We start from the raw sequence: 56,090 nt of genomic DNA, 5'->3' as shown, positions 1-56,090 counted from the left end.
AACCGCCCTTCTAAAAAAGAAGAGCGGTTTGACAATCTTTATGCTTTTTGTTCATTTTTTTTCAATTTCTCGAACAAAGAACCAATCATATCGTAATCAATGTCAATATTGTTTTCATATGCGTATTTTACACCGTATCCGAGTGCTAAAGTCATAGAAGAGGCAACCGTTCCACCAATAATCGAACCCGCTCCCGGAATAAATTTTAGCGCCTGACGATAAATGGTATGACCGATTGTTTTCGTCGCAGTCACAACAATCATGTCTTTTGCTGCTTTTTTCGTTAATGGCTTGTCGTAAAGGTTGGATAATTTAATGATTAAGCCCGCTTGTAACGTAGTAAGCGGCAATACGTCAGAACCTGGAATCGGTGATGCGCCTATTACACCTGCTGAAACACCTGCACCAATAATCCATCGATTAGCAGCAGCGGACTTTTCTTTTATGCTTTTGGCGAAGAGCAAGTCTTTACCCTTCTTTTCGAGCAAAAAAAGAATTTCCTTCTTTAAAAGATCCAAGTTTTCTTCTGTTTTGGATGAAATTGGAATGACTTTGTATTTACTGGCAGTATGTCGTTTTATAAACTTAACAATAGATGGAACATCTTCTGCGGCATCGATTTTATTTAAAACGATCAAAATATCTTTGTTATGCTTTTCAATTTCATTGAACTTTTCTTTTTCACTCTCAGAAAACACTGTCCCTGCAGCGTTAAGGAAAAACAAAACTACATCGGACTTCTGAACAAATTCCAAGGTTTTTTTAGGGTTTTCGTCATTTGGGTCATTTAATCCAGGTGTATCCATAAATTTAATGTTTTCTAATCCTCTAATATTATAAGGATCGACGCTGACCGTTTCCCCTGGCATCGGATTTGTGCTAGCAATATCTTCTCCAATGATTTTATTGACAGTTGTAGATTTTCCAGCATTTACTTCACCGATTAAAGAAATCAACAGTTCCTGCTCAAGAGAATCGTTTACTTTTTTCATTTCTCTTTCAAACATCTTATCCATCGCTTGCATTACTTCTTTTTCAAATTCCTTTACCATGACTCACGTTCTCCCCTCGTGCATACTTACTATTTACTTTAACAGCTTTTCTTGAATTATGGGAATTCTTACTCTGTATAAACTTTTAATAACGTATCCGCGTAATTCATCAATACTTCTGTATCTTTGAAATGTTTTTTAGCTGCACTGTTTTTACTGCGTTTCTCCATAGTTTCTAAATCATATAAAATATCCGGTAACTTAGCACCTGGTGCTTTATAAAATTGTTCGGACTGGATATAAGAGCCTCCTGGCATATAGTAGCGCATACCCAGTAAATTCTTTTTGTATTGAAATAAGTTATGCCCCATCATCGGATAGTCGTGATCAATTCCGAGCAACGCGAGTACCGTTGGCATAATATCGGTTTGACCGCCAAGGCGGGTCATTTCCTTTTCTTCAAAAAGATTTCCTCCTGTGAACAACAGCGGAATGGTGAATTGATCTTTTAACGAATATTCATGGCCCAAAAATTCACTTAACAATTGACGATCTTCATCTGTCACTAAACTGCCGTGCATACCTGAATGGTCACCTAAAATAACGATTAACGATTCGTCGTAAATCCCTTTGTCTTTTAGTTCTTGAATAAATGAGCCAATTTGCTCGTCAGCATAACGAACTGACTGCAAATAATTGCCGATATACATCTCTTCATATTCTGAAGGAAGATCTAAATATTGCATAGTGTCAGGCATTTCAAATGGTGTATGGCTAGTGACCGTAACAATATTGGCATAAATTCGCTCATACGTTTCGAGTTGTCGCGGTAATTCACCTGCCACAAAATCGAACAATACTTCATCTGCTGGTCCAAAGCCAACTTCTTTGACGTTTGGTATGTCTTCACTCGAAAAAACTTCTTCGTATCCAAGCACTGGATAAAGCACATCACGGTTCCAAAATGTCACTTCATCAGCGTGATACGTTGCCGATCCATAACCTTTTTCTTTTAATGCTCGTGCTAACGAAGGTGCTTCTTTTCCGGACAAGCTATTTGATGTTGGAATCATCCCTTGTGGATAAAGTCCTGTATTAACCATCCACTCAGCATCAGAAGTTGTGCCGGCTCCTACTTGTTGAAATACATTTGAAAAATAAGCACTTTCACTCAACAACTGATTAAGGTTGGGCGTGATTTCCTGTCCATTTAATGACTTGTTTATAACAAATTCTTGTAAAGATTCAACTTGTATGATGAATAAGTGGCGTCCTTCAGCAACTCCAAAACTATCATGCTCAGAAACTTCTACAAATTTATTGCCTTTTAGTTCTTCTAATTCTCTTTCTGTTAATTTGCTTGAAGAGGCATGCGCGCTATCTGTCGACCGATTGTACAATTGAGCTACTTGCGACTGCAAATAGCCATGTTCCTTCGCAAAATAAGAAACATCGATAATCGATTGCTGAAGAGCATAGACCACAGTAATAGCACTAATTGCTGCCATACTAACCGCTACATGTTTCAAAGCATCTAGCTTTACTGGCTTTTTCCAGCGACGTGCCAAAAGGAAAAGCACTAAAGCATCGAGGAAAAACAAGAAATCCCATGGATTTGAGAGCATTGTAATGGTGCCACCAACAGAGCTAGATTGCGTTAATTGCTGCAAGTCGTAATAAGAAGGAATGGTCGAATAGTAACGCATATATAAAGTGATTGTAAAAAAAATGAGTGAGACCAGCAGATTAAATACCCAAACTGCTCGCCACATTCTTTTACGGGCAACTAATAAAACAAGCGATAGCATCAATGCCCACATTGGAAATTCGATTAAAATAATGTGCGCTATAGATTTCTCATTAAAAATAAGCACACGAAAAGCACTTACTTTAATCAATAATAAAAGATAAATAAGGATATATGGCATAAGATTTGTTTTTTTCATTTAGAGCACCTCTTTTCTACAGACGAAAAACTTAGTTGAATGTTGCATATATTCAATTTAAAAGGGAATAAAGAACTTATAGTGTGATTCAAACTTCACACATAATCAGCAGGCAAACTATAAGACAAGCTAGTCATTCACTTTTATACATGAGCCTGACTAACTAAAAGGAGCGATTTGATGCAACCAATTAAAGCACTTTTTATCAATACTTCACTAAAAGGCTCAAAGGAACCTTCCCATACGGAAGAGTTTATCAACGATGTTCAAGTTCACTATAATCAATTAGGTGTAGAATCTGAAGTTGTTCGTTTAGCCGATTATGCTGTTGCCCATGGTGTTCAACCAGATATGGGTGAAGGGGATGAATGGCCACAAGTTTTTGAAAAAGTAATGGCCGCAGATATTGTAATTATCGGTACCCCTTTATGGCTTGGAGAAAAAAGTTCGTTAGCGACACAAACTATCGAGCGTCTTTATGCGAGCAGTAGCGTGACTAACGATAAAGGACAATCTATTTTCTACAATAAAGTTGGCGGTGTAGCGATTACTGGAAACGAAGATGGTGCGAAACATGCAGCCGCTTCTGTTCTATACGCCTTTTCTCATATCGGATTTGTTGTACCCCCAAATGTCGATGCTTACTGGGTTGGCGAAGCAGGACCTGGGCCATCATATATGGATACTAAAAAAGATAATGAGTTTACTAAAAAAGCGATTAGACGACTTGCTTACAATACGTATCATTTTGCAGGAATGCTTAAAAACAACCCGATTCCAAATGAAGGAAATACACTTGAATAATATTCATCTAACAAACTGACAGCACAACTGCTGTCAGTTTTTCTATGTAATTACTGCCACAAGCGGACTACCGATGTTTGTCCATTAGTTATTTCTACTTTAAAAACGTCTGGGTTGGTCAATTTCCCCCATGCTGAAAAGTCATATTGAGAATCGATACTTTTTAACAGTAACCCTAGCAAGTTTCCATGAGTTACCGCAGCGGTACCATCTTTCATGTCCTGTAATGCTGCTATTGCACGAGTTGTTGCTTCTCTACCCGATTCGCCTCCAACAAACTTCAATTCCTCATCTTCGAATGACGCTTCTAGCTTCTCCATCCAATCTGACAGATCTTCCGAACTTAATATGCGTTCAGCTAAGCGACCATCAATGGTGATTGGCAAATCCATTTGTTTAGCCGTTGGTTCAATAGATTGTATCGCTCGCATAAATGGACTCGAAACAACATGATCAACTTTCCGTTGGTTCAAAAACTCTGCCAAATCCTTTGCCTGCTTTTTGCCAACCTCTGTAAGTTCGGCTTCTGGCGCTTGCCCAGTCGCTTGACAATGCCTAATTAGATAAATGGTTTTGTCCATTATTTCTCCACCTTATTTCAATTGATATTTCTCGAACAAACTTCCTTTAAGTAATTCCCGCTATATCACACATTCCCCAAATTACATTTTTTAACCTCAAAAAAACTCCCGAGCATAAGCCCAGGAGCAATAAATTATAATTTTTTCATCAAGTTCGCCATTTCAATGGCGCCTGCTGCCGATTCCCAACCTTTGTTGCCTGCTTTTGTTCCTGCACGTTCAATTGCTTGTTCAATCGAATCTGTTGTCAATACACCAAAGATTACTGGGATATCTGCATGGTCACTTGCTCTTGATACACCTTTAGCAACTTCACTGCAAACATAATCAAAATGAGGAGTGGCACCTCTGATAACTGTTCCTAAAGTAACAATGGCATCATAGTTTCCGCTCATTGCCATTTTTTTAGCTACAAGTGGTATTTCGAAAGCGCCAGGTACCCAAGCAATCGAAACGTCATCTTCTCCAACACCATGACGTTTTAAAGCGTCTTCTGCTCCACTTAATAATTTGCTTGTAATAAACTCATTAAAACGACCAACTACAATTCCAATTCGTAAGCCTTCACCGTTTAAATATCCTTCAAAATGTACAGTCATGCAATCCATCTCCTCTAGTAGATTAATAAGTTGTCATGTTTTGTTGTTCTTGTTGGTACGTTACTAAATCTTTGATCGTCAAAATGCCAAGACCTAGACGTTCTGATACTTGTAACAAATCGTTAACACGCGCCATGGTGCCATCAGCATTCATAATTTCGCATATAACACCTGCTGGAGGTGAACCTGCAAGCTTCGCTAAATCTACTGCTGCTTCAGTATGTCCTGTCCGTTCTAAAACGCCGCCATCTTTTGCGATTAAAGGAAAGATATGGCCTGGGCGTTTAAAGTCCGTAGCTTTGGCATCTGACTTAACTAAGCTCATAATTGTATGAGAACGTTCAAAAGCACTGATTCCTGTCGTCGTATCTTTATGATCCACACTGATTGTAAAAGCTGTACCATATTCATCTGTATTGTGATCCGTCATAAGACCAATCTGCAAGTTTTGAGCGATTGATCTTGCAATAGGTACACAGATTAATCCTCGTCCTTCAGTCGCCATCAAATTGACGATTTCAGGAGAGGCGAATTCTGCCAAAGCAACAAAATCACCTTCATTTTCTCGGTCTTCATCGTCAATTACGATGATGGCTTTACCATTCTTTAAATCTTCAATGGCTTTTTCTACCGTGTAAAACATTTGTGTTGCGCCTCCTTTTAAAATCCGTTTTCTGCTAGCCAACTTCTGCTAATTTTCGGCTCTACTGTTTGAATTCGCTCGGTGTATTTTGCTAGTAAGTCACATTCAATATTGACCTTTTCGCCAATGCCTTTTTCTCCTAATAACGAATCTTCTTGCGTTGTCGGAATAAGTGAAATGGTCACTGCGTTATGGCCAAGTGCAAAAATAGTCAAAGAAGTACCATCTACTGCGATTGATCCTTTTAGCATCATATATTTCATCAGCTGAGGGTCAATTTCGATTGTTTTGGTGATCGCATTCGCTTCTTTTTTCACAGACCGAATCACGCCAACGCCATCAATATGTCCACTTACAAAGTGGCCGCCGAAACGTCCATTAGCAGGCATAGCGCGCTCTAGATTTACCCGGGAACCTGCTTTCAATTCCTTCATCGTCGAAGATTTGACCGTTTCAGGAATCACATCAACTGTGAAGGTAGTAGAAGTAAAAGTCGATACAGTTAAACAAACGCCATTAATGGAAATACTATCTCCACGTTTAACGTCTTCTAAAATTAGCACACAGGAAATGGTCAACTCCATTGCTTGTGGCTTAGAGCGAACGGAAGCAACATGACCAAGTTCTTCAACAATACCTGTAAACATTTAGGCACACTCCTCCATTCTGTTCGCAAAAACATATTCAATTGGGGTCTTACAAGTTTTCGGGTGCTTTCCACCATGGGGCTTATGGGTGGTGAGGAAAGAATATTGCAGAAGGGTTTGTATCCATAACATAATGTGCCCTGCTTCTTTATCAAGTTGGCCAATTGGATGGCAATTTTGCGTACCTTGAAGAAGCTCTTTTTCCATAGTGGAAATGAGCAGGGTTAAAGACCGTTGATTTGTATTTCCAGAGACTGCTCCCTGATAAAGGTGTTTGGTCATACAAATTCCTCCTTTCAATTTAAACACATTGAAAAGAAGAGGCACATAACAAAGCCGATTTCTAAATTCTTCTCCCATCCAGACTGTAACTGTCGGTGCCGGAATTTCACCAGCTCCACCGCTTGAACGCTTTAAACATAGTGGCCTATGCTTGCCATCGTTCAACCGGGTCACGGACTTACAGTTTCCTGCTCACCGCCGGTAAGGAATTTCACCTTGCCCCGAAGAATTAGATTCGTAGTTTTGTCTTTTTAATAGTAGCATAGAAAGAAACTGAACCATATCAATCAAACTGATTATTTTAAATTAAGAGGATTTTTCTTTTTTAAAGGAGGAACTGATATGCCCCATCATCAACAAGTAAAAGGCATCAATGTAGATGCTGAAACACGTTGTATTCACTATCACTCGCCTATTGACCGAATTGCCATTAAGTTTTTCTGTTGCCAAGAATATTTCCCTTGCTTTGAATGTCACGAAGCTAGAGGTTGTGGAGAGCCTCGCGTTTGGCCAACTGACCGATTTGATGAAAAAGCTATTTTATGCGGCACTTGTGGGCATGAATTAACCGTTACCGAGTATTTAACCTGTTCCTCTACATGCCCATCTTGTTCTTCGTCTTTTAATCCCGGATGTAGTTTACATAAACACTTGTATTTCGAGTAAAAAAAACCAAGCAAAAGCACAACTGCTCTTACTTGGATTTTGGAATGGATAAAGACATCACATATTGTTCGCCTTTAGTGCGCATAATTCGTCTGCCGGTATCTGTAAATCCAGCTTTTTGATAGAGCCGTTGAGCTGGTATGTTACGTGCATTAACACCTAGCACCACCTCACCGAAATCCGGAAATTCCGCTTCCATAAATTCTGGAAGCGCGGAAATAGATCCCGTTGCGATTCCTCTTCCTTGAAATTTTGGGTTAACCGAAAATCCTCTAAGCAACAAAGCTTTCGGATTATCGGAGTATTTCTTTCGATCTTCAGATTCATCCAACTCAAAAAAACCCGCATCTTCTCCACGTGCTTTGATGATAATGAAATGCTTTAACGGATCACTAGCATCTTTTTCCACGATTTCTTTAGGTAAGCGTGTAAATTCCAATTGCTCGATTGGTAAATCATAATCTATTGAACGTTTCGAAGAGTAACGATGCAATGTAACTTCCTTTTTTTTAATCATTAGAGGCGACCTCCTTGCTTGTATTTACTCTACAATCCTTATTCTCTTTCCAATGTCACCACAACAATTTCAGGACGATTGAAAATTCGGAGAGGGAAATTACTGTTCCCGAGTCCGCGACTAACGACCATTTGGGATGAACCTTGATCAAAAATTCCTTCCGTTACTTTTGGAAACCACCCTTGGCCTGGCGCATATAAGCCGCCAATTCCAGGAAGACGAACTTGACCGCCATGAGCATGTCCAGCAAAAACAACATCCACATCAGCTTCAGCATAGGTAGATAAATATTCAGGACGATGTACTAACAATAACGTGAAGTCATCGGTCAAACGAGCAGATTCAAGATAATCCTGCGTTACCTCGTCCCCATGTCTTGCAGGCTCACTTAGCGGATCGTCAATGCCCGCAATTTGAATCGTACTGCCATCTTTATCCCACTCTACTGAATCATTCGCCAAAACAATCACACCGCGTTCTTGCAAAGCAGCTGTAATTTCATCCACCTTGTTTGAAGCTATTTCATGGTTTCCCGTAACAAAATAGACTTTACTCATCTTCACTATTTCATCTACTAACACCAAACTCGCTGACAAATCATAGCGATTGCTGTCAATAAAGTCGCCTGTTAAAAAAATCGCATCAGGTTTAGCGGATTGTATTTTTTTTATTAAAGAGGATTGATCTTTCCCAAAAGTCGCATTGTGCAAATCGGATATTTGGACAATTTTTGCCCCGTCAAAAGCCTCAGGTAACTCTTCAGATACTACTGTATATTCGGTGGTTTCTAACCATTTATTATTGCTCCAAAAAACGCCCCATATGACTAGCGCGAACAAAATAATTATTACAAGTTTCTTCATATTCAATTAGCCTCTATTCGACTCTAATTTTGTTAACCACATCGTATATAAACCTTAAGCATTGCTGATTGTTTCATCTGGTGCGACAATTTCTATTTTTAAGCGATCAGGTCCTTCAAAGAAAACCGCATAATAATCTGGTCCACCCGCATAAGGATGAAGATCTTTATATAAAATCCGTGCCCCTAATTGCTTCATCTTTTCAGTCATTTCGTCTACTTGCGCACGTGACGATGCGTGAAATGCTAAATGATTTAATCCTGTTTCTTTGCGATGATATGGAATTTGTAAAAACTTTTCTTCTGTTTGGACAAAAACCAGATAGGTAGGACCTGCCTTATAGCTAAATCCCTCTTCCCATTCTTGAAATAATGAATAGCCCAGAAGTGGCAATAGTTTGCTGTAAAAAGATTTGGATTCTACTAAATTCGAAACGTTAAGTTCCACATGGTGCAACACATCTCCCAGCTCCTTTATGCTATTTTAACAGTTGAACCGAAGACTACCTAATCACACTCTTATCATGAAACTCCATACTATACTTTCGTCTTTGCTTTATTTCTTTTTGCTGTCCAACTCCCTAGAGCAAACAAAAGTAATGTAAGAAGAATGGCTATTCCGATAGCTCCCCACACACTACTATTAGGAGAACCTGTTAACCACTCTACTCCATATTGCGGAATTTTTACGGGTGACAAAGTCCAGTTTAGGCCGAATAACCCATCGATTAATTGGATAATCAAATACGTGCCAAATGCAATGGCTGCTGCAAATCCGCTATTCGGTGCAATGGCACTTGCAACTAAGACAAGGGCCATAATAAATAGCACCCATACACTATATATTCCTATCAGTTGCAAAACTTTGATCAATGCTACTTCCCCGAAAAATAAGAATGTATAATAATAGCCCGCCAAAAAACCTAGCCATACACTGACTAGAGAAATAACAGATGCCGTCGTCCATTTGCTTAAAAAATAGGCTTTAAATGAGAGTGGTCGAACATACAACAAAGTAGCAGTTCCACTTTTCCGCTCTCCTGCTATTGTTCCCATATAAGCTAAAATTAGCACCGCTATCCCAATCGTTTGGAATTGCTCCATAATTGCTGCTAACATTTGTTCCGGTGTAGGTGTCGGCATTTCAAATACCGCTCCTTCTGGCAAGCTCCCAGAAGACTCAAGAATTTGCGGAAGAAAATAATTTGTAGTGGGTTCTACTATGCCCAAAAGAATAAAAATTGCGGGTATCCAGTATATTTTATAATTACGTATATTTTCTAGCTGTTCTTTTTTTAATAGCAACAGAAATTGTTTCATTTATTTGCAACCACCTTCAGAAAGATTTCTTCTAAAGATGCATCTTGAAACTCGACTCCTATAATATCCTGTTTTTCTGTAGATAGGACATACAGAACGTCCTGCATCGTTGGGCCTGTTTCAGAAACGGGTAGTAGAACTAAATTTTCTTTAACTTCACATTTCCATGTATGATTGCTTACGAACTCTAACGCATAAGTAGAGTTTCCGAATTTTATTTGAATATACGGAGCTGCATGTTTTTTCTTAACATCTTTCAAAGAACCTTGTTCAATCAAACGTCCGTCTCTCATGAATAATAGCTGATCTGTCATTTCTTCCGCATCATTCAAAATATGAGTAGAATACAAAATAGTCGTATCTTGTTGTAACGATTTTAATAAATTCATGATTTCTCTGCGCCCTGTTGGATCTAATGCCGAGATGGGTTCATCTAGTAAAAGCAATTCGGGCCGGTGAACAATCGCTTGCGCAAGACCTAGCCGCTGTTTCATGCCTCCTGAAAAGCTGCCAACTTTTTTATGTATAGCATTTTCAAGACCTACAAATTCTAACGTTTTTATGGACTGCAACCTTGCTTGTTTAATATCGACTCCACTTATTTTGGCTGCTAATTCTGTAAATTCAATCGCTGTTAGCCATGGAAAAAATTGTGGATATTGAGGAAGAAAACCAATGGATATATCTTTTTTCATTATGATCTTCCCGCTGGTCGGCGATAACAAATTAGCCAGCATCGATAAACTTGTTGTCTTTCCGGCACCATTTGGACCAATCAATGCCGTAGCAGTCGCTTTCTCTAATATAAAAGAAAGCTCTTCAACGGCTGTTTCTCCTCCATAGCGTTTTGTGAGGTTTTCAACTTCTACGATATTCAATAATTTTTCCTCCCTATAACAAAGTATAGAATGGGCCCAATAAGATTGATAACAACAATAATGATGCCCCACATCCATTTCGGTCCATTTGGGTTAGGGTTTTTCACTAAGTCCACTAAAGCGAAAATCATTAAAGCAAGTTGAATAAGAAAGATTGGCACTAAAGCCATAATCATTGTAGTTTGATCCATTGATACCGTCCCTCCTCTCTCATTTCAAGCTATTTTATTTACCATTTTAACGATAAAAAAAGCGATGTTAGAAAAGTCTTCTCGGTTTCTCCAATGCTCCACTGATTTATCTCTTTTCGCAAGCTGTCTTTTGTACCGAAACCTTTCACAAATCCGTTTAATCGCGCAGCAAAAATCGAGTCTACTAACATACCCTTATTTGGATAAAGCGTTTCCAGCTGATCAAGCGCTTTTGGGTAACGCTTTAAATAGTATTTTTGATGACGCTCTTCTGCCAAAGTAAACTGACTAAAAAGAGCAATTTCTGTTTCAATTGACTCTCCCAGTTCTGCTTCCATTTCTTTTCGGATTGTCTCAATTGTTTGTCGCTGTTGATCGGTATGATAATGAAGTAAAGAAATATATTGTCTTCCTTTGTAATTATCACGATTTGGATAATGATTACGCCAAAATTCCTTTACTATACTTGCGTAGCTGATCACTTGCGGGTCGTATTCGATTTGAAGCGTTTCTGTATGGTCGCCCATCATTCGGTAACTAGGCGTTGGAGTCGTGCCACCTGCGAATCCTACACGCGTTCGCATAACACCCGCCATACTCCCAAATCGCGCATCTGGCCCCCAAAAGCAGCCCATTCCTAAAGTTGCGACTTCCCAATTTTCTTCATTTAAACAAATTCCTTTTTCAATTGTTTCGATGGTCATTTGTTGATGAGTCATAATGACAACCTCCTTCCTTTAAAACTCCGGAGTAAATACTATACAGCATGCTGTTTTCCACTTAAAATTACTGTAACAATACCTCTCAGAAAATGCATGATTTAAACACTGCTTTGCTCATTATTTCCGTAAGGAAAGAAAGTAGGGAAAGAAGATGGAAAATCGCAGAAAAGAGATTATTGCTTATTTTAGAGAAATGGATCGTAGCTACTTCATGGATTCCAATAAAGATCTTGCGTCACTCGACCATGCTCTTCCTATTGGATTTGAACAAACCATCTCACAGCCATCGCTTGTTCTCGAAATGACCTTAGCACTCGATCTTAAGCCATGCCATAAAGTGTTAGAAGTCGGAACAGGCTCAGGATTTCAAACCACATTATTGGCAGTTTTTTCAGGAGCCGTCTATACAATTGAAAGAATTGAAGAATTATACAATCGTGCAAAAGAACGATTAGCTCAATTAAATATCAATAATATTCATTTCAAATTAGGCGATGGCAGCATTGGCTGGAAAGAGCATGCTCCCTTTGACCGAATAATGGTTACTGCTGCAGCTATTGAAGTTCCAAAAGAGTTAATTGAACAACTAAATCGAGGAGGGAAAATGGTGATTCCCGTAGGAAATTCCGTCAGCCAACAACTTCAATTGATTGAAAAAGACGCTGAAGACAAAATTCACATCACACTTTTGAATCACGTACTATTTGTTCCATTAAAAGGAAAGTACGAAATGTGATTTTCTATTAAACTAATCAACCTATATATTTCTAAGTACGTAACTCTTTTTTAGTCGATTCAATCCTTTTGGACACAACAACACAATTGCCATATAATAAAGCACACTAGACAGACTCCTCTTTTTCCGTCTATGTTTAATTAGATATACTGAAGAGAGATTGCAGCTTATGATGCTATAACTAAGAAAAGGAGACTGCCTCATGCCTAACGAAAAAGAAATTCATACTGAAGTTGGCAGCTATATTTCTACTCTACTGCGTAACCATTTTGGAAAAGGTCCTACTTCAGTATTTGTAACCGTCAAGCCTCCCTTTATCACTATCCACTTACGTGGGTTTTTATCTTCGCCTGAAAAAATTCTACTGAAACAGCAAGAACATCGCAGAGTATTAGAAACACGTGATCTTTTAATGAATCAATTGGTTGTAGATATTAAATTGGATTTATGGAAAATTGGCGAATTAGATATTGAAGATGTTTATGCAGATTGGAATTTGGATGATCAGTCGGGAATGATTCTTGCTGTCATGACCGATAAATCTCCAGCAAATAAATTTGAGTGGGATTCAGCTGTTCCAGTGGAAAGTGTTCTCGAGGAAGTGGAGGAAGCTAGTCGGAAAGCACAAAAAATTCCTGAGAAAACTGATTTGTACTGGCTCAACAGCCGCACATTATTGATCGAGCGTACCGGAATTTTTGTCGAAATTGAAAAAGAACTTATTCGTGGAGGATTTACTGAAGAACTGAAGTTAGTTAAGCGTCCTTTAGAACGGCGCTTACTGTTACAAACTCGGATTGAAGCTATTTTGAAGCAGCCTATTTTAGAAGTATTTCTTGATTGGAACTTTACCACTGATAAAGGCTATATTTTGTTATTACTAGAACCTACTAAATAACAAATTCCAGCTTATAAAACCATAGATAAACTCAGATAATCTGAGCTTATCTATGGCATTTTTTCTAGCTTATTTATAAATATACCTTTTCTAGCCACTAATGCTTTGAGCTTGCTGACAATATTTACACGTTTCATATAAATCTTTTGTCTCAAGCTGTTGAATATATTCAACTTGGTCAGTAAATTCCCTTTTTTCTACAGGGGTCTCTACAAAACCGCACCGGTCTCCTGCAAACTGTCGCTGGTGAATCTTCTTTTTCTTATGATCTATAAAGTAATAAATAACGACCACGTCCTTCCTTTTTCAGAAAATAGAAAAGCCGAAAAGAACTGCCCTTGTTTCAAGGCATTCTTTTCGGCTTTTACTTCAGCTCTATTGTCTGAAATATTTAACCAAGATATAAAAGTAGCGATCACCTGAAAAAATACCGTTGCTAATTGAAACTTCCTCTCAGATTAAAAACGCTCTTATTTCCCAAGTACATTCATCATACTAAATATCATATCAAAGATAAAGAAATCAGCATTCACTTATTATTTACTTTAGTTCCAATGTTTACCCCGGGAATATTTTCAAATTCTTTTGCTATTCTTTCCAAAGCTTCTTCTATTAATGGGCGCGGAGAAGGCGTACAAATTCGTTGATAGAATTCTCCTTCTTCACCAAACATATTACCATCCTCAAGTAGGACGTTTGCTTTGTTATATATGCGATCATGAATTTCTTCAGCTGTTATGCCGTAACCACCGAAATCTAACCACATAATATAAGTTCCTTCAGGAATAGCTACTTTTACTTCAGGCATGCGCTCAGCTAAGAACTCTTTTATATAAGCCATCGTGCCATCTACATAGTCCTTTAACTGCTCTAGCCAGTCTTCGCCTTCATTGTAAACGGCAATTAACGCCGCAATAGCAAATGGAGATGCTAGTTGCATGCCCATTTCAGTAGAAAATTTAGTTCGCAACTCTTCGTCAGAGATGATGATATTTGTACAATGAAGTCCAGCCACATTAAAAGTTTTATTGATAGCTGTGCACGTAATAATGTGGTCAGTGTGCTCGGCTACTTTTGCCATTGGCACAAATTTTTCGCCCCGACGAAGCAAATCTCCATGAATTTCATCTGCCACAATTAAGACATTATGGTTATGACATATAGCCGCCATTCTTTTTAGTTCATCTTCATTGAAGTTTCGCCCTGTTGGGTTATGAGGATTACACAAGATAAACATTTTCGTATTGTCCTCTTTTGCTTTTGCTTCAAAATCTTCAAAGTCGATTGAATAATAGCCATCGTCATCTTTTTTCAAAGCATTATTTACGACATGCCGATTATTGCCTTCAATTACAGAAGTAAAGGGAGGATAGACAGGGCGTTGAATCATGATGCCGTCTTCCGCATTTGTAAATGCTTTAACTGCAATACTCAATGCATGAACAGTTCCTGGACTGTAAACAATATGCTCTTTCTCTATTTTCCAATCATGTCGCTTTTGCATCCATGATTGAATCGCATCAAAATATTCATCTGGAAAAACAGAATAGCCATAAATCCGGTGATCGACTGTTTTATGCAATGCCTCTACTAAAGGTTGAGGTACTGGTAAATCCATGTCTGCAGTAAATAACGGAATCGTGTCTTCATCGTACCTTTCTGTTAAACCAAACTGCTTGATCAATTCTTCTCCGTCCCATTTCAAAGAGTAAGTGCCTCTTCTATTAATAATTTCATCAAAATTATAGTTCATACGAAACTCCCTTTCTTTCAGATCGGTTACTTTACTCTCTCATTGATTATCGAAGAAAGCCGGGGGTTATTGCAACCAAATGAACTTCAGAACTCCATTTTCAATTTACCGTCTTCTAGTATCAACTTGGCATTGAATTTTTTTCCGTTTTTCGAAACAAATCCTTTAATAACGGGCGTCTTGCCTTTCGTACACAAATACTCAATTTGCTTGGCGGTTAGTCTTTTTTTCAAGAACGTCGCAGGAAAAGATTGCTTGCAGCCATTTTCATATTCCGTGCAATTATAAGAGCCTCTTCTCGAAACAATCATGCCTTTCTTACATCTTGGGCAAAGCGCAATTTCATCTTTAGCATCAGGCGTTGCTAATTTTTCTGGCAATCCATTTTTCTGCATTTGAGCTGGTACCTCGTCGAGCAGTTTTTGAATAAATTTGCCGATAGTAGCTAAAAATACTTCAGCTGAACCTTCCCCGCGTCCAATTTTCTTTAAATACGTTTCCCATTTTGCCGTCATCGATGGACTGGACAATAAATTACCTTCAATAGACTGGCATAGAATACGCCCTTTTCCCGTAATCGAAACAATGTTTTTCGTGACTGAAATGTATTCATGACGCTTGATCGTTTCAATAATGCCACTTCTTGTTGCTTCCGTACCGAGCCCTTCAATTTCTTTCAAGATTTCGGTATCCTCTACGTCTTCAACAAGCTTTCCGCATGTTTTCATCATCGCGATCAGTTGCCCTTCTGTGTAAGGTTTTGGTGGTATTGTCATATTTTCTTTTATATCAATTTTGCTCTTAACAGCCTCTTGCTCACGCAATGGTGGCAATGAAGGCTCTTGCTTTGCTTCTTTAGAAACAGCAAACAGCTCTTTCCAGCCTTTTTCAAGCTCTGTTTTGCCGGTTGTGAAAAATGGTAAGCTTTTAACTTCAGTTGTCACTTTTGTTTCTGCATACCGATAATCTTTATGAAACATCGCCAATGTTGTCCGCAATACTTCTTCATATAAATTACGCTCGTCTTTTGCTAAGCCTTCGATTTTGCGTGCGGTCGGTATTGTTTTGGTCGGAATGATCGCATAATGCTCTTGAACTTTAGCGCTGTCTACAAAACGTTTTTTAGGGGCTTTTGACGCGATTGGAAACGGTGCATTGATGATTTGTTGGTACTTCTCAACTTGTACTGCCAAATAACTAAATTCACCAGGCGTAATGTGTTGCGTATCGGTTCTTGGGTAACTCACTAATTTTTTCTCATATAGGCCTTGCATGACAGATAACACTTTCGCCGGACTGTATTTCCACTTGCGATTGGCCGCTGCCTGCAAAGTAGATAACGAATGCAGTTGTGGAGGTGGCGTGCGTTTTTCTGTCGTTTTGACTTGTGTCACAACACCCTCTTCTTTTGCTCCAATCGCATGCTTAGCGAGCAATTCCTCTGCTTCTTTACGCTCTTTGGCACGCAACTTCACTTTGCCTTTGTAACGTCCTTTTTCTGCAACAAACAGCCCTTCGATTTCATAAAAAGGTTCTGGCACAAACGCTTCGATTTCTTTTTCCCGTTGGTATATCAGAAAAACCGTTGGCGTCTGAACACGACCGATTGCAAATACTTCGCGTATGCCTTTTTCTTGAAGCAATAACGAATACAAACGAGATCCGTTCATACCGACAAGCCAATCACTGATTTGACGCGCCTTGGCTTCTTGGTATAGTAATAAGTCTTGGTGATTGTCCCGCAGTTCTTGAAACCCTTTTCTGACTTCATCTGCTTCTAGTGAGTTAATCCATAGGCGTTTTATTTTTTTGTTCTTAGCACCTGTATGATAATAGATGCTATAAAATATATTAGATCCTTCCCGGTCAACATCACACGCATTGATGACCGTATCGGTTTGAAATATCAACTTTTTAATGATGCCAAATTGCTGAGCTTTGCCTCGTGCTATTTGAAACTGATAGTTGTTCGGCAAAATTGGCAAAGCAGCTAATGACCACTTTCCCCATTTCGGATCATAAGCTTTCGGTTCTTTTAACTCCACAAGATGTCCAATTCCCCATGTGATATATGCGCCTTCTGGGAAAATCGGGTCTGGTGCAATTTCAATAAAACCATCACGTTTTGTGGACTTGAACGCTTCAGCATAGGCCTTTGCTTGGCTTGGTTTTTCAGCAAGTATCACTGGTTTCATGTGCGTCTTCCTTTCTTTTTGACCCTACCCTTATTGTACCTCTACAATGAAAGAATCAAAGCAAAAAGACAATTTCCTGTAAATTGGGGTATAGTAGATTTTAAGCTAAAGAAACATAGACAAAGGAGTCGTTCACAATGAATAGTAAAACGGCTTTACTAGCAGGAGCTAGCGGATTAGTTGGTAAAGAATTACTTCATATCCTATTAAACAGCTCAAATTATTCACAAGTTATCATTTTGGTTCGCCAACCTCTCGAAATCGCTCATGAAAAATTACAGCAAGTTACTACAAATTTCGATAACTTGGAGGAATACGCCAAATATTTTGATGTAGATGATGTTTACTGCTGTCTCGGCACTACCATTAAAAAAGCTGGGTCACAAGAAGCATTTAAAAAAGTCGATTACCACTATCCTCTTAAAATGGCTGAATTAGCAGCCTCACAGCAGGCAAAGAATTTTCTCGTCATTACAGCATTAGGCGCCGATTCGACATCTAGAGTTTTTTATAGTCGTACAAAAGGTCAATTGCAGTTGCGGTTGAAAAAAATAGGATTGACCGCGCTCCATATTTTCCAACCTTCTTTATTGCTAGGTAATCGCAAAGAATTTCGGTTAGGCGAAAAAGCTGCGGCATCGTTAAGCCCTGTTTATAGTCGTTTTCTGAAAGGGAAAATGGAAAAATACAAACCTGTGGAAGCTAAGTCAGTAGCATTAGCTATGTATGAAGTCGCTCAAATCGAGAGAACAGGAAACTACACATATCCATCCGACCGAATCGAAACAATAAGTGGAAAAAGCGCTGAAATATAAAAGAGGACGCCCTTTAAAAGGCGTCCTCTTTTATATGTTAAAGAATATCTGACCAGATTTTAATAGCGGTACCTAAGATTAGTAAGGCCAAAATCCATTGAAGATATTTCGTATTCATTTTTTGCCCTAGCTTAGCTCCAAGCGGTGCTGCAATAAGACTTGCAACAATCATGATAGATGCTGGACCATATAAAATCTGATCCGTAACAATTTTACCAACTGTTGCACCGATTGACGACAAGAATGTAATCGCAAGCGAAGTTGCAATTGTCATCCGCGTTGGGATTTTCAATACAATCAGCATAATCGGCACCAAAATAAAGGCACCTGCCGCGCCTACGATTCCGGCTGCAATTCCGACAGCAAATGCTAATCCTGCTGCTAGCCATTTGTTAAAGGTAACTTGATCAAGCGGAATGTCATCCACACCTTTTTTAGGCATAAACATCATAATTACAGCAATTGTTGCCAAGACAGCATAGACAATATTAATAGCTTGCTCAGACAATAATGTTGAACCATAGCCACCGATAAAGCTACCTACTAAAATCGCACCACCCATATAAGCGATCAATGTTTTGTTTAAATAGCCGCTCCCACGATATGCCCATACTCCGGCGATAGTCGCGAAAAAGACTTGAATGGCACTAATACCTGATACTTCATGGGCACTAAAAGCTGTGTAGCCTAGCATTACTGGTATATAAAGTAGCATCGGATACTTGATAATCGAGCCACCGATTCCCACCATTCCGGAAATAAAAGAACCAATAAAGCCGATGAGAAATATAACAATGATAAAATCTATGCTCATTTTACATCACCTTTCTAAAAGGGAAAAGGGTATCGTACCGATACCCTCTACTCTATCTTTTAGCCTTTCTTAATCCAGAATTTGAAGACATCGCCCTCTGTTTGAGAATCCATAAGTTCGTGACCACCTGATTTTGCCCATGCAGCTAAATCTGCTTGTGCGCCTTTATCAGTTGCCAAGATTTCAAGAACTTCGCCACTTTCCATAGTTTTCATTTCTTTTCTTGTTTTTACGATTGGCATTGGGCATGCTAGCCCTTTTGCGTCTAATACTTTAGTTGCGTTCATCAATATCTCTCCTTTGAGTTGTTTATACTATTTATCGAAATAACTATTTACTATATCTACTTTAAGATATTCCACAAACCAGCCTTGTTTTCCTGCGAATTCACAAGAATCTTCGCTGATTTGCTTCACACCTAAAATAATTGTGTGCTTAAAGTCTAGCTCTTACTTAACGTACTGCACAGCGATTCGGTCCAATTTCCATTTCACGCTGTATTTCTTCATCTGGTGTGATTTGACCCATATTTGTTTTGCGAATGTCTTGATAAGCATTCGGCTGTGGCGGTAAGTTTTTTGTAACCATATCACGGAATTCTTGCTCGTCCGAAATATTCAATCCGTGGTTTTCTTTAAACAAATCACCTAGTTTTTTAGCCACACTGCCGTCTTCATTTAACTCATCAATAATCATGAAATGAGCTGGAAGAACAATAAGTTCGTTTGCTAGATCTTGATAACGCGAGTAAAGAGATTCTCTCAAATCGCCTACCCAGTCTTCTGCAAGACCTGCAAGGTCTGGACGTCCAATTGAATCGATGAAAAGAATATCACCAGTCAACAAGTACTTGCTATCTACGATAAACGAAGTAGAACCAATTGTGTGCCCTGGTGAATAAAGAGCTTCAATTTCAAGTTTCGAGCTTCCAATTTCCACTTCTAACCCATTTTCTAAAGCTGCGTATTCAAATACAACGCCTTCTGCATCTTTTGGTGGCAAGTAATACATTGCACCTGTCGCTTCTGCAATTGCACGACCGCCAGAAATGTGATCGGCGTGTAAGTGTGTATCAAAAACGTGTTTAATAGTTGCGCCTTTTTCCTGCGCGAAGTCCAAGAAGATATTTGCCATGCGAGTTGCATCAACTACAGCGGCTTCTCCTTCAGAGATTACCATATAAGAAAGGCAACCTTTGCCAAGACGTACAAATTGATATAATTCTCCGCCGTTGCTCAATTCACCGACTTTTACTGGTTCCAGATGCTCACTCCAAGCTTTCATACCACCTTGTAGATAAGCTGCTTGAACGCCTTCTTCTGACAACATTTCTGCTACCATAACCGAAGACCCTTCTTTTGCACAGACCACTAAAATGTCTCTGTCTGTTGGCAATTCTGAAACCACTTCTTCGACGCCGTCCAATAAATCGAAATAAGGTGTATTCAAATATTGGATATTGCCGCCTTCAATTTTCCAATCCGAGAAAGCATCGCCATTTCGTACATCTAAGATGAACAATGGCTGATTGTTTACTACTTTTTTTGCTACTTCACTTGCTGTCATTGCTGTTACCGTCATACAAAATTACCTCCAGGGGTATATAATTAGTTAAAATTTTTAAACTGTTTTTCCTGTCCAATCTCTCATACCTGGTACTACGTTATAAAGTTTATCAAAGCCTTTTTTAGCCATTAAATCTCCTGCAATTCCACTTCTACGACCAGAATGGCAAATTATATAAATTGTGTCTTCTTTTTCCAACTCTTCCATGCGCGTTTCTACATCACCTAAAGCGATATGAACTGCACCAGGAATATGAGCTTCTTCAAATTCGTCTTTTTCACGAACATCTAAAATGGTTAGATTTTCATCTGTTTCAACTTTTTGAGCAAAATCAGTTAATGCGATTTCAGGTATAGTAATGGTTTCTTCAGGAGATCCTGCACCATCTTTACGCAGAAAATGGCGTAAAACGTCTCCTTCAGTTTCAGTCCCAATATATTGATGTCCTGAACTTTTTGCCCATGCTTGAAGATCAGCAGTTGATCCTTTATCTGTCGCAAGAATTTCTAGTACTTTCCCTGAATCCATACTTTTCATTGTTTTTTTCGTTTTTACGATTGGCATTGGACATGCCAATCCTTTTGCATCTAATGTGAAGTCGATCTGTACCATTAAATTTCCTCCTTGATATTCCGCTTGTTGTTTCAGCAGGTAATTAGTTTGTTTCGCCGTTCCAATTCAGCATTCCGCCGTCCATGTTCGTAACATTGTAACCTTGACTGTCAAGGAAACTAGTTGCTTGACCACTGCGTCCACCTGAACGACAAACCATAATGTATTCTTGTGATTTATCAAGTTCGCCCATGCGAGACTCCAATGTTCCTAAAGGAATATTGATCGCACCTGGAATTTTACCTGCTGCAACTTCGTCTGTTTCACGAACATCGATCAAATTAATTGATTGGTTACTTTCCAATAATTCTTGAACTTCTTGAGTTGTCATGGTTTTCATGATAAATCTCTCCTTTTATCTGCGGTAACTGCTCATTCCGCCTCTAATGTTTGTAATTGCGGTAAAGCCATTTTTTTTCAATAATTGGCTGGCTTTGCTGCTACGCATCCCGCTTTGGCAAATAACTAATGTTTCTTTATCTTTTGATAGTTCATTCATGCGTTTCGGTAATTCATTCAATGGAATGTTTTTAAAGCCTTTAATGTGATTTCCTTTGAACTCACCTGGCGTTCTTACATCTATATACTGTTTATCTTTTTTACCTAGTTGTGATTTCATTTCTTCTGTAGAAATCGACTGAACTCCTTTAGTAGGCGTAGTGAATCGATAAACCAACCAAAGAACTGCCGCTCCGATTATGACCCATGTAATCCATTCCATTGTGCATCTTTCCCTTCATATTTAAATTTAATTAAATGAATAGGTTAACGTGCCCGTCTTCTGCATCTCCAAGATAAGCTGCAACTCCTGCATACTCGATTTCATCAAGTAATTCTTCTTTTTGAAGTCCTAGAAGATCCATTGTCATTGTGCAAGCAATCATTTTCACATCTTGTTCTTCTGCCATTTCAATTAATTGTGGCAAAGATAATGCATTGTGTTTTTTCATAACTTGTTTGATCATTTTCGGGCCCATTCCGCCAAAATGCATATTTGATAAACCAAGTTTATCTGCACCTCTTGGCATCATTTTCGAGAACATCGTTTCTAAACGACCTTTTTTCAACTCTGGTGGATTTTCTTTTCTTAATGCATTTAATCCCCAGAATGTGTGGAAAATTGTTACTTCGTGATCGTATGCCGCAGCACCGTTGGCAATAATATAAGCCGCCATTGCCTTGTCATAGTCACCGCTAAATAATACGATCGTAGTTTTCTTTTGCTCTTGTGCCATTGTATTGCCTCCATTTAAATTACCCGTAGGGGTATTTATTTTTTCAAAAAAAATAACGTTTTATAGTGACGCCGCACTTTTTTATACCCTACAGGGTATGTTAAAGCATATGTTTTTGATTGTCAAACATTAATTTTCTATCTGCTCTTTACGAGTAAGTCTACAGCTTCTTTTACCATGCTTTCAGTACTTTCGCCTTTGTCAATACTTTCACGTACACATGATTCTAAGTTATCGCTAACGATTACTCCAATAGCACGATCTACTGCACTTCTTACTGCTGAGAGCTGCATAACAACGTCTCTGCATTCGCCTTCGTTCTCAACCATTTTAATCACACCGCGTAGCTGGCCTTCTATTCTTTTCAATCGGTTTTCAACAAGTTTATCGTATTTCATATCGATTATGCCTCCTATTTATAAAATAAAGGATATCTTACTTACCCCTTATTTTATACCCCTTAGGGTATGCAGTCAACACATTAGCTTACGATAGAAAATCTCTTTAACATAAAGACCAGCTCGGGTGTATATGTGCATATCTAATTACGCAGACTGGTCAATACATTTGATCAATCGTTGTTCAATGTCTTCTGCAATCGATTTAATGTTTTGGTCTTCTACCATGCCAATCAAAGCAGTTGGTTTCGGCATCCCAATTTTTACACTGTCGCTTTCTTTGTACACAACGATTTTACAAGGCAGGAAGTAGCCAATCATCAAGTTTTCGGATAGTACACGGTTTGCTTCTTGCGGATTGCAAACTTCTAAAATCGTATAAGGAGTATCGAAATCTTCTCCTTTTTCTTGAAGCTTCGCAGTTAAATCAAAATTCCAAAGTACGCCGAACTTCTCTGCCTTTAAGTTTTCTTCTAAAGCTTCAACGGCCTCGCTCACTGTTTTAGATGTATCTACTGTGTAATTAAACATATTTTAGTTCCTCCTCGTGTTTTTTCGCTCTCTAAGTACCCTACCCCGTATAAAATCGGTTAAACATAAGAAACCTCAGTTCAAGCTTTTATCTATTCACCAAATAAATGCCGCCCATGTAATTGCGATGATGAGAATGATAAAGCTTGAATAACTACCAACAATTATTTGTTCCTTAAATGAAAGAGCTTTTTTTTGAAAAGCTAAAAACGTTGTTGGTGAATGAATTGGTAATACTGTAACACCACCAATAATCATAATCACTAAAAATGCACTCGCTATAATCGACAAGTCAAGAATACGCGCGTAATTCATAATGATAGGAAAAATAATAATCATTGAAGTCGAGGGTACGACAAATAAAAAACGTAACACAAAAATAACACAAGCAATAAAAATAAAATTGCCAAACTCTCCAAGTCCTTGTGGTAAAAAGCTCATTAATTGTTCAGCGAGCACGAGTGCTGTCCCATTCATTTCAATTACGTAACCAAGTGAAAAGGAAGATCCTATTAGTAAGAAACTTTCCCAATCATAGTTTCTTATCGTTTGATTGGTTATTAACCCATTAATCGGCATTCCATAATATCCTACTAACAAGAGCGGTGCCAAAACTAGCGGCACTTGTTCCTGGTCTAAAACAATCCAACTAATAATCATCATGCCAAAAGGTATTATCACCCACCAAAAACGGGGCGGGAATTTTTCATCATTCATTTTAGGAACTTCCCGATAAGTAGCGACAGTAGCGTCACGCTGCCTCTTAAAGTAAAACCACACGCTAAAACTAATAACTAGCATTGCGATCCAAAGTGGTGGAGCGATGCGTAAAAACCATCCGAGCCATGAAATTTCAGTATTTCCAAAATCCTTCAATAATTGTGCGGCCAGAATTGGAAATCCACCTCCGGTAAACACTACCATTGTTGAGTTTTGGTTAAACATCCCTATTAAGTACATGCAATATTTGCGAAATAGACTTTCTGGTCCAAAGCCAAACTGAATGTTAAGTTGTTCAATAATTGGCTCGAGTATACGAAATCGCGCCACAGCTGACGGCAAAAAAACAGGCATCCATAAAATAAGCAGAGGCAATCCGAACAAGATTGCTCGAAACCCACCTCTGCTAAATTTCATAATAATTTGCGCAAACACTCGATCTACTCCTGCCGTTACTAAAGCAGTGGAAATAAGAGATAGTACTAATATAAAGTACAAAGCACTTGAAATAAATCCTGTGAAAGCTTCTTCCGGCTCCTCTACCACATCAAACATCAAGATTAATCCGATTATCACAAAGCTCGATGCTGCAATAGGCAATGAACTGAGTGTCCAAAAATAGATGGCAATACCTAACAATAGCAGTGTTAATTGCTGCTGCAGTGAATAAACAGAAGCAATACCGGGATATATATAGTAGATACTCGCCAAACTCAACAGAAAAAACAGGCTCAAAAATCGAAGTTTCGAAAGAACCACATCGTCCCCCCTTACATGTTAGCTAGCTTCCGACGGCTTCTCCATTTTAGAAGACCAGGAATAACTAGTGAGAGTAGCGCAATCAAAATTAACGATAATGGCAATGGACTGTTAACAAAGATTGCTAAGTTTCCATTTGAAATTGTCATCGATTGTCTGAACGCTTGCTCCATCATTCCCCCTAAGATAAATGCCAAGATAAATGGCGGAGCTGGAAAAGAAAAAACGCGCATAGCAAATCCAAGTGCACCAAAAACAAGCAGCATATAAAGATCAAACACATTAAAACTAATCGAATATACGCCGATCAAACTGAACATGATAACTAATGAAATCAACAAAGGTCTCGGAATACTCAATATTTTCGCTAAGTAAGGAATAAGCGGCAAGTTTAAGATCAATAGAAAAATATTTCCTAAATACATACTGGCAATAATCCCCCAAAAAATCTCTGGACGATCCGTCATTAACAGTGGACCCGGTTGAACGCCTAATACTAGAAATGCACCAAGCATAACCGCTGTTGTCCCAGAACCTGGAATACCTAGACTCAATAACGGCACAAATGCGCCACTTGTTGCGGCATTATTTGAACTTTCTGGAGCGGCTAACCCTTTTATAGAACCTTTTCCAAATTCCTCTGGATTTTTTGAAATTCGTTTTTCAAAGATATAACTAATAAATGAAGCGATTGTTGCACCTGCACCTGGCAGTACGCCGAGGATAAACCCAACAAATGATTGACGGGTCATTGGGCCGCTCATTTCTTTCAAATCTGCTCGAGTCACTTTTAAGCTGCCAAGTTTTTGATCATCACTCAAGCTACGATTTTTCCGATTAAGCACCAACATACAAACTTCTGCAATGGCAAACAAACCAAGTGCAATAATTAAAAAGTCAAATCCATCAAACAAATTCACATTCCCAAACGTAAATCGTTGCGTCCCAGTTTGTGGATCAATTCCGATAGTAACGACCATTACCCCAGCAACTGCGGCGATCATCGCTTTTATCGTAGAACCTTCAGACAAACTGGAAATGGCAGTTAATCCCATAAGCATTAATGCAAAATAGGCAGGTGGGCCAAACGAGATGGCTACACTTGATAAGGCTGGGGCTAACAACATCAGCATAATAACAGAAACCGTTCCCCCGAAAAATGAAGCAATCGCAGCAATGGCTAGTGCTTTCCCAGCCTTTCCTTGTTGCGCCATTGGATAGCCATCAAAAGCTGTTGCAACAGTTCCTGAAATCCCAGGAGCATTTAAGAGAATTGAGGAAGTCGATCCCCCAAATACAGCGCCATAATAAACTCCGGCCATCATGACAAGTGCAGGCGCTGGATCCATTCCATATGTAATCGGAATCATAATGGCTATGGCACTAATGGGTCCAAGCCCTGGCATCATGCCGATTAACGTACCGACAATAACACCGATTAAAACAAACAAAATTCCTTCCCAGCTTAAAGCGACTTGAAAACCTGTTATCATTCCGTCAAAAGCATTCATAAAGTCCACACCTCCTATATTGGTAAAATGCCTTTAGGTAGCGAAATTCCTAAAGCAAAAACAAAAATCACATACATCCCTAAAGGAAATAAGATTGAAACAATAATGTTGGATTTCCATTTGGTATAGCCTAAAAACCATGAACAGAAAAAGATAAAAATTGCAGTCATAATGACAAATCCAATGATTTCAAATAATAAAATATAAAGAAAAATCATGGCAAAAACAGCTAGTAAAACTAATAATTCTTTTTTAGGAATATTGCGTTTCTCTTTTTCCGCCTCGGTTTCAATAGCTTTAGAGAAAAAGAGAGCAATAGATAAAATAATCATTAAGATGCCTAGTCCTTTTGGTATCACATCAGCATCTACCGGTGCATATGGATAATTCGGTAATTGAAAGCTTAAAAACAAATAAATCGCTGCTATTACAAATAAGATTAAAGCTATTCTTCGATTGATGGTTAACGGCAAGTGGAACGCCTCCTTTATACTGAAAAGAAAGAAACCGAATAATTGTTATTCGGTTTCTAAATTCTTTAGTTTCCTAACCCGATTTCCTCTAATAACACTTCAATTTCTTTGTATTCATTGTTTAAAAATTCCTCGTATTCTTCTGAACTTAAGTACATTTCGTTCCAACCATACTTTTTACGCACTTCAGCAAATTCTTCAGATTCACTTAACTCTTTGAATTTTTCTTCGTAGTAATCTACTGCCGCCTGATCCATGTTTGGCGGTCCAAAGAACCCGCGCCAGTTGATAAAGCTTTCATCAATTCCTTGTTCGATAGCTGTTGGGAAGTCTGAAAGAATTTCGCCTTCCATTCGTTCTTCAGCTGTCACACCGAGAACTTTGATGTTTCCAGCACGCACTTGTTCAACTACTTCTCCAACACCTGTAGAAAATACATCAACTGAGCCGTTTAATACCGATGTCAATGCTCCACCGTCTTGGTCAGATACATATTTGATTTTCTTTGGATCTACACCTGCTGCTTTGGCGATGCGAACAAATTGCATATGATCCATACTTCCGGGAGACGATGTTCCTACGACCGTTACACTCTCAGGGTCTTCTTTCATTTGATCAAACAAGTCATTTAAGTCTTCCCATTCGCTATCTGCACTTACTGCAAATGCGCCATAATCTGCAATCATATTTGCTAATGGTGTAAAATCTTCATGACCATACTCAGACTGCCCATTTAACGGAACAAACATTAAGGGTGGCGAAGAAACGAATAAATTATAAGGACTGTCATCTTGACCATGAATATATGCCCAAGCAATGGCTCCACCGCCACCTTCTTTGTTGATGACGGTCATGTTCTTTTCAATAATTCCCGTTTCACCAAAAACTCTTGCCACTTCACGAGCTGTCGTATCCCAGCCGCCACCAGCTCCAGCCGGTGCTACCATTTCGATATTTTTTGAAGGCTCGAATGCTCCACTTTCTCCTGTACTTTCATTCGCGGATTCTTCTGAGTTACATCCAGCAAATACTAAAGCACTTGCCGCTAAAATTGTCGTAAGCATTGTTTTTTTCATTCGATTTCCCCCTCGTTTTTTGATTAACTTGAGTATAACTTTGAATTTTCAGAATGTAACCGTTTGCAAAATAAGCTATTTAAAGAGTTTTGTGTTCTTTTTGTTCATAAAGTTCACACAAAAAAAGACTGATGAATAGCATCAGTCTTTACTGTCGAAAAAATTTACATATGCAGTTTAAGATGGCCTTAACCCGTGCTGTTATCTTTTTATAGACGAGTCAAAGAATCTTGAGGATTTTCTATAGATGAAGAGCGTACAAAAGAAAAATAGGAGTGAGTCTGGGTTGTCCACATACACAAGTTTATAAAGTCTCAAAACCGTGCTGGTCGCTTTGGGGATGACTCCCGCAAGGAGCCAGGAAAACCGCCTGTCTTCTTGCTTCGTCTACCCCGTGGACGCGCCAGCACTAGTGTCTTTTTTATAGACGAAACAAATATAGAAGAGGTATTGGAATAAATTTATTCCAATACCTCTTCTATCTACAAGCTGAGACAAAGTCTATTGAAAATGTATAGTTGTGTATAACCACAACCGTTCCAGCCACTTCGCTTTCCATGGGCTCAGCTTCAGCCTCCTCGTCACTGGAAACCCATGCTCCTGCATCGCTGCGCTAGCTTCGTCGCAAAAGCTTGTCCTCGCAGGCTTCGGCCAATGCTATTCCTGCGGGATCTTCAGCTTTCGCTGTCCCATAGGAGTCTTCGTGGCCAGAACGGTTGTTAGCATATTGCCCTAATTAGAGAGAGTAACCAGCTAATCTATTTTTCAAGAGGATTAATGAGTAATCACACAAGGATCCGAAGCGCAATGCGGCGACTCCTACGGAAAAACGAAGGGATGAGACCCCGCAGGAGCTTGCGACGAGGAGGCTCAGCACTTCGTCCGCGGAAAGCGTCCGCATGGAGCGAAGGATCCAGTATATAAGATAAGATGAATATTCATTCGTTAACTAACATAATAATTCTTTTCTCTACAAGCTGAGACTGATGTATAACATCAGTCTTTTTTCATGTAATAATGTCGCTCAGGTCTTCCTACAATTCCGTATGCTAATTCCGCGTAACATTCTTCAATCGTTACAAGATGTTCTAAGTACCGACGAGCGGTTGTTCGTGAAGCGCCCATTTGTTCGCCCATTTTCTCAGCCGTAATGCCTAATGTATTTCCTGTTAAGACGTCTCTTACCTTTTCTAACGTGAGAGGGTCGATTCCTTTCGCACCGATTGTTGGCTTTTGAACAAGTTTTACACCAAAAAAATCATCTAAAAAATGCTGGTCAATGTCTTGTGTGTTTTGAAGTGATTTTTTACTTTCTATGTAGTTCATGATTGTCGAGACAAATCTTTCTAATGTGGCCGGTTTGATGATGATGCCTTTTACTCCTTTCCGTATAGCTTCCTCTACATACCCTTTATCGTTTTCAGCAGATACTAATATGACATCTGTTTGTGGACTTAAAGAACGTATGTCGTCGATCAAATCAATCCCCAATCCATCCGGCATATAATTATCCAATATAACCAAATCGATTTTATGTTCTTGTATGGCTTTTAAGGTTTCTTGACAATTGCTAGCTTTGCCAAGCAATTGTGCATCGGGGATTTTTTTAAGAAATTGCTCATGGATATTCGCTACGCGAAAATCATCTTCAGCAATATATACTTGTATCATTAACTTTTCCTCCTTTTTCTATTTTGGTAAAAAGACTGTAAAAACAGTGCCTTTTTGCAAGTCTGAACTGACTTCTATCGTTCCTTGTAATTTTTCGACCGCTTGTTGCACGATTGCCAATCCGTATCCTCGATCTTTTTTTCCAACTTTTGTTGAAAACCCTAGCTTAAATAAGTCTTCCATGTGTTCTGCTGGAATCCCGCGACCTGTATCTTCTACCTCAATAACCAAATCACGGCCTAAATCAGTAACAAAAAAAGACACTTCTTTAACGGGTTGTTGCACTACTTCTTCAATTGCATTGTCTATCAAGTTCCCTAAAATATGGATCAGCTTTGCAATATCGAAGTGTTCTGGAAGTTCTTCTAAAGAGCTATTTTCGTCAATGAGTAGCTCGACTTTATTTTCAGAGGCTTTCCCCATTTTTCCTAATAAGATTGCTTGAACTTTTTTATCTTTAATATGGTCTAGCATATATTTTGTCTGATTTTCATGAATCTTAGTTTCTTGCTGGATCAACTCGATGGCTTCGTCCTTTTGTTCTAGCTGCAGTAATCCTGATATTGCATATAGTTTATTGGAGTATTCATGTGTTTGAGCACGCAATCCTTCTGAGTATTGCTGAATTTCCGATAAGGTTTCCAATACTTCCTGAATATCAGTTTTTTCACGAAACGTTGACACTGCGCCTACAATTTCGTTTTTGTGCATAATTTGGGTACGGTTAATAATCAGCACTTTGTTGCCAATGAGCATTTCTTCGTTGCGCATCACTTTATCCGGTTGTAGTGCTTCTTTCATTCGAGAATGAGGCAGGACATCGGCAATATCCCAATTAATAACAGCTTGTGTGAGTCCCAGCATTTTTTCGGCGGATTGGTTGATTTCAGTAATTCTTCCCCGATTGTCAATAGCCACTACCCCTTCAACAATGGAAGAAAGTAACGCTTCACGATCTCGATACATCGCTGCTATTTCCCTGGGCTCTAATCCCATTGTTTCTTTTCGAATATTTTTAGCCAGGAGAATACTACCGATTACACCAAGTGCCAAAGCTAGCAAAACAAATTTTAAAAGCTCTAAGCTTTTTTGAACGATGATTTGCTGCACGTCTTCTAATAAATAACCCACTGAAACTAGTCCGACTACATTTCCGTTGCCATCAAAAATGGGGGCTTTTCCTCGTAAACTTGGTCCGAGTGAACCTTTTGCTTCAGATGTATAAAATTCGGCATTTAATAATGCACGTTCATTGTCACCTCCTACCATAGCTTTGCCAATCTTTGTCGGGTTAGGGTGAGAATAACGAATTCCATCTATATTCCCCACCACAATAAACTCTGCCCCCACTTGTTCTCTCATGTACTCAGCTATTGGTTGGATTGTGTCTTCTGGATTTTCATCGTCCATCGCCTCTACCACGCTAGGCATAACCGAAATACCGATTGCGGTCTCAAGTGCACGCGTTCCCACACTTCCTTTCGTGTCACCCACTTCGTTATAAATAACAATGCCTCCAAAAAAAACAGTGACAAATAATATCAATGACATACTTAATAGTATAATTTTTGTTTGAAGCGATAAATTCTTCATATTCCCTACTCCTACAAGATACTGAATTTTTAATATTTGTAGTCTATCACACTTCATGTAAAGAAAAAGCGGATTTTCAAAGCAATTCAAACAAAAAAACTTCATCCTTTAAAAGAGGATGAAGTACAGACTGTAGACAAATTCTTATTAAACTGAATAATGATGCATACTCTTCAACCGGGCTGGCCACTTCGCTTTCCGTGGGCTCAGCTTCAGCCTCCTCGTCACTGACGTTCCTGCGGGGTCTTCAGCTTTCACTGTCCCACAGGAGTCTTCGTGGACCAGCCCAGTTGAAGGCTTCTTGCTACAAATAAAGTGAAATCCTTTAGTACGCTTCATATTAAAAGTAAATTATGAAAAGATTTTTCCCTACTCACTCCAGGATTCGGAGCACCAAGTGGCGACTCCAGCGGAAAAACGAAGTGATGAGACCCCGCAGGAGCTTGCGACGAGGAGGCTCAGCAATTCGTCCGCGGAAAGCGTCCACTGGGTGCGGAGAATCTTATATGCATACAAAAAAGAATAAATATTCTTTCGTCTACAAGCTGAACTTCATCCTCTAAAAGAGGATGAAGTAAATGATAAGCGTTTAGTTTTCTTTCTGAATATCTGCCTGCAACTCAATTTCCACATTGCCTTTTAATGCACGTGTAATCATGCATGAACTTTCGGCTTTTTCTGCTAGTTTTTGGGCTAGCGCTAAGTCCTTTTCTGTAGCGTCGCCTTTCAATACCAATTTAGGTTTATGAATAATGCGCTTATACGTAATGACGCCTTTTTCAACTTCAACAATTCCTTCTGACTCCATGGTGAGCGATTGCTTTTCTAATTTACTACGCTCCATCATTGCAGCAAGTGTGATGATGTAACACGTCGCCGCGGCACCTAAGAGCATCTCGTCAGGGTTTGTACCGACTCCTGGGCCATCCATTTCTGGTGGAATTGAGATATGTGTTTTTAAATTACCTGCTCTAATTTCTCCTACATCGTTACGAAGACCTGGCCAATTCGCCTTTAAATGAAAGCTATGCAATGCCATTACACTTCTCTCCCGTCTGTCATTTCTTCAATACGAGGCATCGCTGTTAAAGCGCCTGCTTTCGTCGCGCAAAGAGCTCCCATTCGATTACCAAAGTCAGCACACTCTATAACTTCTTGTTGCGTTGTAGGGAATCCGTTTAAATAGACGTGGCGAATAATCCCTGCCATAAATGCATCTCCTGCTCCTGTCGTATCAACAGGTTGCACAGGGGTAACCGGCACATGAATTGTTTGATCTTGAAAAACTGCATAAGTGCCATTTTCACCATCGGTCACAAAAACCAACGGAATCGCATTGCCGGATAATCGTTCAATTCCCTCTTCAAGCGAGTCTGTTTTCATTAAAAATGCAAGCTCTTCTGTTGTTAGTTTAATGATATCGGCTGTAGGTAAAAATTTCATAACAATTTGACGGCAATGTCCTTCGCTCTCCCAGCGCAGTGGCCGAATGTTCACGTCATAAGAACAAATAACATTATGCTCTTTTGACAGTTCAATCGCCTTTCGCGTGGTCGCCCTCGCCTCTGGATGAAAAAGAGTTCCTGAACAAAAATGAAAGCCACTAGCTTGCTCAAAAGATTTCGCGTTCAACTGCTTTTCCGTCACTTGAAGGTCCGGAGTTTCATTCACATATGAAGCAAACACTCGATCAAATTCCGGTGTCAAATGAATATAGACGCCACTGACTCTTTTTTCCGGCATCGTAATTGCGTGTGTTAAATCAACACCTTCTCTTACCAATTCATTGCGTACAAAAGTAGAGGTCTCATCGTCCCCCGTGATCGTGATAAAACTTGAAGGTATGCCTAAACGACTAACACCTGCAGCCACATTTACTGTAGCGCCGCCAAGGTGGCGATTAAATGATGTGTTAGTAGTGTTTGTAGCGATATAATCCACAAACGCATCTCCATATGTGAGTACGTATTTATTGTTTTTCATTCGTAATTCTCCTTTGTGTTAAAACCTTCTTCATTGATATACTAGTAGTTGGATAAATTTCAACTAGCACTAGAGGACTTCATCATACGAGTCTGTTCAATTATACTCTTCATTATTTCAGGAAAAACCGTTTTTTATCAAATAAAAGGAGGTTTCCACCTTGGAAATCAGTATACGACAGGCACTCCCTAGCGATGCAAAAAAAGTCGCACCTCTTATTATCAATGCTATCGGTGAAATTGCAAACCATATGACCGCAGAAAAAGATCCTGCAGCTGTACGTGAAAAAGTTGCATGTATGGTGCGTGGAGAAAATACGCGTCATAGTTACCGCTATACATATGTTGCCATTTTAGATGGTAACATTGCAGGTATTTTAGTTCTTTATCACGGTAACCAAGCAGAAGATTTAGATCGTTATTTGATTGAGCAGTTGAAAAAGCAAGGGCATGAGCGAACAATCGAGCCCGAAGCCCATACCGATGAATGGTATATCGATACTGTTTCAGTCGATCCTACTTATCAAGGACAAGGAATTGGCTCAAAACTACTTGATTACGCAGAAGAACTTGTATCATCTAGTGGGAATAGTAAGCTTTCGCTCAACGTCGACGTGGATAAGGAAGGTGCTATCCGTCTTTATAAACGCCTCGGGTATTCTATTGCTGAACCGTGGACAATTATTGGGACGCCTTTTCATCACATGGTGAAAATCATTTCTTAAAGCCTTTATTAATATAGAAGAAAGCCGCTCCAGAAAATCTGGAGCGGCTCTTTTTAGCTTATTGCTACTATTATTGTTCAGTCATCCATTGAGGTTTACCGAATCCTTCAAAATTCTCATCGATTACTTTTTCGAACTCTTCCGATTCCACAATTTCTATTAAATCATTCGCCAATTCACTATCTTCATTTTCTGCTTTAACCGCCACTAAATTACGGTACTGATCTGGCATGTTTTCAAGTGCCAATGCATCCAAAAGATCCATTTCAGCTGCTAATGCAAAGTTTCCAGGAACAGCGGATAAATCAGATCCTTCAACTGCACGTGGCAATTGACCAGCTTCGATTGGCTGGAATACTAGGTTCTTTTTGTTCGTAATAACATCTCTTTCTGAAATTTTTAAGTCATCTACTTCTGGATCTACTTCAACTAGACCTTGATCTTCAAGAATCTGCAAAGCACGAGCCGCATTAACAGGGTCATTTGGAATTGCAATAGTTGCCCCATCTTCAATATCATCTAATGTATCAAATTGATTTGAGTAAATGCCCATTGGCGCTGTTGGGACAACGATTAATCCTGACAAATCCATGTTATTTTCTTTTTCAAAGTTCTCCAAGTAAATGGTGTGCTGGAATAGGTTGGCATCGATGTCGCCGCCATCAAGCGCAATATTGGGTTGAATATAATCACTGAATTCCACCAAATCTACTGTATACCCTTTTTCTTCAAGACCTGGGACAATGGCTTGTTTAAGCATGTCACTATAAGGTCCTGCCGTAGCTCCTAGTTTAATATCTTTCGATGGTTCTCCTGTTGTTGCTTCGTTTTCTTCACTGCCACATGCTGCTAAAGCTAATGCACTTGCTGCTACGAGTAATCCTAATTTTTTCATGTCATTCTCCCCTTATCGTTTATCTATCGCTTTCGCTGTATAGTCTCCTGCTTGTTGAATCAATTGAACCAACACAATTAAAATGACGACTGTGACAATCATGATGGTGTTATCGTATCGGTAATAGCCAAAACGAATGGCTAAATCTCCTATGCCTCCGCCACCCACAACACCAGCCATAGCTGAATAAGCAACTAAGCTAATAATCGTTAATGTAATTCCTTGGACGATGCTCGCCTTTGCTTCAGGGAGTAAAACGTCTTTTATAATCATCCATGGTGTGGCCCCTACTGCAATAGCTGCTTCAATTACCCCTTTATCAATTTCACGAAGTGAGTTTTCTACAATTCGCGCGAAAAAGGGAATCGCTGCAACCGACAAAGAAACACTAGCCGCAACCGGGCCGATCGTTGTCCCTGTGATAAATTTCGTCAAAGGAATAAGTGCTACTAACAAAATGATAAATGGAATAGAGCGTACAATGTTTACAACAAAGCCGACCACTGAGTTGACCGGTCGATTTTCAAGAAACAAGCCACGATCTGTTATAAATAGCAAAATTCCGAGTGGCAATCCTATAATCAGTGACACCGATAATGAGATGCCGATCATCATTAACGTTTGGAAAAATGCAGTTTGGATTTCTGGCCACAATTCAATAATTCGTCCCCATTCAATGTCCACTCGATATCACCTCCACAATTGCTGACCTATTTTCTAAATACCTTAGTGCCTCCATAATTTCTATTTCAGCGCCTTTTAGTTCCATGATAAAGATGCCAAGTGGACGCTCTTGAATATATTCGATGGCCCCGTGTAAAAAGTTACCTTTTACTGAAAAGCTCTGGAGCATATCAGAAATAACACCTTCACCGGCTACGCCTCCTTTAAACAGGACTTTTACTAAAGTACCTTTAAACTCTTTTAAAATATGTATCGGCACATTAAAGGATACGACACTAGAAATAAATTCTTTCGTTAGTTCTTTTTGAGGATCCGCAAAAATATCGTATACTCGTCCTTCTTCAATCACACGCCCCCCTTGCATGATGGCCATGCGATCGCAAATTTCTTTCACAACATTCATCTCGTGAGTGATTAACACAATCGTAATGTTCAATTTCCGATTGATCTCTTTTAATAACCGCAAAATCGATAAAGTTGTGTTAGGATCGAGTGCTGAAGTCGCTTCATCACATAACAATACTGCAGGATTGTTCGCTAACGCTCGCGCTATGCCGACGCGTTGTTTTTGACCACCACTCAACTGCGCAGGATAGACATCCCGTTTATCAGCCAAGCCGACCATCTCCAGTAGTTCTTCTACACGAGTTCTAATCTCTTTAGAAGGCGTGCCTGCCGCTCGAAGTGCAAAAGCGATATTATCATACACGGTCTTTTGACTAATCAAATAAAAGTGCTGAAAAATCATGCCGATTTTTAATCGCGCTTTTCTCAGTTGATCGCCATTTAGCGTAGTCAAATCTTTTTTATCGACTACAATCCTGCCTGAACTTGGTCGTTCAAGTAAGTTGATGCAACGAATCAGAGAACTTTTTCCGGCTCCTGAATAACCAACAATCCCAAAGATCTCTCCTTTTCCAACTTCAAGTGATACATTGTCCACTCCGGTGACGGTACCATGCTTTGTTGTATAAGTTTTCGTCAAATTCTTAATCTGTATCATAGCTTCCCCCCGGCAATAAAAAAATGCCTCTTTCATCAAGAAAGAGACATCGAAAATTTTAATTTCTCGACTTATCTTCCGAAATGTTTTCACATTCCGCAGGACTTGGCACCTTCCCAATTGGGGGTTGCCGGACGTCATAGGGCCTACCCCTCGGTCTCTCTTGATAAGTTGTTATATTAGATTGAATTTTATATTACAGACATAAATTCAGAGTGTCAATCAAATTTTGAATGTTTCGTATAATTTCTCGCGGCGATCGTCGAATACCGGAATTCGTTTACGAACTTCTTCTACTTCGTTCAAATCGATTTCCACGTAACCTACGCCTTCTTCTTTTTTCATGTCTAAACGAATTTCTCCCCACGGAGCAATTACCATGGTGCTGCCACCAAAGACGTTGTTCGGATCCCTGCCAATGCGGTTAACTCCGACGATAAAGCATTGGTTTTCAATCGCACGAGCTTGTAACAGCGTACGCCAATGATCAATTCGCGGTTCTGGCCATTCTGCAGATACGAAAATAAGCTTCGCATCATTCAATGCTTGTGCACGAATCCACTCAGGAAAACGGATATCGTAGCAAATAACGCCGCCATAAACGACATTATCCAATTTAAACGTGCCAAGAGAATCGCCTTCTTCTAAATGAATATGTTCATCCATCAATCCAAAACGATGTGCTTTATCATATTCGGAAACAAGTTCACCTTTTTTATTGACGACATACATCGTATTGTAAAAACCGTTATTTTTCTCTGTTGAAACAGAACCGCCAACAATATTTACCGATTTTTCTTTTGCAAAGTTTTTCAACATCTCTACTGTACGGTTTGTGCTGTCCGCCAATGTGTTGAGCTCTGTTAGCGCATAACCTGTATTCCACATTTCAGGCAAAACAATCGTATCTGCCCCGTTTTCAGCGGCTTCAGTTAAGTAGTTCAATACCTGCTGGTAGTTTTTTTCAGGTTCCCCAAATACAATATCCATCTGAACACATGCAATTTTCATATTCTCTCCTCCAGTAGACAAGCTCTTCTAAATTCTATAAGATTCGGAGTAGAAGTGCAATTATTTCGAAAATAAGGAGAATTACATGGACTTTTCTAACCGCTTGCAAAATTTACCGACTCAATTTTTTGCTCTACTCGTTGCAAAAACAAGCAAAGCTATCGCTGAAGGACGTGATGTGATTAATCTTGGTCAAGGCAATCCTGATCAGCCGACACCCGATCATATCGTTAAAGCTTTGCAAACTGCAGTAACCGATCCAACAACTCACAAGTATTCACCTTTCCGCGGAATTTCAACTTTACGTCAAGCAGCAGCGGATTTTTATAAACGCGAGTATAACGTAGATATCGATCCTGACTTAGAAGTGGCGATCATGTGCGGAACAAAAATTGGTTTGGTTGAATTGCCATTAGCATTATTAAACTCAGAGGACCTCTTATTACTGCCTAACCCAGGTTATCCTGATTATTTGTCCGGAGCACCGTTAGCGGATATTGATTTTGAACTGATGAAACTAGATCCGCAAAAAGGCTATTTGCCAAACTTTGATGAGTTATCGGATTCTGTTCGCTCGCGCGCAAAATTAATGTATTTAAACTACCCAAATAACCCAACAGGTGCAGTAGCGAACAAAGATTTTTTTGACGAAACAGTCGCTTTTGCAAAAGACAACAACATTGCTATTGTTCATGACTTTGCTTACGGCGCTGTTGGTTTTGAAGGCGAAAAACCGGTTAGCTTTCTGCAGTCTGAGGGAGCAAAAGAAGTCGGTATTGAAATGTATACTTTATCAAAAACTTATAATATGGCGGGCTGGCGTATTGGGTTTGCTGTGGGGCATCCGAAAATGATTGAAGCCTTAAACCTAATTCAAGATCATTTATTTGCCGGATTATTCCCTGCGGTTCAACTAGCTGCAGCTGAAGCATTAAACGCCGATCAGCAATGCGTGGACGATTTAGTAAATCTCTATGAAAAACGCAGAAACGTACTCGTCGCCGAATGTGCACGTATTGGTTGGGAAATAACAGCTCCGCAAGGCTCATTCTTTGCTTGGTTACCGATTCCAAAAGGTTTTACGAGTATCGAATTTGCTGATTTTTTGCTTGAAAAGGTAGATATTGCGGTAGCTGCCGGTAGTGGATTTGGTGATGGCGGAGAAGGCTTTGTCCGGGTTGGACTACTTGTTGACGAAAGTCGTATTGTTGAAGCAATCAGCCGTATTGAAAAACTAAAGTTATTTTAAACAACAAAAGACAGCTCCTCTTTTTTAAGAGAGCTGTCTTTTGTTGTTAATCCGCCACATGCAATATGGTTATTCGACAACCCCCACATGTTCGAGTGGTGAAATTCGCACTTTCACTTCTCCCACAACACTCTTTTCTGAAATAAACCCTAAAACTCTAGAATCGGTACTGTTCAAGCGATTATCCCCCAACACAAAATAAGCTTCTGACGGTACAGTAAACTCTTTAATATCCTCAGTTAAGCGTAACATTCCCATTTGCTTTGCTGCTTTTAAATTTCTTTCTAAATAAGGCTCGGTTACTGCTTTTCCATTCAAATAAAGTTGATCATCTTGCATGGAAATAACATCTCCCGGTACCCCAATTACCCGTTTAATAAAATTTACGCCATTTGGCGCAGTAAAAACAATCATATCAAAATTTTCGATTGAGTAAATTTTGGCTAGCACGACTTTATCATTTTCTTCAAACGTAGGCATCATGGATTCCCCATGGACGGCCACTGGTTCAAACAGAAAATGCCGTGACAATAAGACAATTAGTACAGTCAAAATGATGACTCGCATCCAAGATATAGATTCTTTTACAGGATCTTTATACACATTGTCTCCTCCTATTACTTTATATCTTTTATTATAATACGCCTTATGCCTTGTGCCTACTGCTTGGTTTTATGCTTACAGAAACAACTAATTTCATAGGCATTTAACGGCACTTTCCAACATAGAGTGACGACTCTAATTCTTACTATCTATATAGCTTACTAGCGTCTGAATCGTCAGACTTTTGAGCCCTTCGCAATTTTATGTTACACTCAATAAAAAATGTAGGTGATTAGAATGGTAGGAAGAAATGATCCATGCCCATGCGGCAGTGGCAAGAAATACAAGAAATGTCACGGTAAACAAGAAACTGTATCTATCAACGATTTGGTGAATGAAGAACTATTCAAAGTACGTCAACAGTTCTTCTCGGAAAACCCAAATCAGACACATATTACTGAATTCCGTGAGTTGCAACAAGAATGGCAGCCACATTTGATGAAATCAATGGCTGAAAACGATGCACAAGCATTTGTGATTGAGAATTTCTTGTTCATGCAAAAACCTGAACTATGGGATGAGTTTTTAGAAAAGCAAATTGAACTTGCTCAACGTCCAACAACAAAAGAAGTACTTGGAAATTGGAAAGACGTAAAAGTATTCCTTGGTCAATATATTAAAGGTGATACAGAAAAAGCTCAGTTTACAAATGTTTTCACTGGTGAAACCCTTGAAATGGCAGATCAGCCACCAACAGATATGGAAAACGGCCAAGGCTTATTAGCAATCCTTCTTCCAGATTCACGCGTTGGAGATAAAGGTGTTTTATTCTTGAATGGCTATTTAACAGTTGTTGGAGAATTTACTCCATTCTTTGAACAATTGAAAGCACAAATCGCTACTGAAAATGCTTCACAAGATGAAAGCTACTTGCGCGATAATTACTTAACCATTGTGGAACAAATTGTTAAGTATTCAACTGGCAGTGTAGAAGAAAGCATCCAGCTTTCTCCAGAACATGATTCTGTGATGGCTGAACTTGATAAGCATATCGAGAAAGCTGATTTTGATGAAGAAACGGTTAGCAATATTACAAGTATTTTAAATAGCTATCTCGTTAGCCAGCAACCAACTGTCCAAAAACCTGAAGCACTCGTAGCAGGATATTGGAGATTCTTACAGGATCACGAATTGGTGAAAGGCCCTATGCTCTCTTCAAAAGATTTAAGTGAAAAATTCGGTGTATCTTCAAGTACAATCTTGAAACGCTCTAAAGAATTTAGCGCTTATTTCGAAGAATTGCTAGCTAAAAAATAAACCCAAAACTATAAAAAATTTCCGTTTATTTGGAAATAACAAAAAAAGAGTAGCCTCGGCTACTTTTTTTTGTTTGTTGATAACTTTAAAGGGAATCATAAAAGAAGGAAGAAAAAACGGTGTCTATAAGAGAAATTCTCTATTTTCATCATCTTATACACAGTAAACCGCTAATTTTTGTGTGCTATGTGGATAAGTTTTTAGAATTTTGTTAATTTTATCGCATAAAAGAAACTTATCAACATGTGGATAAATTTATTAAAAACGATGAAAAGGAGGAAGAATATGTTTGAAATTACACTTAATAGTTTTATACGCATCATCACAGTCGGTTTTTTAGCTTATGCGGGACTTGTTATTTTACTTCGGATTTCAGGTAAACGAACTTTAACGAAACTAAATGCGTTTGATTTGGTCGTGACGGTGGCTTTAGGTTCGACACTCTCCACTATATTGCTCAACAATAGCATAAGCTTACTTGAAGGAATGACAGCATTTGGTATGCTCATTTTATTGCAGTACTTAATGACTCTTTTTTCTCTTCATTTCGATTGGTTTAACAACTTGGTCAAGTCAGAACCACGTCTTTTGTATTTAGATGGCAACTTTTTAAAAAGCTCGATGCGCAAAGAACGCATTAAAGAAATGGAAATTCTTCAAGCTATTCGAAATACAGGGTTTGGATCTACTGAAAAAGTAAAAGCAGTCATCCTCGAAACTGACGGTAGTTTATCAGTTATTAGTAGCGAAACAGGTAATGCTTTAAAGCATGTTAACTCAGAGGTAGATATAAATGAGACATAATTTTATTAACGCAAGAAAAAAGTGCATGGATTTTAGTCCATGCACTTTTTATTATGGTCTAGGTGGCTTCACGCGTAATTTTCGGTATTCACGTCTAGCGGGTGCTGTATCAAAAAAGAGTTTTTCGCCTACTGATTCTGGCAAAACAGGAGGAACTGGAGTTGGGTTACCGTCGTCTCCCATTGCAACCATCGTCAAGAATGATTCTGTCGTTAGTTTCTCATCACCTGTTTGAAGGTTTTTTGATTTTACTCGAACGTAAACTTCCATCGAAGTTCGACCCGTCGAAGTAACATTCGCTTCAAGTTCTAACACATCTCCAACTTTAGCTGAAGATAAAAAATCAACTGAATCAATTGATGCTGTTACCACAACTTGACGACGTGCGTGCTTCATTGCCGTAATGCCTGCGATTTCATCGATATATGCTAAAACTTTCCCTCCAAAAATAGAATCCATATGATTGGTATCAGGAGGAAGAACAAGCTTGGTTTGAATGGTTCTTGAGTCTTTCATCGGTTTTGCTTCCATTTTCATCAATCCTTTCGATAATAGCTGTGTTATTGGAAGTTTCCCAAAAACAATAGCCTTTCCTTTATAATATATTGAAATGAGGAGGAATACTTTATGTCAGAGTTATTGAACATTTTAAACACCCCTAAATTTCAGTCCAAAACAACCTTAATGCAACAGTTTCATGAGCTTGGCATTGTGCCTGGCGACCAAGTGATGGTTCATTCCTCACTAAAATCTATGGGATGGATCGCTGGAGGAGCTCAAGCGGTCGTTGAAGCCATGATGGATACTATCACAGAAGCAGGCACGATAATTATGCCCGCTCAGTCTGCGGACAACTCAGATCCTGTTTACTGGATGCAACCACCGGTTCCTGAAAATTGGCATCAACCGATTCGCGAACATCTTCCTGCATTTGATCCCTACTTAAGCGGACTGCGTGGTATGGGGAAAATTGCCGAATGCTTTCATCGCCATCCAGCGACCATTCGAAGCCCTCATCCTTCTCACTCGTTCATGGCGTGGGGAACCCATGCCAAAGACTGGATGAGCGAACAGCCGATTGACGATTCTTTCGGAAAAAAATCACCACTCGCAAAAATGCTGCAAGCCAAAGTCAAAATCCTTTTTATTGGTGTGGGCTTTGATTCGTGTACAGCTCTTCACTATGCCGAGTTTGTTCAAGAAAGTCGCTCTACTTCCCCGCAAGGTGCCGCCATGACACGTGATGGAGAACGAGTTTGGCAAACATACGACTGTATCGATATGGATTCAGAGCGCTTCCCGGAAATCGCTAAAGCTTTTCCTGGTGTTATTTCTAAAGGCGTTTTGGGTCAAGCCGAAACTCGAATCGTCGACATGAAAGAGCTTGTCGAATTTGGCATTGAATGGCTTAAAGAAAACCCTACAACATAAAACATAGAAAATGCCAGCACTCTTTGAGCAGCTGGCGTTTTTCATGGCGTAATAATTTCGGATAACAATCTTTCTAAACGATCATTGTCCTTATTGAATGAGTCAACAAACGCATTGATAATCTCTGCAGGTTCCCGTACTTTTCCCCACTCTAACTGATAACCCGCATTTTGTAGCAACTGACGAGCAAATTCACGAATACTACGTCCATTACCTTCTCGAAACGGATGCAAAGCATTCAGTTCTGACAGAAAATAAGCGAGTCGGACAACAAGCTGGTCTCGAGGCAATTTTTTCAAGTAATTCTCAGCTTTTAATTCATTAAAAATTTTAAGCAACTGTGTTTCAATATGTTTCGGATGAGCAAAAGAAGAAGAACCTTTAGAAATCATTTCTTTTCGCAATTCTCCAGCAAACGGATAGACATCTTGAAGAATAGATTGATGAATGGCCAAGTAAGCTTTAACATCTAAGGGATCTGCTGGCTTTTGTAATCGCAGTTCTGCAAGACGGAACAAAGAATAGACTTTCTCCAATTCTTTCAGCTTTTCTTCCTCTTCCACATTAAACAAATTGATCAATACATCAGTGCCTGGATAACAATACATTGAAGTGTGTTGATACTTAGACATTAAACTTCCTTTTGATGGCCTGATGGAATTGTGCTTCCGTCCGTTCACCAGTTAATACCGACCGAACGAAATTCTCATCCTCACTTGTCACATCAAATCCTTCTGTAACTAAAGAATGTGAAGCATAGGAAATCGCATGATTGGCTTGTTCATGGGAAACTCGGTTTGCTAAATTCGTCAACGGGATGACCACCTTTCATGTAGAAAGTATACCATTTCCACGACTTTTTTTCTATCATCAACCCCTGTTGTATAAAGGTTTCTATCGCTTTTTATCCAATAAGAACTACTAAAAAACCCGGATGCATTTGCATCCGAGTTCGTTTAAGCTTGTTGCTGTAATTCTTTATTTTCTTCGGGGGTGAAAGCTCTAGATCTTGTTAAAAACCGCTTGCCTTCCACTCCTTCTAGCGAAAACATTCCGCCGCGTCCTGGCACGACATCAATGATCAGCTGTGTATGGCTCCAATAGTCAAATTGGTTTTTATGCATATAGAATTCACTGTCACTGATAACGCCCATTAAAATGTCTTGGTCTCCGACAAATAGGTCGCCTTTCGGATAACACATGGGAGAACTGCCATCACAGCAGCCTCCGGATTGATGGAACATGACCGGACCATGCTTTTCCTTCAGCAATTCAATCAGTTCAATAGCAGCATCTGTCGCAATTACGCGTTCGACCATTGCTATCCCTACTTTCTGGTAGTCTTTAGACTACATAGAATCAAAAGAATCCTTGCTTGTTTTCATTGTAGCTAACTAGCATATTTTTTGTTTGTTGGTAGTGGTTAAGCATCATTAGATGATTTTCGCGACCAAATCCAGACATTTTGTATCCGCCAAATGCTGCGTGAGCTGGATATTGGTGGTAACAGTTTGTCCATACACGCCCTGCTTGGATACCACGTCCAAAGCGATAAGCTGTATTCGTATCACGTGTCCAAATCCCAGAACCTAGTCCATATAACGTATCGTTAGCGATTTCAAGCGCTTCTTCTTTCGTTTTAAACGTAGTTACCGAAACAACTGGACCAAAAATTTCTTCTTGGAATACACGCATCTTATTGTGCCCTTTAAAGACTGTTGGTTGGATATAGTAACCTTCTGCTAAATCGCCTTCTAAATGGTTGCGATCCCCACCTGCAAGAACTTCAGCACCTTCTTGTTTACCGATATCCAAGTAAGATTGGATTTTTTCCATTTGTTCTGTAGAAGCTTGCGCTCCCATCATTGTTTCTGGATCAAGCGGATTGCCAAGTTTAATAGCAGCTACACGCTTTAATACACGCTCCATAAACTCGTCGTAAATATCTTCTTGGATCAATGCACGGGATGGACATGTACATACTTCACCTTGGTTTAATGCGAACATAACAAAACCTTCAACTGCTTTATCAAGAAAAGCATCATCCGCGTCCATTATGTCTTTAAAGAAAATATTCGGTGATTTTCCACCTAGTTCTAATGTTACTGGGATTAAATTTTGTGATGCATATTGCATAATCATACGACCAGTAGTCGTTTCCCCTGTAAATGCTACTTTGCTAATACGCGGACTTGAAGCAAGTGGCTTACCTGTTTCAAGACCAAAACCATTCACAATATTTAATACGCCTGGAGGTAAAATATCGCCAATTAGTTCGGCTAATACAAGAATACTTGCCGGAGTTTGCTCAGCTGGCTTTAATACAACACAGTTACCTGCAGCTAGTGCTGGAGCAAGTTTCCAAACAGCCATTAAAATCGGGAAGTTCCAAGGAATAATTTGACCGACAACACCAAGCGGCTCATGGAAATGATACGCTACTGTATCGTCATCAAGTTGACTTAATGATCCTTCTTGTGCTCGGATTGCTCCAGCAAAATAACGGAAATGATCGATTGCTAGTGGTAAATCGGCATTTAGCGTCTCACGAACAGCTTTACCGTTATCCCACGTTTCAGCAACGGCTAACATTTCTAAGTTTTGCTCCATACGATCAGCAATTTTTAATAAAGCATTTGCGCGTTCAGTAACTGAAGTTTTGCCCCATGCATCTTTAGCAGCATGTGCAGCATCAAGCGCTAATTCTACATCTTCAGCAGTTGAGCGTGCAATTTCCGTAAACTTCTTGCCCGTAACTGGTGAAACGTTATCAAAGTATTGACCTTTGACGGGCGCTTTCCATTCTCCATTTATAAAGTTCTCATACTTATCTTTAAAATTCACTTTCGACCCTTCTGTGTTAGGTACTGCATAGACCATTCTTATCTCTCCCCTTTGATCATTTTACCGTTATGTACGCGCTTTCATTATTCTCTTATCCCTTGGCGTATTAATAACAGCTTCTCTTCTATATTGTCAAACTAATCTAAAAATTGCAACTGTAAAACATCAAAAATTTTTATTCGCACTAATAGTTCATGTATAATGAGAGCGAGACTAGGAAATACGGAACTGAAAGGAATTTACTATGCGAATCAATAAATTTTTAAGCGAGACAGGAATTACTTCTCGGCGCGGAGCCGATAAATTTATCGAAGCCGGTCGAGTAACGATTAACGGCAATCTAGCTGAGCTTGGCAGCAAAATCGAGTCTAGTGACGAAGTAAAAGTCGACGGGAAAGTCATCGAGCAGCCAAATCAGCAATACGTTTATCTGGCTTTAAACAAACCTGTAGGCATTACGAGCACAACAGAGCGCCATATCGAAGGAAACATCGTCGATTTTGTTAATCACGCTGAACGTATCTTTCATATAGGACGCTTGGATAAAGATTCAGAAGGACTTATCCTTTTGACTAACGATGGCGACATCGTCAACGAAATTTTGCGTGTTGAAAATGAACACGAAAAAGAATACGTCGTCAAAGTTGATATGCCAATCACCGAATCTTTCCTATCAAAAATGGAAGAAGGTGTCGAAATACTCGATACAAAAACACTTCCGGCAAAGGCTGAAAAATTGTCTAGCTACACTTTCAAACTAACGTTACGTCAAGGTTTAAATCGTCAAATTCGCCGCATGTGTACGGCACTTGGGTATGAAGTTCGAAGCTTGAAGAGAGTCCGCATCATCAACATCTTTTTAGGAGATTTACCTGTTGGCGAATGGCGCGATTTAACGGATGTCGAACGTACAGAGCTGTTTAAGCAACTCAACTACACACCAAAACGCTAAGGAGGTCAATGATATGTTAGCCATGAAGAGCACTCCGAACCATACAGGTATTAAAATTAGCGGCGATTATTTTGATTTAGATGAACTGAACTTAGCCATCTATAAAATGATAGGCCAGGAAGACCAGTATTATGGCTATGAAGGGTCTAGGACGAGAATCCTTAGTATTTCCCATGAAATTAGGTGTGCCGCTCAAGGCGACCGTAACGTAGACTTTGTTTTTAATGGCCTCCATGAACATACGATGAAGCAACATGAATTGATTGCTCCTGATAAAAATATTTACTTTTCTACTGAAGTGTTGTGGCCAGAAGTGATTTATGCAGCAATCGCCCTAAAAGATTTCGTTAGCTTCTACCAAAAGGATAAAGAATTCCCGTTTTGGGATATTCACATACCTACGATCCTTCGCTTTCAATCCTTGGTTTTAGACTGTCTGCAAGGACATGTGCCAGAAGAAGAATTCGAGGCAATCCTACAAGCCTTTAACCGTCCGGGTTCAGTCAACGATTACGCCATCCAGTACGTAGACCTATTAAATCTGAAATACATTGGCATGACAAAAAAACAACGTGAACAAAGCCTATCGACGATCGCCATGAAAATTGCGGTACAAGATCAAGACTACACAGCTTTTCGCAACCAAGTCATCGCTGCGGCCTCTCCACACAAAAAGCCGATACACGAAATTTCCATAAAAGCCGAATACCCAGATAACTTTGAATGGTGACTAGAAAAGCGGAGGCTGCCGTGTAGATTCGACGGGCATAAGACGCTCTGGCGAAGTGGCATTTTTTCAGCCACACAGCTAGAGTGGCTTATGACCCTAGAATCTGGCAGCCGGAGCTAGACACAAAGAAAAGTGAAAGCGCCTGTTCAGCTCCGACAGGCATAAGGCAGACCAGCAGTGTGGCGCTCTTTGCCACGCAGCTGGGTTGACTTATGACCCGAGGAGATAGACACCAAGAAAAGCGAAAGCGCCTGTGGAGCTCCGACGGGCATAAAAATAGAAATAAAAAGTGCTTGCCCCGTTGAATCTTCAGCGGGACAAGCACTTTTTGCAATTTACTTACCTAACATTTCATCTACTTTGTCTTGATTGTTGTCAATCCATTCTTGTGCAACTTCTTCAGGATCTCCACCATCTTCGATTTTTACAATCATATCTTCCACATCGTCAATTGAAATACTCCAGTTGCTTAAAAATTCATAAGCTTCTGGTGCATTTTCTTCTAATTCATTGTTCGTAATTACTTCAACTGAAGAAGTTTCGAAAAATCCTTTATCGTTCGTCAATACTTTTAAATCGAACTTATTGAACATTGTATGGGGTCTCCAGCCATAAAAGACAACTGGCTCTTCATCTGCCATCATTTTTTGAGCTTGGGCCATCATACCGCCTTCAGAAGAATTTACTTGTGTCATATCAAATTCATAAGCTTCAAGAATTTCGTTACTTTCAAGCGTAGCGCCTGCACCAGCTTCAATTCCATAAAACTTATTGCCAAATTCATCTTCACTACCTTTTAAGTCCTCAAGCGTATTGATATCTTCCATATAAGCTGGAACTGTCCAGCCTGTTTCCCCGTCCGGATAGCTTACTGAAATACTTGAAATATTATCTTCGTATTTATCTAGGTATGTTTGGTGTATTGGTACCCACGCATCCATAAATACATCAAGGTCACCGCGAGACAGGCCTGTATAAACACTTCCTGCATCAGCACTTGTTTCAACGATTTCATAACCCATGTCTTTTAAGATTAACCCAGCAACTTTTGTTGGAGGCACTGTACTTGTCCATGGTGTTACACCGAAAGTGATTGTTTTTTGTTCAGCCTCTTCAGACTCTCCATTTGCTTCCTCGTTATCCGAACCACATGCTACTAGAACTGTTGCAAGCAATGCCAGCATTACTAAGAATAAAAACTTTTTCATCATTCATTTCCCCTTTATTTTTTATTTTTTTCGAACCAACCCTTGAGTGATTCGATCCATTACAATCGCTAAAACAACAATACCTAAACCGCCTGTTAGACCAAGGCCAACGTTAACGGTAGAAATACCTTCAAGAACGACTGAGCCCAATCCTGGAGCTCCAATCATTGATGCGATAACTGCCATTGATAAGGCAAGCATCATTGTCTGATTAATACCTGCCATAATAGAAGGCATGGCTAGTGGCAATTGTACTTTATAAAGTAATTGCCATTTTGTTGACCCAAAAGCTTTTGATGCTTCTACTACGTCAGCTGGAACTTGTAGAATTCCAAGTGTGGTCATACGAACCGCTGGTGGCGTAGCAAAAACAAACGTCGCGATAACTGCAGGTACATTCCCGAGTCCAAATAATAAAATAGCTGGTATTAAATACACAAAACTTGGCAATGTCTGCATAAAGTCTAAAATTGGCCGGACTATATTAGCCATTGTCTTATTAGTCGCTGCTAATATCCCAACTGGAATACCGATAATGACTGATATTAGTGTAGAAACAATAACAATTGCTACTGTTTGCATCGCTGCTTCCCACAATTCAACAGATCCTAAATACAAGCTACCTAATAATACAAATAAAGCCAGTCCTTTGCCAGAAAACTTCCAAGCAATTAACACAAGAATCAGGACAAGTACTTCAGGGGGCGTGATAAGCAATAAATTGGTTACTCCATCCACGAATGTTCGAAGACTATCACTGATGCTGTCGAAAAAATCACCTGTGACCGGCAAAAGCCAATCATCTACAAATCGGTTTGTCCATTCTTCAATTGGCAATGTGAAATAATTCATAGTGTAGTCACCTCTTCTTTCCCTAAGACTAAGCCAGAAAGAATAGAAACCCTTGATACAATTCCGAGTAATTTTCCGTTTTCAACTACTGCCAGTGGATATTTCGCTTCGACAGCAACACCAAAGAGGTCATTTAAAGGGGTATCTGGAGAAATCTCATGAATATCTTCTATTAATACAGTCTCAATTGCCATATCTTTTTTATAAGCATCGATGGCATTATCAATTGTCAGTAATCCTTTAAAATTGTTCTCTTTATCTACTACAAAGATACTTGAAGCTCCTGCATCCTCCATTTTGCGAACAGCAGCTAATGCACCACTCTTATCCATCATATGAACTGCAGGTTTTTTCATAACATGAGAAGCCATAAGAACTTTCGAGCGATCTACATCTTTAACAAAGTTCGAGACATATTCATTTGCAGGGTTTTCCAATATTTCATCAGCTGTACCTACTTGAACAATTTCACCATTTTTCATAATGGCGATACGGTCCCCTAATTTTAATGCTTCGTCTAAATCGTGTGTAATAAACAAAATCGTTTTCCCTAATTTGTTCTGTAGGTTCAATAATTCATCTTGCATTTCTTTGCGGATCAATGGATCCAGCGCACTAAATGCCTCATCCATCAAAAGAATATCCGAATCATTAGCTAGTGCTCGTGCTAACCCAACACGCTGCTGCATGCCGCCACTCAATTCTTTTGGATAACTTTGTTCATATCCTTGTAAGCCAACATCTTCTATCGACTTTTGAGCGCGCTTATTACGTTCTTCTTTTTTTACTCCTTGAATTTCAAGGCCATAAGCAACGTTTTGCAAAACCGTGCGGTGTGGAAATAATCCAAACTGTTGAAATACCATACCTAGCTTTTTCCGTCTTGTTTCAATTAAATCGTTTTTACCCATTTCAACAATATTCTGACCATCAATTAGTACTTCACCTGAAGTCGGCTCGATTAGTCGATTTACTAAACGAATCAATGTCGATTTACCGCTTCCTGACAATCCCATAATGACAAAAAATTCACCAGCTTCTACTGAAAAAGAAGCTTGATTTACACCTACCGTCATACCAGTTTCAGCTAAAATGTCTTCTTTTTGATCACCGTTAAGAAGTCTTTTTAATCCTTGTTGCGGATTAGAGCCGAAAATTTTCGTTAAGTTATTCACTTCAATTTTCTTCATCGACATGCTCCTCATTTTTTGTTACAGATAATCAACGAAAGCCGATTTTTCTACCTGCTTGTTTGGGTATCGGCAACTCTTTTTGTTCTATAGTAAGTCTTTTTATTGTTGCAGCTATCACTTGTGGAAATGGCGCTGGTTTTCCTTGGGCAGAATCTATTCCCATCCACATTTGCTCACTTGTGGCGACCAACTCACCAGCTGAATTGGTCATTGAAAGAAAGGTATGTAACCTTTTTGCATCACAATCTAACAACCGTACCTCAATCGCCAAGTTGTCATGTTCGTGTACTTCTTTCAAGTAACATAAGTGTGTTTCCAGAGTAAAGATGGTGTAGTCGAGCTGAGCCCGAACATCTTCAGTCAATCCTAGAAAATCAATAAAACAGTCTGTCGCTTGGCTAAATACTTTTGCATAGGCCGCATCATTCATGTGACCATTGTAATCAACCCACTCACTTTTAACCTTTTCTTCGTATAAAAAAGAAGATTCCAACGCACAACTCAACTCCCTTCTACGCTGTTTTTGTGACCACCAGCTACTTGGCTGCTGTCGTTTCTGGCCAATAAGATTCGACTAAATCCAGTAGTTCGACCAAGAAAGCATTGCGTTTGTTTTCTAATTCAGCAATTGTGGTGTCATTTGCATGATTTTCACAACCTGTGATGACTTTCTCTTTTAGTTCATCTGTTAACTCGGGCGCTTCAAGCTTTGTCCAAGGCAATTTTAATGCTGGTCCAAATTGCTCTAGCATATGACGCATCCCTTTTTCACCGCCAGCAAGATGGAATGTCAGGAATGGCCCCATTTGAGCCCAACGAAGACCTGCCCCGTAAACAATCGCAGCATCAACTTCTTCTGTAGAAGCAACTCCGTCATTTACTAGGTGCAATGCTTCACGCCATAACGCTTCCATTAATCGATCAGCCAAGTGACCTTCAATTTCTTTTTGGATGATTAACGGTTTCATTCCCACACTTGCATAAAATTTTTTAGCACGACCTACCACATTCGCATCCGTCTTGTTGCCGGCAACTAGTTCAACTAGCGGCAAAATATATACTGGATTAAATGGGTGAGCTACGATCAATCGTTCCGGGTAGTTTAATCCGGCTTGCAACACACTCGGCATAATTCCTGATGTACTCGATCCGATAATTGCATCCTTTTTTGCGTATGTATCAATATTAGCTAGTACAGACTTTTTCAAGTCTTCACGTTCAGGAACATTTTCTTGGATTAAATCAGCATCGCAAACAGCTTCTTCAATCGTAGGCACAAAAGTTAGTCGGTTCCGATTTGCGTCTTTTGCCAGTCCCATTTTTTCTAATGATGGCCATGCTTGATCTAGAGCTTTTTGCGTTCGTTCTTGTGCGCCTTCGGCAGGGTCAAATGCAACTACATCCAAACCTTCAGCTAGAAAGCGTACGATCCAGCCATTACCGATCACGCCCGTCCCAACTACAGCTACTTTTTTAAACTGCTGGATATGTTCGTTCATTATTTCTCACCTCCGTAAGGGTTTCGCAATTCAAAATGAATCCGTGCTTCCTGAGGCGTCATGATTTCAACATTTGCTGCATGTAATTTCGTTATAGCTTGATCTACAAGTTGTTCATTACGTGCAAAAACGCCTTTATCTAAATACAAATTGTCTTCAAGTCCTACACGGACGTTGCCCCCATGCTGTGCAGCCATTTCTACAATTGGCATTTGCATACGACCAATACCGAATGCGGACCAATGAGCATTTTCTGGGAGACGGTTTTTCATGTACATCATTGTTTCTTCATCTGCTTCAGCTCCCCATGGGATACCTAGGCAGAATTGGAACATTGGATCGCCATCGAGCAAGCCTTCAGCAATCAATTGTTTCGCAAAACGCAGATGTCCTGTATCAAAACATTCTAGTTCAGGCTTTACGCCACTTTCTTGTATCAATCTTGCTTGTTCACGTAACCATTCTGTTGGACTCATGTAAACCATATCGCCGAAGTTAACACTTCCACAATCTAACGTGCACATTTCAGGAAGCAAACTGCCCACTGGTTCATGTCTTTCTTTAGGCGTTTGCATATCCGTTCCTTCTCCACCAACTGCTGGATTTGAAAGGTTAGGGATAAAATCTCCTCCTCCGCCTGAAGTAATATTAATAATTACATCTGTATCAGATTCACGAATGCGTTGGATGATTTCTTTGTAATGATCTAAATTATGGCTAATGCCACCTGTTTTAGGATCACGCGCATGAACATGAGCAACTGTTGCCCCCGCTTTTGCTGACTCGATTGCTGAATCTGCAATTTCTTTTGGAGTGACAGGAACATATTTATTCTTACCAGTTGTGTCTCCAGCTCCTGTTACGGCTGCTGTTAATAAAACTTTTTGTGTCATATCATCTCTCCTGCTATTTTTAAACATTTTTTTAATTTCACTTTTTATTCCATATAAATAAGTAAATTTTTCTATAATTTAAACTGTACCATCCAGACGGTTCTCCTTCAAGACAATTTCCGCTATAAATGGCCTGAATATTCAGCGTATCCCACTGTCAACCCAGGCACTCACTGGACTCAAGCAACTATGAAAAAAATAAAAAAACCATGTCATTTTGGGGAATGACACGGTTTTTACTTACTCATTTATCCAATTTTTCAATTTCAAATAGATTTCTTTTTTCTTATCTTCTCCTAAATGATGGATATCAAAAAGCTCCGATAACCAAATTCCATCTGTTGCTAAACGAATGATTGTTGCTTTTACAGGATCAATTCCGTCGTCCTCAATTGCAGCTTGCCATTCGTTGTAAAGATCTCGAATCGGATCTAGTAAATCAGAATTTACAGCTTTTGCAGCTAATAAGCCCGCATGCATCTCTTTGTTAGGATATGGATTATTAAATGTCACATCTGTATATGAACTAATCCATTTTCCATTTTCTAGCGTTGAATCTTCAACACTCGTAGCAATTTTATCTCGATAATTTGCCGCTAAATGTTCTACCATCCCTTTGACTAATGCTTCTTTAGATGGAAAATGATAAAGTAATCCACCTTTACTAACTCCAGCCTCGATTGCGACTGCTTCTAACGTCAAATTAAAAATCCCGCGTTCACTGACGACTTTTGATGCTGCATGAAGAATTTCGACTTTCCTAGTTGCTCTGGCCATACGCATCTCCTTTATTGACTGATTTCCACTTTACTATACTCTCTGGACGGTTTCTTTTCAAATAGCTTTCATCTTTTTCCAAGCTAAAGCTTAGCCTTGTCATTGCCGGTTACAGATAAAGAAGTCTTTATGCAAAAAAAAGCTGATTCTTCGAAGAATCAGCTTTTTTGACTACAGTTCTTCTAATCCAGAGCTTCTACTAGTTGCATCTTGTTGCTGAAGCGTTGTCGAGTCTTTAGTTGTAGCTAAATCGCACCAAGAAATAATACCGATTATACGGTCATTTTCGACAATGGGTAATCTACGAATTTTGTGTTCAGTCATTAATTCAGCCGCCTGTTCAGCGCTCAAATCAATCGTTCCTGTAATAACTTCTTCTGATAAAATTTCTGCTATGGCGGTATCACTCGGTAATTGTTCAGCCATTCCCCGAACAATGATATCCCGATCCGTAACAATTCCTACTAAACGGCCTTTTTCACAGATAGGAATAGCTCCTACATTTATTTCGCGCATCATCGAGGCAACTTCTTGGAGCGTTGATTCAGGCATACACGTTTCGACATCAGTCGTCATGATTTCTTCGATTCTCATCCCTTTTGCCTCCCCCTAATTATCTCATACTATATCTTAACCGTTTTAAACGAGAGCAAACGTCAATTCCTAAAAGAAGGAAGGAGTCAGTTCTAATGAACTGACTCCTTCCTTCTTCAATTAGGGATATTAACCCATTTTTCCTCGGTTATTCCACCAATTGTATAAATTGTTTTGTTCGTTCGTTTTGTGGATTTTCAAAGAATGTCTTTGGATCTGCCGATTCAATAATCGTCCCTTTATCAATCATGATAATGCGATCCGCTACTTCTTTCGCGAATTTCATTTCATGGGTAACGACTACCATCGTCATTCCTTCTTCGGCTAGTTGCTTCATAACTTGAAGTACTTCACCAACTAGTTCTGGATCCAACGCTGACGTTGGCTCATCAAATAACATAACCTTTGGCTCCATCGCAAGAGATCTTGCAATAGCGACGCGCTGTTTTTGTCCGCCTGATAGCTTGCTTGGATAGACATTTGCTTTGTCTTCCAACCCTACTTTCTTCAATAATTCCATTCCTAGAGCTTTCGCTTTTTCCTTTTTCATCTTCTTAACGGTAATTGGTGCTTCGATTACGTTTTCCAATACCGTCTTATGAGGAAACAAGTTGAAATGTTGGAACACCATGCCGACTTCGGCACGTATGTTTGTTAAATTATCTTTTTTCGGATTTACCGCATGACCATCAATCGTAATTTTCCCTTCGTTGATCATTTCAAGAAAGTTAAAGCATCTGAGAAGCGTACTTTTACCAGAGCCACTGACTCCAACTAGTACAACCACTTCCTGAGGCTTCACATGAAGGTCTACGCCTTTCAGCACCTCGAGGTCACCAAAGGATTTATGAATGTTTTCTCCAATAATCATGTTAGTTCCTCCTTAGGCTTTATCGACATCGAGTTTATTTTCATACCAACGCAATAGGTACGTGAAAATCATTACAAGTACCAAGTAATACAGTGCAACAACTAAGAAAGATTCAAAAGGCTGGAAAGATTGGGCTGCTTCACGATTCGCGAGTGCAAAAATTTCCGATACCCCAATAATATAAACTAGTGATGAATCTTTTAATGTAATAATGAATTGGTTACCAAGAGGCGGAATCGAGCGACGCAACGCTTGTGGAAAGACAATTCGTTGCATCGTTTGTTTCCGGTTCATACCAAGTGACATACTTGCTTCACGTTGACCAGGATCAACGCCTTGAATCGCACCACGGAAAATTTCTGCAATATATGCACCGTTATGAATCCCTAACGCAATTGCACCTGCCCAGAAATTATCCATTGTATAAATTTCTACAATCCCGAAATACAGGAACATAATTTGAACGATTAGTGGCGTTCCACGTATTACTGTAATATAGACGTTTGCAATTCCTTGCAAAATTTTCGACCCTGAAATTTTCATCAATGCGAAAACTAAACCAATTGCTGTACCTAAAATGACACCTATTGCAGTCAATTGAAGTGTAACAACTGTAGCTCGTAGGAATCCTGGATAGGTCCGCATGAATACTTCATAGACTGTTGAAAATAATTCTAACATACACACCATTCCTCCCTATCCTAATTGATTACTTGAGGATTTCGACTCCTTCAAGATCTACATCAAGGAGGTTACGGCCAAACCATTTATTCGAAATTTCATCATAAGTGCCGTTTTCAACAATTGCAGCTAATGCTTCATTTACTGCTGCTAAAAGTTCTTCATCTTCTTTGTTAATCGCAACAGCCGCTTGTTCAATCCATAATGGGTCGCCTACCATTTCGATTTCTAGCCCTGCATTTTGTGCTTCAAATCCTACTACATCGGCAGTGATAACTGCGTCTAAACGGCCTTCAATTGCTAAGTCTTGTAACGCAACAACATCACTATTGTAATACTGAATATC

The 56,090-nt window shown here is 39.4% G+C and carries 66 protein-coding genes, 1 pseudogene and 2 riboswitches (1 of these 69 only partly in view); of the genes and pseudogenes, 12 read left to right on the top strand and 55 right to left on the bottom strand.

What is annotated here, in order from left to right; translation table 11 throughout:
* Positions 1–38 precede the first annotated feature (38 nt).
* Together GPDM_RS13290 and GPDM_RS13285 are read right to left on the bottom strand one after the other, a co-directional pair.
* Positions 39–1,052, bottom strand: coding sequence for a YcjF family protein (locus tag GPDM_RS13290; RefSeq protein WP_008432135.1), 1,014 nt, complete (start codon positions 1,050–1,052; stop codon positions 39–41).
* 68 nt (positions 1,053–1,120) lie between these two features.
* The gene (locus tag GPDM_RS13285) at positions 1,121–2,938 is read right to left on the bottom strand and encodes an LTA synthase family protein (RefSeq protein WP_008432133.1); all 1,818 of its coding nucleotides are present in this window, start codon (positions 2,936–2,938) and stop codon (positions 1,121–1,123) included.
* A gap of 180 nt (positions 2,939–3,118) precedes the next feature.
* Here GPDM_RS13285 and GPDM_RS13280 point away from each other — a divergent pair, with 180 nt between their 5' ends.
* Positions 3,119–3,742: a flavodoxin family protein gene (locus tag GPDM_RS13280; RefSeq protein WP_008432131.1), complete on the top strand. Its 624-nt coding sequence runs from the start codon at positions 3,119–3,121 to the stop codon at positions 3,740–3,742.
* 50 nt (positions 3,743–3,792) lie between these two features.
* Here the strand turns inward: GPDM_RS13280 and GPDM_RS13275 are convergent, their stop codons facing one another.
* The 5 genes and pseudogenes from GPDM_RS13275 to GPDM_RS13255 form a co-directional block, all read right to left on the bottom strand.
* Entirely contained in the window at positions 3,793–4,323 is a 531-nt protein-coding gene (locus tag GPDM_RS13275; RefSeq protein ID WP_008432129.1) for a histidine phosphatase family protein, read from the bottom strand.
* Between the two features lie 134 nt (positions 4,324–4,457).
* The gene (gene ribH, locus GPDM_RS13270) at positions 4,458–4,922 is read right to left on the bottom strand and encodes a 6,7-dimethyl-8-ribityllumazine synthase (RefSeq protein WP_008432128.1); all 465 of its coding nucleotides are present in this window, start codon (positions 4,920–4,922) and stop codon (positions 4,458–4,460) included.
* 34 nt (positions 4,923–4,956) lie between these two features.
* Positions 4,957–5,565 (bottom strand): annotated as a pseudogene (gene ribB, locus GPDM_RS13265) (3,4-dihydroxy-2-butanone-4-phosphate synthase); the annotation flags it as partial.
* 17 nt (positions 5,566–5,582) lie between these two features.
* On the bottom strand, positions 5,583–6,212 hold the full coding sequence (ribE, locus tag GPDM_RS13260; protein ID WP_008432125.1) for a riboflavin synthase: 630 nt from the start codon (positions 6,210–6,212) through the stop codon (positions 5,583–5,585).
* On the bottom strand, positions 6,213–6,494 hold the full coding sequence (locus GPDM_RS13255; protein ID WP_008432124.1) for a hypothetical protein: 282 nt from the start codon (positions 6,492–6,494) through the stop codon (positions 6,213–6,215). It abuts the gene before it with no gap.
* A gap of 62 nt (positions 6,495–6,556) precedes the next feature.
* Positions 6,557–6,727: riboswitch (FMN riboswitch) on the bottom strand.
* 109 nt (positions 6,728–6,836) lie between these two features.
* On the opposite strand from GPDM_RS13255, the gene GPDM_RS16510 reads away from it, so the two are divergent.
* Positions 6,837–7,160: a CHY zinc finger protein gene (locus GPDM_RS16510; RefSeq protein WP_008432122.1), complete on the top strand. Its 324-nt coding sequence runs from the start codon at positions 6,837–6,839 to the stop codon at positions 7,158–7,160.
* Positions 7,161–7,188: 28 nt separating this feature from the next.
* Here GPDM_RS16510 and GPDM_RS13245 read toward each other — a convergent pair whose 3' ends face one another.
* The 7 genes from GPDM_RS13245 to msrA form a co-directional block, all read right to left on the bottom strand.
* On the bottom strand, positions 7,189–7,677 hold the full coding sequence (locus tag GPDM_RS13245; protein ID WP_008432121.1) for a GNAT family N-acetyltransferase: 489 nt from the start codon (positions 7,675–7,677) through the stop codon (positions 7,189–7,191).
* 38 nt (positions 7,678–7,715) lie between these two features.
* Complete coding sequence (locus GPDM_RS13240; protein ID WP_008432119.1) at positions 7,716–8,540, bottom strand: metallophosphoesterase; 825 nt, start codon at positions 8,538–8,540, stop codon at positions 7,716–7,718.
* 54 nt (positions 8,541–8,594) lie between these two features.
* On the bottom strand, positions 8,595–8,999 hold the full coding sequence (locus GPDM_RS13235) for a VOC family protein (protein ID WP_008432117.1): 405 nt from the start codon (positions 8,997–8,999) through the stop codon (positions 8,595–8,597).
* Positions 9,000–9,076: 77 nt separating this feature from the next.
* Positions 9,077–9,859: an ABC transporter permease gene (locus GPDM_RS13230; protein WP_008432115.1), complete on the bottom strand. Its 783-nt coding sequence runs from the start codon at positions 9,857–9,859 to the stop codon at positions 9,077–9,079.
* Entirely contained in the window at positions 9,856–10,737 is an 882-nt protein-coding gene (locus tag GPDM_RS13225) for an ABC transporter ATP-binding protein (RefSeq protein ID WP_008432113.1), read from the bottom strand. The genes GPDM_RS13230 and GPDM_RS13225 overlap by 4 nt, the downstream gene beginning before the upstream one ends.
* The gene (locus GPDM_RS13220) at positions 10,734–10,928 is read right to left on the bottom strand and encodes a PLD nuclease N-terminal domain-containing protein (RefSeq protein WP_008432112.1); all 195 of its coding nucleotides are present in this window, start codon (positions 10,926–10,928) and stop codon (positions 10,734–10,736) included. Before GPDM_RS13220 ends, GPDM_RS13225 begins: the two co-directional genes overlap by 4 nt.
* 38 nt (positions 10,929–10,966) lie before the next feature.
* Entirely contained in the window at positions 10,967–11,647 is a 681-nt protein-coding gene (gene msrA / locus GPDM_RS13215) for a peptide-methionine (S)-S-oxide reductase MsrA (RefSeq protein ID WP_008432110.1), read from the bottom strand.
* 154 nt (positions 11,648–11,801) lie between these two features.
* On the opposite strand from msrA, the gene GPDM_RS13210 reads away from it, so the two are divergent.
* Both GPDM_RS13210 and GPDM_RS13205 read left to right on the top strand, forming a co-directional pair.
* Positions 11,802–12,386: a protein-L-isoaspartate(D-aspartate) O-methyltransferase gene (locus tag GPDM_RS13210; protein ID WP_008432108.1), complete on the top strand. Its 585-nt coding sequence runs from the start codon at positions 11,802–11,804 to the stop codon at positions 12,384–12,386.
* A 202-nt stretch (positions 12,387–12,588) separates the two neighbouring features.
* On the top strand, positions 12,589–13,284 hold the full coding sequence (locus tag GPDM_RS13205; RefSeq protein WP_008432107.1) for a Na-translocating system protein MpsC family protein: 696 nt from the start codon (positions 12,589–12,591) through the stop codon (positions 13,282–13,284).
* 90 nt (positions 13,285–13,374) lie between these two features.
* Here GPDM_RS13205 and GPDM_RS13200 read toward each other — a convergent pair whose 3' ends face one another.
* From GPDM_RS13200 to GPDM_RS13190, 3 genes are all read right to left on the bottom strand, one after another.
* Complete coding sequence (locus tag GPDM_RS13200) at positions 13,375–13,578, bottom strand: hypothetical protein (RefSeq protein ID WP_008432106.1); 204 nt, start codon at positions 13,576–13,578, stop codon at positions 13,375–13,377.
* A 235-nt stretch (positions 13,579–13,813) separates the two neighbouring features.
* The gene (locus GPDM_RS13195; protein ID WP_039863420.1) at positions 13,814–15,037 is read right to left on the bottom strand and encodes a MalY/PatB family protein; all 1,224 of its coding nucleotides are present in this window, start codon (positions 15,035–15,037) and stop codon (positions 13,814–13,816) included.
* A gap of 86 nt (positions 15,038–15,123) precedes the next feature.
* Positions 15,124–17,232 carry a type IA DNA topoisomerase gene (locus tag GPDM_RS13190; protein WP_008432102.1) on the bottom strand — a complete coding sequence of 703 codons (2,109 nt, stop codon included), beginning with the start codon at positions 17,230–17,232 and terminating at the stop codon, positions 15,124–15,126.
* 137 nt (positions 17,233–17,369) lie between these two features.
* Between GPDM_RS13190 and GPDM_RS13185 the strand changes: the two genes are divergently transcribed.
* Positions 17,370–18,047, top strand: a complete 678-nt coding sequence (locus GPDM_RS13185) for an NAD(P)H-binding protein (protein WP_008432101.1) — start codon at positions 17,370–17,372, stop codon at positions 18,045–18,047.
* 37 nt (positions 18,048–18,084) lie between these two features.
* Here the strand turns inward: GPDM_RS13185 and GPDM_RS13180 are convergent, their stop codons facing one another.
* From GPDM_RS13180 to GPDM_RS13100, 17 genes are all read right to left on the bottom strand, one after another.
* Positions 18,085–18,861, bottom strand: coding sequence for a sulfite exporter TauE/SafE family protein (locus GPDM_RS13180; RefSeq protein ID WP_008432100.1), 777 nt, complete (start codon positions 18,859–18,861; stop codon positions 18,085–18,087).
* A gap of 59 nt (positions 18,862–18,920) precedes the next feature.
* Positions 18,921–19,148, bottom strand: a complete 228-nt coding sequence (locus GPDM_RS13175) for a sulfurtransferase TusA family protein (protein ID WP_008432098.1) — start codon at positions 19,146–19,148, stop codon at positions 18,921–18,923.
* Between the two features lie 166 nt (positions 19,149–19,314).
* A complete protein-coding gene (locus tag GPDM_RS13170) occupies positions 19,315–20,442 on the bottom strand; it encodes an MBL fold metallo-hydrolase (protein WP_008432097.1) in 1,128 nt (375 codons plus the stop codon).
* Between the two features lie 39 nt (positions 20,443–20,481).
* Positions 20,482–21,039 (bottom strand): sulfurtransferase TusA family protein, encoded by a 558-nt coding sequence (locus GPDM_RS13165; protein ID WP_008432095.1) that lies wholly within the window; start codon positions 21,037–21,039, stop codon positions 20,482–20,484.
* 43 nt (positions 21,040–21,082) lie between these two features.
* Positions 21,083–21,379 carry a rhodanese-like domain-containing protein gene (locus tag GPDM_RS13160; RefSeq protein WP_008432093.1) on the bottom strand — a complete coding sequence of 99 codons (297 nt, stop codon included), beginning with the start codon at positions 21,377–21,379 and terminating at the stop codon, positions 21,083–21,085.
* A gap of 15 nt (positions 21,380–21,394) precedes the next feature.
* On the bottom strand, positions 21,395–21,760 hold the full coding sequence (locus GPDM_RS13155) for a rhodanese-like domain-containing protein (RefSeq protein WP_008432092.1): 366 nt from the start codon (positions 21,758–21,760) through the stop codon (positions 21,395–21,397).
* A 31-nt stretch (positions 21,761–21,791) separates the two neighbouring features.
* On the bottom strand, positions 21,792–22,274 hold the full coding sequence (locus GPDM_RS13150; RefSeq protein ID WP_008432089.1) for a DsrE/DsrF/DrsH-like family protein: 483 nt from the start codon (positions 22,272–22,274) through the stop codon (positions 21,792–21,794).
* Positions 22,275–22,411: 137 nt separating this feature from the next.
* Positions 22,412–22,672: a metal-sensitive transcriptional regulator gene (locus GPDM_RS13145; RefSeq protein ID WP_008432088.1), complete on the bottom strand. Its 261-nt coding sequence runs from the start codon at positions 22,670–22,672 to the stop codon at positions 22,412–22,414.
* Positions 22,673–22,819: 147 nt separating this feature from the next.
* The gene (locus tag GPDM_RS13140; protein WP_008432087.1) at positions 22,820–23,203 is read right to left on the bottom strand and encodes a DUF302 domain-containing protein; all 384 of its coding nucleotides are present in this window, start codon (positions 23,201–23,203) and stop codon (positions 22,820–22,822) included.
* A gap of 96 nt (positions 23,204–23,299) precedes the next feature.
* On the bottom strand, positions 23,300–24,682 hold the full coding sequence (locus GPDM_RS13135) for an SLC13 family permease (RefSeq protein WP_008432086.1): 1,383 nt from the start codon (positions 24,680–24,682) through the stop codon (positions 23,300–23,302).
* 11 nt (positions 24,683–24,693) lie between these two features.
* Positions 24,694–26,193, bottom strand: a complete 1,500-nt coding sequence (locus tag GPDM_RS13130; RefSeq protein ID WP_008432084.1) for a tripartite tricarboxylate transporter permease — start codon at positions 26,191–26,193, stop codon at positions 24,694–24,696.
* A 14-nt stretch (positions 26,194–26,207) separates the two neighbouring features.
* Complete coding sequence (locus GPDM_RS13125; protein WP_008432083.1) at positions 26,208–26,666, bottom strand: tripartite tricarboxylate transporter TctB family protein; 459 nt, start codon at positions 26,664–26,666, stop codon at positions 26,208–26,210.
* Positions 26,667–26,731: 65 nt separating this feature from the next.
* The gene (locus GPDM_RS13120; protein WP_008432081.1) at positions 26,732–27,742 is read right to left on the bottom strand and encodes a Bug family tripartite tricarboxylate transporter substrate binding protein; all 1,011 of its coding nucleotides are present in this window, start codon (positions 27,740–27,742) and stop codon (positions 26,732–26,734) included.
* A gap of 996 nt (positions 27,743–28,738) precedes the next feature.
* Positions 28,739–29,413: a response regulator gene (locus tag GPDM_RS13115; RefSeq protein ID WP_008432079.1), complete on the bottom strand. Its 675-nt coding sequence runs from the start codon at positions 29,411–29,413 to the stop codon at positions 28,739–28,741.
* Between the two features lie 18 nt (positions 29,414–29,431).
* Entirely contained in the window at positions 29,432–31,006 is a 1,575-nt protein-coding gene (locus tag GPDM_RS13110; protein WP_008432078.1) for an ATP-binding protein, read from the bottom strand.
* A gap of 589 nt (positions 31,007–31,595) precedes the next feature.
* The gene (locus GPDM_RS13105; RefSeq protein ID WP_008432077.1) at positions 31,596–32,045 is read right to left on the bottom strand and encodes an OsmC family protein; all 450 of its coding nucleotides are present in this window, start codon (positions 32,043–32,045) and stop codon (positions 31,596–31,598) included.
* A complete protein-coding gene (locus GPDM_RS13100; protein ID WP_008432076.1) occupies positions 32,045–32,989 on the bottom strand; it encodes a carbohydrate kinase family protein in 945 nt (314 codons plus the stop codon). The genes GPDM_RS13105 and GPDM_RS13100 overlap by 1 nt, the downstream gene beginning before the upstream one ends.
* Positions 32,990–33,149: 160 nt before the next feature.
* On the opposite strand from GPDM_RS13100, the gene GPDM_RS13095 reads away from it, so the two are divergent.
* Positions 33,150–33,713 carry a GNAT family N-acetyltransferase gene (locus GPDM_RS13095; RefSeq protein WP_008432074.1) on the top strand — a complete coding sequence of 188 codons (564 nt, stop codon included), beginning with the start codon at positions 33,150–33,152 and terminating at the stop codon, positions 33,711–33,713.
* A 70-nt stretch (positions 33,714–33,783) separates the two neighbouring features.
* Here the strand turns inward: GPDM_RS13095 and GPDM_RS13090 are convergent, their stop codons facing one another.
* From GPDM_RS13090 to GPDM_RS13075, 4 genes are all read right to left on the bottom strand, one after another.
* The gene (locus tag GPDM_RS13090) at positions 33,784–34,608 is read right to left on the bottom strand and encodes a MetQ/NlpA family ABC transporter substrate-binding protein (protein ID WP_008432072.1); all 825 of its coding nucleotides are present in this window, start codon (positions 34,606–34,608) and stop codon (positions 33,784–33,786) included.
* 12 nt (positions 34,609–34,620) lie between these two features.
* Complete coding sequence (locus GPDM_RS13085; protein WP_008432070.1) at positions 34,621–35,292, bottom strand: methionine ABC transporter permease; 672 nt, start codon at positions 35,290–35,292, stop codon at positions 34,621–34,623.
* On the bottom strand, positions 35,282–36,295 hold the full coding sequence (locus GPDM_RS13080; protein ID WP_008432069.1) for a methionine ABC transporter ATP-binding protein: 1,014 nt from the start codon (positions 36,293–36,295) through the stop codon (positions 35,282–35,284). Before GPDM_RS13080 ends, GPDM_RS13085 begins: the two co-directional genes overlap by 11 nt.
* Before the next feature lie 68 nt (positions 36,296–36,363).
* Positions 36,364–36,468, bottom strand: a riboswitch (SAM riboswitch).
* Between the two features lie 49 nt (positions 36,469–36,517).
* Complete coding sequence (locus GPDM_RS13075; protein ID WP_008432067.1) at positions 36,518–37,306, bottom strand: carbon-nitrogen family hydrolase; 789 nt, start codon at positions 37,304–37,306, stop codon at positions 36,518–36,520.
* Positions 37,307–37,391: 85 nt separating this feature from the next.
* Here GPDM_RS13075 and GPDM_RS13070 point away from each other — a divergent pair, with 85 nt between their 5' ends.
* Positions 37,392–38,555, top strand: coding sequence for a pyridoxal phosphate-dependent aminotransferase (locus GPDM_RS13070; protein ID WP_008432065.1), 1,164 nt, complete (start codon positions 37,392–37,394; stop codon positions 38,553–38,555).
* Positions 38,556–38,624: 69 nt separating this feature from the next.
* Here GPDM_RS13070 and lepB read toward each other — a convergent pair whose 3' ends face one another.
* Positions 38,625–39,158, bottom strand: coding sequence for a signal peptidase I (gene lepB / locus GPDM_RS13065; RefSeq protein WP_008432063.1), 534 nt, complete (start codon positions 39,156–39,158; stop codon positions 38,625–38,627).
* Between the two features lie 237 nt (positions 39,159–39,395).
* On the opposite strand from lepB, the gene GPDM_RS13060 reads away from it, so the two are divergent.
* Positions 39,396–40,415 carry an SEC-C domain-containing protein gene (locus tag GPDM_RS13060; RefSeq protein ID WP_008432062.1) on the top strand — a complete coding sequence of 340 codons (1,020 nt, stop codon included), beginning with the start codon at positions 39,396–39,398 and terminating at the stop codon, positions 40,413–40,415.
* Positions 40,416–40,700: 285 nt separating this feature from the next.
* On the top strand, positions 40,701–41,219 hold the full coding sequence (locus tag GPDM_RS13055; RefSeq protein ID WP_008432061.1) for a DUF421 domain-containing protein: 519 nt from the start codon (positions 40,701–40,703) through the stop codon (positions 41,217–41,219).
* Positions 41,220–41,270: 51 nt separating this feature from the next.
* Here GPDM_RS13055 and GPDM_RS13050 read toward each other — a convergent pair whose 3' ends face one another.
* A complete protein-coding gene (locus GPDM_RS13050; protein ID WP_008432060.1) occupies positions 41,271–41,750 on the bottom strand; it encodes an acyl-CoA thioesterase in 480 nt (159 codons plus the stop codon).
* A 96-nt stretch (positions 41,751–41,846) separates the two neighbouring features.
* On the opposite strand from GPDM_RS13050, the gene GPDM_RS13045 reads away from it, so the two are divergent.
* On the top strand, positions 41,847–42,650 hold the full coding sequence (locus GPDM_RS13045) for an AAC(3) family N-acetyltransferase (RefSeq protein WP_008432059.1): 804 nt from the start codon (positions 41,847–41,849) through the stop codon (positions 42,648–42,650).
* 41 nt (positions 42,651–42,691) lie between these two features.
* On the opposite strand, the gene GPDM_RS13040 is transcribed toward GPDM_RS13045, so the two are convergent.
* From GPDM_RS13040 to adh, 4 genes are all read right to left on the bottom strand, one after another.
* The gene (locus GPDM_RS13040; protein WP_008432058.1) at positions 42,692–43,282 is read right to left on the bottom strand and encodes a Fic/DOC family protein; all 591 of its coding nucleotides are present in this window, start codon (positions 43,280–43,282) and stop codon (positions 42,692–42,694) included.
* Positions 43,275–43,463 (bottom strand): hypothetical protein, encoded by a 189-nt coding sequence (locus GPDM_RS13035; protein ID WP_008432057.1) that lies wholly within the window; start codon positions 43,461–43,463, stop codon positions 43,275–43,277. The genes GPDM_RS13040 and GPDM_RS13035 overlap by 8 nt, the downstream gene beginning before the upstream one ends.
* Before the next feature lie 143 nt (positions 43,464–43,606).
* Positions 43,607–43,969 (bottom strand): DUF779 domain-containing protein, encoded by a 363-nt coding sequence (locus GPDM_RS13030; RefSeq protein WP_008432056.1) that lies wholly within the window; start codon positions 43,967–43,969, stop codon positions 43,607–43,609.
* A gap of 40 nt (positions 43,970–44,009) precedes the next feature.
* Positions 44,010–45,530 carry an aldehyde dehydrogenase gene (gene adh, locus GPDM_RS13025; RefSeq protein ID WP_008432055.1) on the bottom strand — a complete coding sequence of 507 codons (1,521 nt, stop codon included), beginning with the start codon at positions 45,528–45,530 and terminating at the stop codon, positions 44,010–44,012.
* 208 nt (positions 45,531–45,738) lie between these two features.
* Between adh and GPDM_RS13020 the strand changes: the two genes are divergently transcribed.
* Positions 45,739–46,446 carry a pseudouridine synthase gene (locus GPDM_RS13020; RefSeq protein ID WP_008432054.1) on the top strand — a complete coding sequence of 236 codons (708 nt, stop codon included), beginning with the start codon at positions 45,739–45,741 and terminating at the stop codon, positions 46,444–46,446.
* A gap of 13 nt (positions 46,447–46,459) precedes the next feature.
* Complete coding sequence (locus tag GPDM_RS13015) at positions 46,460–47,176, top strand: DUF6904 family protein (RefSeq protein WP_008432053.1); 717 nt, start codon at positions 46,460–46,462, stop codon at positions 47,174–47,176.
* A gap of 335 nt (positions 47,177–47,511) precedes the next feature.
* Here GPDM_RS13015 and GPDM_RS13010 read toward each other — a convergent pair whose 3' ends face one another.
* From GPDM_RS13010 to GPDM_RS12960, 11 genes are all read right to left on the bottom strand, one after another.
* A complete protein-coding gene (locus GPDM_RS13010) occupies positions 47,512–48,384 on the bottom strand; it encodes a glycine betaine ABC transporter substrate-binding protein (RefSeq protein WP_008432052.1) in 873 nt (290 codons plus the stop codon).
* A gap of 21 nt (positions 48,385–48,405) precedes the next feature.
* Positions 48,406–49,236, bottom strand: coding sequence for an ABC transporter permease (locus GPDM_RS13005; RefSeq protein ID WP_008432051.1), 831 nt, complete (start codon positions 49,234–49,236; stop codon positions 48,406–48,408).
* Complete coding sequence (locus GPDM_RS13000; protein ID WP_008432050.1) at positions 49,233–50,426, bottom strand: quaternary amine ABC transporter ATP-binding protein; 1,194 nt, start codon at positions 50,424–50,426, stop codon at positions 49,233–49,235. The genes GPDM_RS13005 and GPDM_RS13000 overlap by 4 nt, the downstream gene beginning before the upstream one ends.
* A 31-nt stretch (positions 50,427–50,457) precedes the next feature.
* Complete coding sequence (locus GPDM_RS12995) at positions 50,458–50,922, bottom strand: thioesterase family protein (RefSeq protein ID WP_008432049.1); 465 nt, start codon at positions 50,920–50,922, stop codon at positions 50,458–50,460.
* 43 nt (positions 50,923–50,965) lie between these two features.
* Positions 50,966–51,928: a 3-hydroxyacyl-CoA dehydrogenase NAD-binding domain-containing protein gene (locus GPDM_RS12990; protein WP_008432048.1), complete on the bottom strand. Its 963-nt coding sequence runs from the start codon at positions 51,926–51,928 to the stop codon at positions 50,966–50,968.
* Positions 51,928–52,821 carry a beta-keto acid cleavage family enzyme gene (locus GPDM_RS12985; protein ID WP_008432047.1) on the bottom strand — a complete coding sequence of 298 codons (894 nt, stop codon included), beginning with the start codon at positions 52,819–52,821 and terminating at the stop codon, positions 51,928–51,930. The genes GPDM_RS12990 and GPDM_RS12985 overlap by 1 nt, the downstream gene beginning before the upstream one ends.
* Before the next feature lie 240 nt (positions 52,822–53,061).
* Positions 53,062–53,598 (bottom strand): TetR/AcrR family transcriptional regulator, encoded by a 537-nt coding sequence (locus GPDM_RS12980; RefSeq protein WP_008432046.1) that lies wholly within the window; start codon positions 53,596–53,598, stop codon positions 53,062–53,064.
* A 171-nt stretch (positions 53,599–53,769) separates the two neighbouring features.
* Complete coding sequence (locus GPDM_RS12975; protein ID WP_008432045.1) at positions 53,770–54,192, bottom strand: CBS domain-containing protein; 423 nt, start codon at positions 54,190–54,192, stop codon at positions 53,770–53,772.
* A gap of 148 nt (positions 54,193–54,340) precedes the next feature.
* Positions 54,341–55,063 carry an amino acid ABC transporter ATP-binding protein gene (locus GPDM_RS12970; RefSeq protein ID WP_008432043.1) on the bottom strand — a complete coding sequence of 241 codons (723 nt, stop codon included), beginning with the start codon at positions 55,061–55,063 and terminating at the stop codon, positions 54,341–54,343.
* A gap of 12 nt (positions 55,064–55,075) precedes the next feature.
* Complete coding sequence (locus GPDM_RS12965; protein WP_008432041.1) at positions 55,076–55,744, bottom strand: amino acid ABC transporter permease; 669 nt, start codon at positions 55,742–55,744, stop codon at positions 55,076–55,078.
* A 28-nt stretch (positions 55,745–55,772) separates the two neighbouring features.
* Positions 55,773–56,090, bottom strand: the final stretch of a protein-coding gene (locus tag GPDM_RS12960) for a transporter substrate-binding domain-containing protein (RefSeq protein WP_008432040.1). Its footprint extends 522 nt past the window's final position; the window shows 318 of its 840 coding nt (coding positions 523–840); its start codon lies beyond the right edge, outside the window — the gene reads right to left on this strand; it ends in the stop codon at positions 55,773–55,775.

Origin of the sequence: Planococcus donghaensis MPA1U2 (genome assembly GCF_000189395.1) — a bacterium.
Lineage (GTDB): Bacteria > Bacillota > Bacilli > Bacillales_A > Planococcaceae > Planococcus > Planococcus donghaensis_B.
Note: the sequence above shows the minus strand (reverse complement) of the source record. Positions and strands in the feature narration are given on the sequence as shown.

Bases quoted from the DNA above. Each gene is read 5' to 3' on its own strand.
- GPDM_RS13290 (WP_008432135.1), bottom strand. From the start codon at position 1,052: ATGGTAAAGGAATTTGAAAAAGAAGTAATGCAAGCGATGGATAAGATG.
- GPDM_RS13285 (WP_008432133.1), bottom strand. From the start codon at position 2,938: ATGAAAAAAACAAATCTTATGCCATATATCCTTATTTATCTTTTATTA.
- GPDM_RS13280 (WP_008432131.1), top strand. From the start codon at position 3,119: ATGCAACCAATTAAAGCACTTTTTATCAATACTTCACTAAAAGGCTCA.
- GPDM_RS13275 (WP_008432129.1), bottom strand. From the start codon at position 4,323: ATGGACAAAACCATTTATCTAATTAGGCATTGTCAAGCGACTGGGCAA.
- ribH (WP_008432128.1), bottom strand. From the start codon at position 4,922: ATGACTGTACATTTTGAAGGATATTTAAACGGTGAAGGCTTACGAATT.
- ribE (WP_008432125.1), bottom strand. From the start codon at position 6,212: ATGTTTACAGGTATTGTTGAAGAACTTGGTCATGTTGCTTCCGTTCGC.
- GPDM_RS13255 (WP_008432124.1), bottom strand. From the start codon at position 6,494: ATGACCAAACACCTTTATCAGGGAGCAGTCTCTGGAAATACAAATCAA.
- GPDM_RS16510 (WP_008432122.1), top strand. From the start codon at position 6,837: ATGCCCCATCATCAACAAGTAAAAGGCATCAATGTAGATGCTGAAACA.
- GPDM_RS13245 (WP_008432121.1), bottom strand. From the start codon at position 7,677: ATGATTAAAAAAAAGGAAGTTACATTGCATCGTTACTCTTCGAAACGT.
- GPDM_RS13240 (WP_008432119.1), bottom strand. From the start codon at position 8,540: ATGAAGAAACTTGTAATAATTATTTTGTTCGCGCTAGTCATATGGGGC.
- GPDM_RS13230 (WP_008432115.1), bottom strand. From the start codon at position 9,859: ATGAAACAATTTCTGTTGCTATTAAAAAAAGAACAGCTAGAAAATATA.
- GPDM_RS13220 (WP_008432112.1), bottom strand. From the start codon at position 10,928: ATGGATCAAACTACAATGATTATGGCTTTAGTGCCAATCTTTCTTATT.
- msrA (WP_008432110.1), bottom strand. From the start codon at position 11,647: ATGACTCATCAACAAATGACCATCGAAACAATTGAAAAAGGAATTTGT.
- GPDM_RS13210 (WP_008432108.1), top strand. From the start codon at position 11,802: ATGGAAAATCGCAGAAAAGAGATTATTGCTTATTTTAGAGAAATGGAT.
- GPDM_RS13205 (WP_008432107.1), top strand. From the start codon at position 12,589: ATGCCTAACGAAAAAGAAATTCATACTGAAGTTGGCAGCTATATTTCT.
- GPDM_RS13195 (WP_039863420.1), bottom strand. From the start codon at position 15,037: ATGAACTATAATTTTGATGAAATTATTAATAGAAGAGGCACTTACTCT.
- GPDM_RS13190 (WP_008432102.1), bottom strand. From the start codon at position 17,232: ATGAAACCAGTGATACTTGCTGAAAAACCAAGCCAAGCAAAGGCCTAT.
- GPDM_RS13185 (WP_008432101.1), top strand. From the start codon at position 17,370: ATGAATAGTAAAACGGCTTTACTAGCAGGAGCTAGCGGATTAGTTGGT.
- GPDM_RS13180 (WP_008432100.1), bottom strand. From the start codon at position 18,861: ATGAGCATAGATTTTATCATTGTTATATTTCTCATCGGCTTTATTGGT.
- GPDM_RS13175 (WP_008432098.1), bottom strand. From the start codon at position 19,148: ATGAACGCAACTAAAGTATTAGACGCAAAAGGGCTAGCATGCCCAATG.
- GPDM_RS13170 (WP_008432097.1), bottom strand. From the start codon at position 20,442: ATGACGGTAACAGCAATGACAGCAAGTGAAGTAGCAAAAAAAGTAGTA.
- GPDM_RS13165 (WP_008432095.1), bottom strand. From the start codon at position 21,039: ATGGTACAGATCGACTTCACATTAGATGCAAAAGGATTGGCATGTCCA.
- GPDM_RS13160 (WP_008432093.1), bottom strand. From the start codon at position 21,379: ATGAAAACCATGACAACTCAAGAAGTTCAAGAATTATTGGAAAGTAAC.
- GPDM_RS13155 (WP_008432092.1), bottom strand. From the start codon at position 21,760: ATGGAATGGATTACATGGGTCATAATCGGAGCGGCAGTTCTTTGGTTG.
- GPDM_RS13150 (WP_008432089.1), bottom strand. From the start codon at position 22,274: ATGGCACAAGAGCAAAAGAAAACTACGATCGTATTATTTAGCGGTGAC.
- GPDM_RS13145 (WP_008432088.1), bottom strand. From the start codon at position 22,672: ATGAAATACGATAAACTTGTTGAAAACCGATTGAAAAGAATAGAAGGC.
- GPDM_RS13140 (WP_008432087.1), bottom strand. From the start codon at position 23,203: ATGTTTAATTACACAGTAGATACATCTAAAACAGTGAGCGAGGCCGTT.
- GPDM_RS13130 (WP_008432084.1), bottom strand. From the start codon at position 26,193: ATGAATGCTTTTGACGGAATGATAACAGGTTTTCAAGTCGCTTTAAGC.
- GPDM_RS13120 (WP_008432081.1), bottom strand. From the start codon at position 27,742: ATGAAAAAAACAATGCTTACGACAATTTTAGCGGCAAGTGCTTTAGTA.
- GPDM_RS13115 (WP_008432079.1), bottom strand. From the start codon at position 29,413: ATGATACAAGTATATATTGCTGAAGATGATTTTCGCGTAGCGAATATC.
- GPDM_RS13110 (WP_008432078.1), bottom strand. From the start codon at position 31,006: ATGAAGAATTTATCGCTTCAAACAAAAATTATACTATTAAGTATGTCA.
- GPDM_RS13105 (WP_008432077.1), bottom strand. From the start codon at position 32,045: ATGGCATTGCATAGCTTTCATTTAAAGGCGAATTGGCCAGGTCTTCGT.
- GPDM_RS13100 (WP_008432076.1), bottom strand. From the start codon at position 32,989: ATGAAAAACAATAAATACGTACTCACATATGGAGATGCGTTTGTGGAT.
- GPDM_RS13090 (WP_008432072.1), bottom strand. From the start codon at position 34,608: ATGAAAAAATTAGGATTACTCGTAGCAGCAAGTGCATTAGCTTTAGCA.
- GPDM_RS13080 (WP_008432069.1), bottom strand. From the start codon at position 36,295: ATGATACAGATTAAGAATTTGACGAAAACTTATACAACAAAGCATGGT.
- GPDM_RS13075 (WP_008432067.1), bottom strand. From the start codon at position 37,306: ATGAAAATTGCATGTGTTCAGATGGATATTGTATTTGGGGAACCTGAA.
- GPDM_RS13070 (WP_008432065.1), top strand. From the start codon at position 37,392: ATGGACTTTTCTAACCGCTTGCAAAATTTACCGACTCAATTTTTTGCT.
- GPDM_RS13060 (WP_008432062.1), top strand. From the start codon at position 39,396: ATGGTAGGAAGAAATGATCCATGCCCATGCGGCAGTGGCAAGAAATAC.
- GPDM_RS13055 (WP_008432061.1), top strand. From the start codon at position 40,701: ATGTTTGAAATTACACTTAATAGTTTTATACGCATCATCACAGTCGGT.
- GPDM_RS13050 (WP_008432060.1), bottom strand. From the start codon at position 41,750: ATGGAAGCAAAACCGATGAAAGACTCAAGAACCATTCAAACCAAGCTT.
- GPDM_RS13045 (WP_008432059.1), top strand. From the start codon at position 41,847: ATGTCAGAGTTATTGAACATTTTAAACACCCCTAAATTTCAGTCCAAA.
- GPDM_RS13040 (WP_008432058.1), bottom strand. From the start codon at position 43,282: ATGTCTAAGTATCAACACACTTCAATGTATTGTTATCCAGGCACTGAT.
- GPDM_RS13030 (WP_008432056.1), bottom strand. From the start codon at position 43,969: ATGGTCGAACGCGTAATTGCGACAGATGCTGCTATTGAACTGATTGAA.
- adh (WP_008432055.1), bottom strand. From the start codon at position 45,530: ATGGTCTATGCAGTACCTAACACAGAAGGGTCGAAAGTGAATTTTAAA.
- GPDM_RS13020 (WP_008432054.1), top strand. From the start codon at position 45,739: ATGCGAATCAATAAATTTTTAAGCGAGACAGGAATTACTTCTCGGCGC.
- GPDM_RS13015 (WP_008432053.1), top strand. From the start codon at position 46,460: ATGTTAGCCATGAAGAGCACTCCGAACCATACAGGTATTAAAATTAGC.
- GPDM_RS13010 (WP_008432052.1), bottom strand. From the start codon at position 48,384: ATGAAAAAGTTTTTATTCTTAGTAATGCTGGCATTGCTTGCAACAGTT.
- GPDM_RS13005 (WP_008432051.1), bottom strand. From the start codon at position 49,236: ATGAATTATTTCACATTGCCAATTGAAGAATGGACAAACCGATTTGTA.
- GPDM_RS13000 (WP_008432050.1), bottom strand. From the start codon at position 50,426: ATGAAGAAAATTGAAGTGAATAACTTAACGAAAATTTTCGGCTCTAAT.
- GPDM_RS12990 (WP_008432048.1), bottom strand. From the start codon at position 51,928: ATGAACGAACATATCCAGCAGTTTAAAAAAGTAGCTGTAGTTGGGACG.
- GPDM_RS12985 (WP_008432047.1), bottom strand. From the start codon at position 52,821: ATGACACAAAAAGTTTTATTAACAGCAGCCGTAACAGGAGCTGGAGAC.
- GPDM_RS12980 (WP_008432046.1), bottom strand. From the start codon at position 53,598: ATGGCCAGAGCAACTAGGAAAGTCGAAATTCTTCATGCAGCATCAAAA.
- GPDM_RS12975 (WP_008432045.1), bottom strand. From the start codon at position 54,192: ATGAGAATCGAAGAAATCATGACGACTGATGTCGAAACGTGTATGCCT.
- GPDM_RS12970 (WP_008432043.1), bottom strand. From the start codon at position 55,063: ATGATTATTGGAGAAAACATTCATAAATCCTTTGGTGACCTCGAGGTG.
- GPDM_RS12965 (WP_008432041.1), bottom strand. From the start codon at position 55,744: ATGTTAGAATTATTTTCAACAGTCTATGAAGTATTCATGCGGACCTAT.